This is a genomic window from Cupriavidus oxalaticus (genome assembly GCF_016894385.1).
GTDB lineage: Bacteria > Pseudomonadota > Gammaproteobacteria > Burkholderiales > Burkholderiaceae > Cupriavidus > Cupriavidus oxalaticus.
Window position 1 is genome coordinate 279,940 of the sequence record NZ_CP069812.1, and the last position, 54,693, is coordinate 334,632.

At 67.1% G+C, this 54,693-nt stretch carries 56 protein-coding genes and 1 tRNA gene (2 of these 57 cut by a window edge); 29 read left to right on the forward strand and 28 right to left on the reverse strand.

What is annotated here, in order from left to right; genetic code table 11:
* From JTE92_RS13630 to gpmA, 3 genes are all read right to left on the reverse strand, one after another.
* Window positions 1-309: the 5' end (the start) of a HesA/MoeB/ThiF family protein gene (locus JTE92_RS13630; RefSeq protein WP_063236640.1), read on the reverse strand. The gene continues 456 nt to the left of window position 1, outside the view; the window shows 309 of its 765 coding nt (coding positions 1-309); its start codon is at window positions 307-309; its stop codon lies off the left edge, out of view.
* 240 nt (window positions 310-549) lie between these two features.
* Window positions 550-2,139, reverse strand: a complete 1,590-nt coding sequence (locus tag JTE92_RS13635; protein WP_063236641.1) for a S41 family peptidase — start codon at window positions 2,137-2,139, stop codon at window positions 550-552.
* Between the two features lie 209 nt (window positions 2,140-2,348).
* On the reverse strand, window positions 2,349-3,095 hold the full coding sequence (gene gpmA / locus JTE92_RS13640) for a 2,3-diphosphoglycerate-dependent phosphoglycerate mutase (protein ID WP_063236642.1): 747 nt from the start codon (window positions 3,093-3,095) through the stop codon (window positions 2,349-2,351).
* 187 nt (window positions 3,096-3,282) lie between these two features.
* Here gpmA and JTE92_RS13645 point away from each other — a divergent pair, with 187 nt between their 5' ends.
* The 5 genes from JTE92_RS13645 to JTE92_RS13665 all read left to right on the forward strand — a co-directional run bounded on the left by JTE92_RS13645 (window position 3,283) and on the right by JTE92_RS13665 (window position 6,944).
* Window positions 3,283-3,696 (forward strand): rhodanese-like domain-containing protein, encoded by a 414-nt coding sequence (locus JTE92_RS13645; RefSeq protein WP_063236643.1) that lies wholly within the window; start codon window positions 3,283-3,285, stop codon window positions 3,694-3,696.
* 133 nt (window positions 3,697-3,829) lie between these two features.
* Entirely contained in the window at window positions 3,830-4,087 is a 258-nt protein-coding gene (gene grxC / locus JTE92_RS13650) for a glutaredoxin 3 (RefSeq protein ID WP_063236644.1), read from the forward strand.
* Between the two features lie 180 nt (window positions 4,088-4,267).
* Window positions 4,268-4,786: a protein-export chaperone SecB gene (secB, locus tag JTE92_RS13655; protein ID WP_029046730.1), complete on the forward strand. Its 519-nt coding sequence runs from the start codon at window positions 4,268-4,270 to the stop codon at window positions 4,784-4,786.
* A gap of 115 nt (window positions 4,787-4,901) precedes the next feature.
* Window positions 4,902-5,918 carry an NAD(P)H-dependent glycerol-3-phosphate dehydrogenase gene (locus JTE92_RS13660; RefSeq protein ID WP_063236645.1) on the forward strand — a complete coding sequence of 339 codons (1,017 nt, stop codon included), beginning with the start codon at window positions 4,902-4,904 and terminating at the stop codon, window positions 5,916-5,918.
* Window positions 5,919-5,957: 39 nt separating this feature from the next.
* Window positions 5,958-6,944 (forward strand): Bug family tripartite tricarboxylate transporter substrate binding protein, encoded by a 987-nt coding sequence (locus JTE92_RS13665; protein ID WP_063236646.1) that lies wholly within the window; start codon window positions 5,958-5,960, stop codon window positions 6,942-6,944.
* 14 nt (window positions 6,945-6,958) lie between these two features.
* Here the strand turns inward: JTE92_RS13665 and trmL are convergent, their stop codons facing one another.
* Both trmL and JTE92_RS13675 read right to left on the reverse strand, forming a co-directional pair.
* Window positions 6,959-7,429: a tRNA (uridine(34)/cytosine(34)/5-carboxymethylaminomethyluridine(34)-2'-O)-methyltransferase TrmL gene (trmL, locus tag JTE92_RS13670; protein WP_029046733.1), complete on the reverse strand. Its 471-nt coding sequence runs from the start codon at window positions 7,427-7,429 to the stop codon at window positions 6,959-6,961.
* A 62-nt stretch (window positions 7,430-7,491) separates the two neighbouring features.
* Window positions 7,492-8,343 (reverse strand): ComF family protein, encoded by an 852-nt coding sequence (locus JTE92_RS13675; RefSeq protein ID WP_084254412.1) that lies wholly within the window; start codon window positions 8,341-8,343, stop codon window positions 7,492-7,494.
* Here JTE92_RS13675 and JTE92_RS13680 point away from each other — a divergent pair.
* The 8 genes from JTE92_RS13680 (at window position 8,332) to JTE92_RS13710 (ending at window position 15,116) form a co-directional block, all read left to right on the forward strand.
* Window positions 8,332-9,303 (forward strand): methyltransferase domain-containing protein, encoded by a 972-nt coding sequence (locus JTE92_RS13680; protein ID WP_232353209.1) that lies wholly within the window; start codon window positions 8,332-8,334, stop codon window positions 9,301-9,303. The genes JTE92_RS13675 and JTE92_RS13680 overlap by 12 nt on opposite strands.
* Window positions 9,304-9,564: 261 nt before the next feature.
* Window positions 9,565-10,074 carry a DUF2244 domain-containing protein gene (locus JTE92_RS13685; RefSeq protein WP_063236648.1) on the forward strand — a complete coding sequence of 170 codons (510 nt, stop codon included), beginning with the start codon at window positions 9,565-9,567 and terminating at the stop codon, window positions 10,072-10,074.
* Window positions 10,075-10,132: 58 nt separating this feature from the next.
* Window positions 10,133-11,395, forward strand: coding sequence for a cytochrome c oxidase subunit II (coxB, locus tag JTE92_RS13690; RefSeq protein ID WP_063236649.1), 1,263 nt, complete (start codon window positions 10,133-10,135; stop codon window positions 11,393-11,395).
* Between the two features lie 38 nt (window positions 11,396-11,433).
* Window positions 11,434-13,041 (forward strand): cytochrome c oxidase subunit I, encoded by a 1,608-nt coding sequence (ctaD, locus tag JTE92_RS13695; protein ID WP_063236650.1) that lies wholly within the window; start codon window positions 11,434-11,436, stop codon window positions 13,039-13,041.
* A gap of 63 nt (window positions 13,042-13,104) precedes the next feature.
* The gene (locus tag JTE92_RS30430) at window positions 13,105-13,236 is read left to right on the forward strand and encodes a cytochrome oxidase small assembly protein (RefSeq protein ID WP_209756341.1); all 132 of its coding nucleotides are present in this window, start codon (window positions 13,105-13,107) and stop codon (window positions 13,234-13,236) included.
* Between the two features lie 17 nt (window positions 13,237-13,253).
* The gene (locus JTE92_RS13700) at window positions 13,254-13,880 is read left to right on the forward strand and encodes a cytochrome c oxidase assembly protein (protein ID WP_063236651.1); all 627 of its coding nucleotides are present in this window, start codon (window positions 13,254-13,256) and stop codon (window positions 13,878-13,880) included.
* Between the two features lie 10 nt (window positions 13,881-13,890).
* Complete coding sequence (locus tag JTE92_RS13705) at window positions 13,891-14,115, forward strand: DUF2970 domain-containing protein (RefSeq protein ID WP_063236652.1); 225 nt, start codon at window positions 13,891-13,893, stop codon at window positions 14,113-14,115.
* Between the two features lie 140 nt (window positions 14,116-14,255).
* A complete protein-coding gene (locus tag JTE92_RS13710) occupies window positions 14,256-15,116 on the forward strand; it encodes a cytochrome c oxidase subunit 3 (protein ID WP_063236653.1) in 861 nt (286 codons plus the stop codon).
* Between the two features lie 133 nt (window positions 15,117-15,249).
* Here JTE92_RS13710 and JTE92_RS13715 read toward each other — a convergent pair whose 3' ends face one another.
* A complete protein-coding gene (locus tag JTE92_RS13715; RefSeq protein ID WP_029046742.1) occupies window positions 15,250-15,459 on the reverse strand; it encodes a twin transmembrane helix small protein in 210 nt (69 codons plus the stop codon).
* Window positions 15,460-15,549: 90 nt separating this feature from the next.
* Between JTE92_RS13715 and JTE92_RS13720 the strand changes: the two genes are divergently transcribed.
* From JTE92_RS13720 to JTE92_RS13740, 5 genes are all read left to right on the forward strand, one after another.
* Window positions 15,550-16,359, forward strand: a complete 810-nt coding sequence (locus JTE92_RS13720) for an SURF1 family protein (RefSeq protein WP_232353211.1) — start codon at window positions 15,550-15,552, stop codon at window positions 16,357-16,359.
* Window positions 16,360-16,433: 74 nt separating this feature from the next.
* Window positions 16,434-17,120 carry an SCO family protein gene (locus JTE92_RS13725; RefSeq protein ID WP_063236654.1) on the forward strand — a complete coding sequence of 229 codons (687 nt, stop codon included), beginning with the start codon at window positions 16,434-16,436 and terminating at the stop codon, window positions 17,118-17,120.
* Window positions 17,121-17,130: 10 nt separating this feature from the next.
* A complete protein-coding gene (locus JTE92_RS13730; protein WP_063236655.1) occupies window positions 17,131-18,243 on the forward strand; it encodes a COX15/CtaA family protein in 1,113 nt (370 codons plus the stop codon).
* The gene (gene cyoE, locus JTE92_RS13735; RefSeq protein ID WP_063236656.1) at window positions 18,240-19,184 is read left to right on the forward strand and encodes a heme o synthase; all 945 of its coding nucleotides are present in this window, start codon (window positions 18,240-18,242) and stop codon (window positions 19,182-19,184) included. The genes JTE92_RS13730 and cyoE overlap by 4 nt, the downstream gene beginning before the upstream one ends.
* A gap of 149 nt (window positions 19,185-19,333) precedes the next feature.
* Window positions 19,334-19,948, forward strand: a complete 615-nt coding sequence (locus tag JTE92_RS13740) for an SCO family protein (protein ID WP_063236657.1) — start codon at window positions 19,334-19,336, stop codon at window positions 19,946-19,948.
* A gap of 124 nt (window positions 19,949-20,072) precedes the next feature.
* Here JTE92_RS13740 and rpoH read toward each other — a convergent pair whose 3' ends face one another.
* A complete protein-coding gene (rpoH, locus tag JTE92_RS13745; protein ID WP_063236658.1) occupies window positions 20,073-21,002 on the reverse strand; it encodes an RNA polymerase sigma factor RpoH in 930 nt (309 codons plus the stop codon).
* A 352-nt stretch (window positions 21,003-21,354) separates the two neighbouring features.
* Here rpoH and JTE92_RS13750 point away from each other — a divergent pair, with 352 nt between their 5' ends.
* Window positions 21,355-22,233, forward strand: a complete 879-nt coding sequence (locus JTE92_RS13750; RefSeq protein ID WP_063236659.1) for a pirin family protein — start codon at window positions 21,355-21,357, stop codon at window positions 22,231-22,233.
* Window positions 22,234-22,254: 21 nt separating this feature from the next.
* On the opposite strand, the gene ybiB is transcribed toward JTE92_RS13750, so the two are convergent.
* From ybiB to JTE92_RS13775, 5 genes are all read right to left on the reverse strand, one after another.
* Window positions 22,255-23,247, reverse strand: a complete 993-nt coding sequence (gene ybiB / locus JTE92_RS13755; protein WP_063236660.1) for a DNA-binding protein YbiB — start codon at window positions 23,245-23,247, stop codon at window positions 22,255-22,257.
* Between the two features lie 95 nt (window positions 23,248-23,342).
* Window positions 23,343-24,146: an ABC transporter ATP-binding protein gene (locus JTE92_RS13760; protein ID WP_063236661.1), complete on the reverse strand. Its 804-nt coding sequence runs from the start codon at window positions 24,144-24,146 to the stop codon at window positions 23,343-23,345.
* An 18-nt stretch (window positions 24,147-24,164) separates the two neighbouring features.
* Window positions 24,165-25,106 (reverse strand): nitrate ABC transporter permease, encoded by a 942-nt coding sequence (ntrB, locus tag JTE92_RS13765; protein WP_084254405.1) that lies wholly within the window; start codon window positions 25,104-25,106, stop codon window positions 24,165-24,167.
* A gap of 56 nt (window positions 25,107-25,162) precedes the next feature.
* Complete coding sequence (locus JTE92_RS13770; protein ID WP_063236662.1) at window positions 25,163-26,503, reverse strand: CmpA/NrtA family ABC transporter substrate-binding protein; 1,341 nt, start codon at window positions 26,501-26,503, stop codon at window positions 25,163-25,165.
* Window positions 26,504-26,890: 387 nt separating this feature from the next.
* A complete protein-coding gene (locus JTE92_RS13775; RefSeq protein ID WP_063236750.1) occupies window positions 26,891-27,526 on the reverse strand; it encodes an ANTAR domain-containing response regulator in 636 nt (211 codons plus the stop codon).
* 243 nt (window positions 27,527-27,769) lie between these two features.
* On the opposite strand from JTE92_RS13775, the gene JTE92_RS13780 reads away from it, so the two are divergent.
* Both JTE92_RS13780 and maiA read left to right on the forward strand, forming a co-directional pair.
* Entirely contained in the window at window positions 27,770-28,471 is a 702-nt protein-coding gene (locus tag JTE92_RS13780; protein WP_063236663.1) for a fumarylacetoacetate hydrolase family protein, read from the forward strand.
* A 4-nt stretch (window positions 28,472-28,475) separates the two neighbouring features.
* The gene (gene maiA / locus JTE92_RS13785) at window positions 28,476-29,123 is read left to right on the forward strand and encodes a maleylacetoacetate isomerase (RefSeq protein WP_063236664.1); all 648 of its coding nucleotides are present in this window, start codon (window positions 28,476-28,478) and stop codon (window positions 29,121-29,123) included.
* Between the two features lie 249 nt (window positions 29,124-29,372).
* Here maiA and ftsY read toward each other — a convergent pair whose 3' ends face one another.
* Window positions 29,373-30,506 carry a signal recognition particle-docking protein FtsY gene (gene ftsY, locus JTE92_RS13790; protein ID WP_063236665.1) on the reverse strand — a complete coding sequence of 378 codons (1,134 nt, stop codon included), beginning with the start codon at window positions 30,504-30,506 and terminating at the stop codon, window positions 29,373-29,375.
* A gap of 227 nt (window positions 30,507-30,733) precedes the next feature.
* On the opposite strand from ftsY, the gene JTE92_RS13795 reads away from it, so the two are divergent.
* From JTE92_RS13795 to JTE92_RS13815, 5 genes are all read left to right on the forward strand, one after another.
* On the forward strand, window positions 30,734-32,272 hold the full coding sequence (locus tag JTE92_RS13795) for a M16 family metallopeptidase (RefSeq protein WP_063236666.1): 1,539 nt from the start codon (window positions 30,734-30,736) through the stop codon (window positions 32,270-32,272).
* Between the two features lie 9 nt (window positions 32,273-32,281).
* The gene (locus tag JTE92_RS13800) at window positions 32,282-33,673 is read left to right on the forward strand and encodes a M16 family metallopeptidase (RefSeq protein WP_063236667.1); all 1,392 of its coding nucleotides are present in this window, start codon (window positions 32,282-32,284) and stop codon (window positions 33,671-33,673) included.
* A 100-nt stretch (window positions 33,674-33,773) separates the two neighbouring features.
* Window positions 33,774-34,508, forward strand: coding sequence for a 16S rRNA (guanine(966)-N(2))-methyltransferase RsmD (rsmD, locus tag JTE92_RS13805; protein ID WP_174544826.1), 735 nt, complete (start codon window positions 33,774-33,776; stop codon window positions 34,506-34,508).
* Window positions 34,509-34,747: 239 nt separating this feature from the next.
* On the forward strand, window positions 34,748-35,233 hold the full coding sequence (gene coaD / locus JTE92_RS13810; RefSeq protein ID WP_029046761.1) for a pantetheine-phosphate adenylyltransferase: 486 nt from the start codon (window positions 34,748-34,750) through the stop codon (window positions 35,231-35,233).
* A gap of 67 nt (window positions 35,234-35,300) precedes the next feature.
* Complete coding sequence (locus JTE92_RS13815) at window positions 35,301-35,561, forward strand: YfhL family 4Fe-4S dicluster ferredoxin (protein WP_063236669.1); 261 nt, start codon at window positions 35,301-35,303, stop codon at window positions 35,559-35,561.
* 139 nt (window positions 35,562-35,700) lie between these two features.
* Here JTE92_RS13815 and JTE92_RS13820 read toward each other — a convergent pair whose 3' ends face one another.
* The 8 genes from JTE92_RS13820 to JTE92_RS13855 all read right to left on the reverse strand — a co-directional run bounded on the left by JTE92_RS13820 (window position 35,701) and on the right by JTE92_RS13855 (window position 44,038).
* Window positions 35,701-37,557 (reverse strand): PhoX family protein, encoded by a 1,857-nt coding sequence (locus JTE92_RS13820; RefSeq protein WP_063236670.1) that lies wholly within the window; start codon window positions 37,555-37,557, stop codon window positions 35,701-35,703.
* Window positions 37,558-37,764: 207 nt separating this feature from the next.
* On the reverse strand, window positions 37,765-38,361 hold the full coding sequence (gene pth, locus JTE92_RS13825; RefSeq protein WP_063236671.1) for an aminoacyl-tRNA hydrolase: 597 nt from the start codon (window positions 38,359-38,361) through the stop codon (window positions 37,765-37,767).
* Between the two features lie 163 nt (window positions 38,362-38,524).
* A complete protein-coding gene (locus tag JTE92_RS13830) occupies window positions 38,525-39,139 on the reverse strand; it encodes a 50S ribosomal protein L25/general stress protein Ctc (RefSeq protein WP_063236672.1) in 615 nt (204 codons plus the stop codon).
* Between the two features lie 133 nt (window positions 39,140-39,272).
* Window positions 39,273-40,226 carry a ribose-phosphate pyrophosphokinase gene (locus JTE92_RS13835; RefSeq protein ID WP_063236673.1) on the reverse strand — a complete coding sequence of 318 codons (954 nt, stop codon included), beginning with the start codon at window positions 40,224-40,226 and terminating at the stop codon, window positions 39,273-39,275.
* A gap of 97 nt (window positions 40,227-40,323) precedes the next feature.
* Window positions 40,324-40,400, reverse strand: a tRNA-Gln gene (locus JTE92_RS13840).
* A gap of 59 nt (window positions 40,401-40,459) precedes the next feature.
* Complete coding sequence (gene ispE, locus JTE92_RS13845) at window positions 40,460-41,344, reverse strand: 4-(cytidine 5'-diphospho)-2-C-methyl-D-erythritol kinase (RefSeq protein ID WP_063236674.1); 885 nt, start codon at window positions 41,342-41,344, stop codon at window positions 40,460-40,462.
* Complete coding sequence (locus JTE92_RS13850) at window positions 41,341-41,967, reverse strand: outer membrane lipoprotein LolB (RefSeq protein WP_063236675.1); 627 nt, start codon at window positions 41,965-41,967, stop codon at window positions 41,341-41,343. The genes ispE and JTE92_RS13850 overlap by 4 nt, the downstream gene beginning before the upstream one ends.
* 109 nt (window positions 41,968-42,076) lie before the next feature.
* Window positions 42,077-44,038 (reverse strand): tetratricopeptide repeat protein, encoded by a 1,962-nt coding sequence (locus JTE92_RS13855; protein WP_239477829.1) that lies wholly within the window; start codon window positions 44,036-44,038, stop codon window positions 42,077-42,079.
* A 140-nt stretch (window positions 44,039-44,178) separates the two neighbouring features.
* Between JTE92_RS13855 and mutM the strand changes: the two genes are divergently transcribed.
* The 3 genes from mutM to mutY all read left to right on the forward strand — a co-directional run bounded on the left by mutM (window position 44,179) and on the right by mutY (window position 48,649).
* On the forward strand, window positions 44,179-45,036 hold the full coding sequence (gene mutM, locus JTE92_RS13860; protein ID WP_063236676.1) for a bifunctional DNA-formamidopyrimidine glycosylase/DNA-(apurinic or apyrimidinic site) lyase: 858 nt from the start codon (window positions 44,179-44,181) through the stop codon (window positions 45,034-45,036).
* 280 nt (window positions 45,037-45,316) lie between these two features.
* The gene (locus tag JTE92_RS13865) at window positions 45,317-47,266 is read left to right on the forward strand and encodes a dynamin family protein (RefSeq protein ID WP_063236677.1); all 1,950 of its coding nucleotides are present in this window, start codon (window positions 45,317-45,319) and stop codon (window positions 47,264-47,266) included.
* A gap of 198 nt (window positions 47,267-47,464) precedes the next feature.
* On the forward strand, window positions 47,465-48,649 hold the full coding sequence (gene mutY, locus JTE92_RS13870; protein WP_063236678.1) for an A/G-specific adenine glycosylase: 1,185 nt from the start codon (window positions 47,465-47,467) through the stop codon (window positions 48,647-48,649).
* 19 nt (window positions 48,650-48,668) lie between these two features.
* On the opposite strand, the gene JTE92_RS13875 is transcribed toward mutY, so the two are convergent.
* The 7 genes from JTE92_RS13875 to JTE92_RS13905 form a co-directional block, all read right to left on the reverse strand.
* Window positions 48,669-49,337 (reverse strand): LON peptidase substrate-binding domain-containing protein, encoded by a 669-nt coding sequence (locus tag JTE92_RS13875; protein ID WP_063236679.1) that lies wholly within the window; start codon window positions 49,335-49,337, stop codon window positions 48,669-48,671.
* Between the two features lie 109 nt (window positions 49,338-49,446).
* Window positions 49,447-50,334 carry an RNase adapter RapZ gene (gene rapZ / locus JTE92_RS13880; RefSeq protein ID WP_063236680.1) on the reverse strand — a complete coding sequence of 296 codons (888 nt, stop codon included), beginning with the start codon at window positions 50,332-50,334 and terminating at the stop codon, window positions 49,447-49,449.
* Between the two features lie 125 nt (window positions 50,335-50,459).
* Window positions 50,460-50,786: a PsiF family protein gene (locus tag JTE92_RS13885; protein WP_063236681.1), complete on the reverse strand. Its 327-nt coding sequence runs from the start codon at window positions 50,784-50,786 to the stop codon at window positions 50,460-50,462.
* A 177-nt stretch (window positions 50,787-50,963) separates the two neighbouring features.
* On the reverse strand, window positions 50,964-51,935 hold the full coding sequence (gene hprK / locus JTE92_RS13890) for an HPr(Ser) kinase/phosphatase (protein WP_063236682.1): 972 nt from the start codon (window positions 51,933-51,935) through the stop codon (window positions 50,964-50,966).
* Window positions 51,936-52,014: 79 nt separating this feature from the next.
* A complete protein-coding gene (ptsN, locus tag JTE92_RS13895; protein WP_029046777.1) occupies window positions 52,015-52,470 on the reverse strand; it encodes a PTS IIA-like nitrogen regulatory protein PtsN in 456 nt (151 codons plus the stop codon).
* 361 nt (window positions 52,471-52,831) lie between these two features.
* Entirely contained in the window at window positions 52,832-53,182 is a 351-nt protein-coding gene (hpf, locus tag JTE92_RS13900; protein WP_029046778.1) for a ribosome hibernation-promoting factor, HPF/YfiA family, read from the reverse strand.
* A gap of 48 nt (window positions 53,183-53,230) precedes the next feature.
* Window positions 53,231-54,693, reverse strand: the 3' portion of a protein-coding gene (locus JTE92_RS13905; protein WP_063236683.1) for an RNA polymerase factor sigma-54. Its footprint extends 16 nt past the window's final position; 1,463 of the gene's 1,479 nt are visible here — the last part of the coding sequence; the start codon falls outside the window, past its right edge — the gene reads right to left on this strand; it ends in the stop codon at window positions 53,231-53,233.

Genomic DNA, 54,693 nt, shown 5'->3' on the forward strand with positions numbered 1-54,693 from the left:
CAGCCCCGGGTTGATGCGCAGCATGCCCTCGCGTGCCGACTCGACCTTGGGACGGCCCACGTTGGCGGTGGTGTGGATGATCTGGCGCTGCAGGTTGGTCAGGTCGACCTCGTCGTTGTCGACGATGGTGATGCGGCCCACGCCGGCCGAGGCCAGGAACGGCAGCGCGGCGGCGCCGAGGCCGCCGGCGCCGATCACCAGCGCGTGTCCGGCCAGCAGCTGCCGCTGGCCTTCGATGCCGAGCTCGTCCAGCAGGATGTGCCGGGAGTAGCGCAGCAGTTGTTCGTCGTTGAGGCCGTCGTCGCTCATGGTGAAATCCCGAACAGGGCAGAAGAGGAGCGCGGTGTTGGGTGCTCCCAAGCCGCCCGAGCTAGCCTAAGCAAGGTGTTCTCCCTCTCCCCTCAGCGGGAGAGGGTTGGGGAGAGGGGTGGTCTAGCAAGGAACCACATCAAGCCGAGCCAACGGTTTTAACCCACAGGCGTCAGCCATTGACCCGCCGGCCCTCACCCCCGGCCCCTCTCCCGCGAGCGGGAGAGGGGAGGAACCCCCTCAGGGCGCCTTGCCCGTCGGCGTCCCCAGCGGCTCGCCGATCGGCGCGCTCGCCGGCGGCTGCTTGCCCGGGGCCGGCGCGGCCGGTTTGGCGGCCGGCTTGGCACCACCCTTCGGCTTCGCCGCCTTGCCATTGTCGGCCGGCGGGTTGGTCTCCAGCTTCGACTTGGAGCGCTTGACCGGCTGGCCGTTGAGCTGCGCGATTGCCTGCTGCAGCATGAAGTCGTCGGCCGAGCCGAATTCCACCGGCTTCTTGCGGCGGTCCTTCTCGCGCTCTTCCGGCGTCTTCTTCGCGTTCTCTTCTTCCAGGCGGCGCAGCTCCTCGACGCGGCGCTGCTCGCGTTCGGTCATCTCCGGCTCTTCCGATTCCTGCTTGTTGTGCAGGTGGCGCTCGGTGTCGATCTCGCGCGTGATCAGCGCGTCGTCCGGATCGCCCTCGGGGTTCTGGTCGACCGGGATATCCGGGCGGATGCCCTTGGCCTGGATCGACTTGCCGCTCGGCGTGTAGTAGTACGCGATGGTCAGCTTGATGCCGGTGTCGTTGGTCAGCGGCCGCACGGTCTGCACCGAGCCCTTGCCGAAGGTGGTCTTGCCCATGATCTGGGCGCGGTGGTGGTCCTGCAGCGCGCCCGCGACGATCTCGGACGCCGAGGCCGAGTAGGCGTTGGTCAGCACCACCATCGGGATCTTCTTGTACAGCGCGGGCAGGCTCTTGAGCGGATCGTCTTCCAGCGACGACAGGCGGTAGTTGTTGTACGCCGCCTTGTAGACGCGCTTGGCATCGGGCACCTGGCCGTTGGTCGAGACCACGGTCGCGTCTTCCGGCAGGAACGCCGCGGCCACGCCGACCGCGCCCTGCAGCACGCCGCCGCCGTTGTTGCGCAGGTCCAGCACCAGGCCCTTCATGCTGGGGTTCTTCTGCGCCAGCTCGGCCAGCTTGCGCGACAGGTCGGCGACGGTGCGTTCCTGGAAGCTGGTCAGGCGCACCCAGCCGATATTGTTGTCGAGCATCTTGGCCTTGACCGACTGCACGCGGATCTCGGCGCGCGTGATCGAGACCGGGAAGGTGCGTTCCTCGCTCTTGCGGTAGATGGTCAGCGTGACCTTGGTGCCCGGCTCGCCGCGCATGCGCTTGACCGCCTGCTCCAGCGGCAGGCCGCGCACCGGCTTGTCGTCGATGCGGGTGATCAGGTCGCCCGGCTGGATGCCGGCGCGGAACGCGGGCGTGTCCTCGATCGGGTTAATCACCTTGACCAGGCCTTCTTCCTGCGAGATCTCGATGCCCAGGCCGGCAAAGCGGCCGCGGGTGCCTTCCTGCAGTTCCTTGAAGTCCTTCTCGTCCAGGTAGGACGAGTGCGGGTCGAGGCTGGCGACCATGCCCTTGATGGCCTCGGTCAGCAGCTTCTTGTCATCGACCGGCTCGACGTATTCGCGCTTGATCTGCCCGAAGATATCGGCCATCAGCCGCAGCTGGTCCAGCGGCAAGGGGCCCGATGAGTTCTGTGCGGTCGCCGAGATCTGCAGCGTGGCGAGCACGCCGGCGACGAGGCCGACAGAAACTAGACTGATGTTCTTGAGCGTCTTGCGCATGAGGGCTGCCTGAACGTGTACGGATGGTACGTATGGGGATGATGCCGGCTGCGGGCGCCCGGCGCCGGGAAGACCGGAATAGCGGGATCGCGGGGCGCTTGTGTCCGACAGTATAAGGGCGTGCGGAAAAACGGGCCTGCCACGTCCCGGTTCAGGGTGGGCGGCCGCACACCGGCGCACCGGCGCCGGCGCGGCTGCCCGGGCGGGCGTCAGCGCGCCTTGCCCTGGTTGGCCACGGCCGCCAGCGAGGCGGCGATGGCGTCCTGGTCGCCCAGGTAGTAGTGGCGGATGGGGCGCAGGTCGGCGTCCAGCTCGTACACGAGCGGGGTGCCGTTGGGGATGTTGAGTCCGACGATATCGTCATCCGAAATCTGGTCCAGGTACTTCACCAGCGCGCGGATGCTGTTGCCGTGCGCGGCAATGACCACACGCTTGCCGGATTTGATGTCGGGAGCGATCGATTCGTTCCACAGCGGCATCACGCGGGCGACCGTGTCCTTCAGGCATTCGGTCAGCGGGATCTCGTTGCGCGGCACATTGGCGTAGCGCGGATCGTTGAACGACGCGCGCGGGTCGGTCGCTTCCAGCGCCGGCGGCGGGGTGTCATAGCTGCGGCGCCACACCAGCACCTGCTCGTCGCCGAACTTGGCGGCGGTCTCCGCCTTGTTCAGGCCGGCCAGCGCGCCGTAGTGGCGTTCGTTCAGGCGCCATTCGTTGCGCACCGGGATCCACATCAGGTCCATCTCGTCCTGCACGTGCCACAGGGTGCGGATGGCGCGCTTGAGCACCGAGGTATAGGCGATGTCGAAGTCGAAGCCGGCTTCCTTGAGCAGCTTGCCGGACTGGCGGGCCTGCGCGGCACCGGTATCGGTCAGGTCGACGTCGACCCAGCCGGTGAAGCGGTTTTCAAGGTTCCAGGTCGATTCGCCGTGGCGGATAAGGACAAGCTTGTACATGCTGCTTCCAGAGAGTAGGTAACTTGCGTGCGTCCGCGCCGTCACCTGGTCCGAAGTGCTCCGAAGTGCTCCATGGGCGTCCCATGTCTCGGACAGGCGACAATGGCGGGTGGCCCACTGCATCAGGGCCCGGACGCCAAACCGCGTATTTTATAATGCCGCCGACCCAACCTACCGGAAAGCCAACGTGAATTTCTTTGCCGACTACAACAACCTCGCCCTGATCGCCCTGGCCGTGGTCTCCGGCGGCCTGCTGGCCTGGCCTGCGATCTCGCGCAGCACCGGCGCCAAGTCCGTCAATACGGCCGCCGCCACGCAGCTGATCAACAAGCGTGGCGCGGTCGTGGTCGACATCCGCGAGCCCGCCGAGTATGCCAAGGGCCACCTGCCGCAGGCCAAGAGCGCCCCGCTGGCGGACCTGGCGTCGCGCGCCCCGGGCCTTGCAAAGGACAAGGCGGCCCCCATCATCGTGGTATGCCAGAACGGCCAGCGCGCGGGCAAGGCCCAGGCAGCGCTGAAGGAAGCCGGTTACAGTGAGATCTATGCGCTCGAGGGCGGCATCGCCGCCTGGCAGCAGGCGGGGCTGCCGCTGGTCAAGTAAGCCGCCGATGGCGCGGCTTTTGCATGGATTGCAGAAACCGGCGTCGGCGCTGATCCCGCATTTCCGCCGTATCCGTCACAAGGCGTGCCGCCCGCCGGGCCGTGCGCCGCACTCGTATTGAAGGAGAATCCGCATGGCCCGCGTCGTCATGTACAGCACCATGGTGTGCCCGTATTGCAATATGGCTGAACGCCTGCTCAAGTCCCGCGGGGTCGAGGCGATCGAGAAGATCCTGATCGACCGCGAACCCGGCAAGCGTGAAGAGATGATGTCGCGTACCGGGCGCCGTACCGTGCCGCAGATCTACATCGACGAGACCCATGTGGGCGGCTTCGACGACCTCTCGGCGCTGGACCGCAAGGGTGGCCTGATGCCGCTGCTGGCGGCCTGATCGCGCTGCCGGTCAGAACTCTCTGATTCCAGGCCGTCCGAGCGCCGGCGCGGGTGAAATCGCCACCCGCGTCATGTACCATATGCGCTTTCCACTTTTCCAACCGGGCACCGGCCAGTCCTTGCGCCTCGCAGGCGCTGCCGCCGCCGCGCCCAACGCCCATCCTCCCGGAAGCCTTTCATGAGCGACCAGCAAAACACCCAGCAGGACGATCAACCCTTCTTCAACATCCAGCGCGTCTACCTGAAGGACATGTCGCTGGAGCAGCCCAATTCGCCCGGCATCTTCCTGGAATCGGAAGCCCCGTCGGTGGAAGTGCAGGTCAACGTGGGCGCTTCGCAGCTGCAGGAAGGCATCTTCGAGGTGGTCGTGACCGGCACCGTGACGACCAAGGTGCAGGACAAGGTGGCATTCCTGGTGGAAGCCCACCAGGCCGGCATCTTCGATATCCGCAACGTGCCGGTGGAGCAGTTGGACCCGCTGCTGGGCATCGCCTGCCCGACCATCCTGTACCCGTACCTGCGCGGCAATATCGCCGACGTGATCACCCGCGCCGGCTTCCAGGCCATCCACCTGTCGGAAATCAACTTCCAGGCGCTGTACGAGCAACGCCTGCAGGCGGCCATGCAGGAAGCCCAGGCGGCCGAAGGCGGCAACAGCGGCATCGTGATGCCCGACGGCAGCCAGGCTCGCCACTGAGCGGGCGGCCTGCCGCGCCATGCTACGGAACGGGGCTGCGGCCCCGTTTTGTTTGTGCGCATGGTTGTTTCTGCCGATGATTTTTAGCGCCTGATTTCTCTCCGATCGAGCTGCCATGAAACTGACCTTTCTCGGTGCCGGTGCCTGGGGCACCGCTCTCGCCAGCCATGCCGCGGCCACCAATGACGTGGTGCTGTGGGGGCGCGATGCCGCGCAACTGGCGGCCATTGCCGCGACGCGTGAAAACGCTGCCTACCTGCCTGGGGTAAAGCTGTCCGGGCGGCTGGCGGTGCAAGCCGATTTCGAGCAGGCGGTGGCCCATGCCGCGGACGACCCGGACGGCATCGTGGTGGTCGCCACGCCGGTTTCCGGATTGCGTGAAATGACACGCCGGCTGGCCACGCGCAGCGCGCGCCCGGTATCCATGCTGTGGCTGTGCAAGGGCTTCGAGGCCGGCACGCACCTGCTGCCGCACCAGATGGTGCGCGCCGAACTGGACGCCGTCGGCCGCACCGAAGGCTTCGACTACGGCGTGCTGACCGGTCCCAGCTTCGCGCGCGAAGTCGCGCAGGGCCTGCCGTGCGCGCTGACGGTGGCGGGCAGCGTGCCGTCGCTGGCGGAGCGGGCCCAGCAGGCCTTTCACCATCACGCCATGCGCATCTACGGCAGCGAGGACCTGACCGGCGTCGAGGTCGGCGGCGCGGTCAAGAACGTGCTGGCGATCGCCACCGGGGCCAGCGACGGGCTCGGGCTCGGCCTGAATGCGCGGGCCGCGCTGGTGACGCGCGGGCTGGCCGAGATGACGCGGCTGGGGCTGGCGCTGGGCGGGCGGGTCGAGACCTTCATGGGGCTGGCCGGGGTCGGCGACCTGATCCTGACCGCGACCGGCGACCTGTCGCGCAACCGCAAGGTCGGGCAGCAACTGGCCGCGGGGCAGAGCCTGGAGCAGATCCTGGCCAGCCTGGGCCACGTGGCCGAAGGCGTGCGCTGCGCGCAGGCCGTGGCCGAGCTGGCCGCCGCGCATGGCGTCGAGATGCCGATCGCGCGCGCGGTGTGCGCCGTGCTGTTCGATGGCCTGGGTGCCGCCGATGCGGTCGCGCAATTGCTCCAGCGCGATGCGCGCGATGAATGACGCCGCCCGCGCTCCCATCCTCCTGACGATATCTTTCGCATGCCTACCCGCCGACACGCGCTGATCGCGCTCGCCGCCGCCTGCGCCGCCTGCGCTGCCGGCGCTTCCGCCGGCGCGCTGGCGCAACCGTGGCCCGCACACCCGATCCGGATGGTGGTGCCGTTCCCGCCGGGCTCGTCGCCCGACCTGATCGCCCGCATCGTCACCGAGAAGCTGGCCGCCGCGCTGGGCCAGCCGGTGGTGATCGAGAACCGGCCCGGCGCCGGGGGCAATATCGGCACCGGCATGGTGGCGCGCGCCGCGCCGGATGGCTATACGCTGCTGTTCACGATCAACGGGCCGCTGGTGACGGCGCCGACGCTGTCGCGCAACCTCAATTACGACCCGTTCCGCCAGCTTGCTCCGGTGACGCTGGTGGCCACCTCGCCCAATGTGCTGGTGGTCGACGCGCGGCTGCCGGTGCGTAGCCTGCGCGAGTTTGTCGCACTGGCCAAGTCGAAACCGGGCGCGCTGAACTACGGCTCGCCCGGCAACGGCAGCGCGTCGCACCTGGCGATGGAGCAGCTCAAGGCCATCGCGGGGATCGACCTGCAGCACGTGCCGTATCCCGGCTTCCCGCAGATCACCACCGCGATGGTGGGCGGGCAGGTGCAGGCGGGCTTCATGGTGCCGGCTATTGCGATGCCGCAGGTCAATGCGGGCAAGCTGCGCGTGCTGGCGGTGACGACGACCGGCCGCACCGCGGTGCTGCCGTCGGTGCCGACGGTGGCGGAGTCGGGCTATCCGGGCTTCGAGGCGATCTCCTGGCAGGCCGTGCTGGCGCCCGCCGGTACGCCGCAGCCGGTGATCGATCGTCTGTATCGTGAACTGGTGGCGATCATCGGCAGCGCCGACGTGCGCGACAGGATGCGGGCGCAGTATTTCGTGCCGGCCGGGACGGCGCCGGCGTCGCTGCGGCAGACGATGGTCAGCGAGAAGGCGCGCTGGGACAAGGTCATCCGCGCTGCGGGCGTGCAGCCGGAGTAGCAGGACGGGGCCGCCTAGCTCCCTCCCGCGAACCCGTTCTGCCGCCACGCCTCGAACACCACCACCGCCACCGTATTCGACAGATTGAGACTGCGGTTATCCGGCCGCATCGGCAGCCGGATGCGTTGCGCCGGCGGAAACCACTCGCGCCGCTCCGGCGACAGCCCGCGCGTTTCCGAGCCAAACACAAACCAGTCTCCCGGCCGGAATTCCACCTGGCCGAACGGCGTCGAGCCGCGCGTGGTCAGCGCGAACATGCGCGCGGGATCGGGCTGCTCGCTGGCCATCAGCGCATCCCAGTTCTCATGCACGCGCATGGCCGCATATTCGTGGTAGTCCAGCCCGGCGCGGCGCATGCGTGCGTCGTCGAGCGGGAACCCCAGGGGTTTGACCAGGTGCAGCTGCGCGCCCGTGTTGGCGCACAGGCGGATCACATTGCCGGTATTGGGCGGGATTTCGGGTTCGACCAGGACGACGTTGAACATGATGCGGAGCTTCTTGAGAACGGTGCGCAGCTTAACGCGCGCACCAGGCGCTGTCATCCGCGCTAGGGCGTACGCAGCGCGACGATCACGCTGACACGTGCCGCGCCGTGCGCCTTGAGCGCCAGCGCCGCCTCATGCAGCGTCGCGCCGGAAGTCATCACGTCGTCCACCAGCGCCACATGCAGGCCATCCAGCCGCGCGGGCCGCGTCAGCCGGAACGCATCGCGCAGGTTCACCTGCCGCGCGGCCAGGTCCAGCGCGCGCTGGCTGCCGGTATCGCGCCGGCGCCGCAGCAGCACGGGGTCGGCGCGTAGGCCGAGCCGGCGCGCCAGCGGCCGTGCGATTTCCCAGGCCTGGTTGAAGCCGCGAGAGGCCAGCCGTTGCGGCGCCAGCGGGATGGGGGCGAGCAGGTCGGGCGGCGCCAGCCGCTGCGCCGCCCAGGCCGCCGGCAGCGCCGCAGCGAGGCGGGCCGCCAGCCAGTCGGCCAGCGGCAGCGCGTGGCCGAACTTGAGCGACAGCACCAGCTTGTCCTGCGGGCTGGCATAGTCGCCCAGCGTGCAGGCATGGTCGAACGCCGGCGGCATGGCGGCGCAGGCCGGGCAATCCGCACGGCGGCCCAGCGCCAGCGCGCAAACGGGGCAGCGCCGCATCGGCCGCAGCAGGTCGGCGGCGCAGGGCGCGCACACCACGTCGCGCTGCACGCTGCCGCACAGCGCGCAGGCGCTTGGCAGCAGTGCCGGGACAACGGCTCGCCAGGCGCCGAGGGACCACCTGGCTCCCATCGCGGCAACCATTGCGGCGCGCGCGTATACTTGCCGTCCGGCCGCGGCCCATCGGGTGCGGCGGCCGCGTTCGTCCGGCGCGCGCGCCGGTTCCTGGTCTTTTTGCTGCCCTGCCTGTCCGTGTCCCTGCATGCCGCCGATCTCCCCGATAGCTCCGCTGGTCCCGATGCCTTCCTGCCGCCCGCGCGCCTGACCCGGCTCGCTTTCGACCGGCGCAGCCGCAACTTCGGCCGGCTGGACTTCCTGCTGGGCGAGATCGGCCGCCGCATGCAGGAGCGCATGGAGGTGATCCGGCTGGCGCCCCAGCGAGCGCTGGACATCGGCTGCGGCCACGGCCAGGGGCTGGCGGCGCTGCGCGCCCGCTTCCCGGATGCGCAGATCGCCGGCCTGGATATCTCCGGGGCGATGCTGGCCGAAGCCGGCCAGCGCGACCCGCAGCGCCGCCCGGGCTGGCTCGGCCGCATGCTGGGCAAGCGGCCGCTGTTCGACCTGGTGCAGGGCGATCTTGCCACACTGCCGTTTGCGCCCGCGAGCTTCGACCTGCTGTGGTCCAACCTGGCGCTGCACTGGCACCCCGAGCCGCACCGCGTATTCCCGGAATGGCACCGCGTGACGCGCGACGAGGGGCTGGTGCTGTTCTCGCTGTTCGGCCCCGACACCCTGGGAGAACTGCGCGCGGCCTTCGCCGAAGTCGACGACGCGCCCCATACGTTGCGTTTTGTCGACATGCACGACATTGGCGACATGCTGGTCCACGGCGGCTGGTCCACGCCGGTGATGGACATGGAAACGCTGACCGTGACCTACGAATCGCCCGCCACGCTGCTGCATGAGGTGCAGGCTTTCGGTGGCCTGCGCGGCCCGGCCGGCGCGCTGCCGCAAGGCCTGCGCGGCCGCAGCTGGCACCAGGCGCTGACACAGGCGCTGGAGCGGCGCCGCAACGCCGACGGGGTGATCCCGCTGACCTTCGAGATCGTCTATGGCCACGCGTGGAAGCTGGCGCCGCGTGGCGGCCAGGCGCTGGACGACCAGGGCCGCGCTGTGGTGCCGCTGGAACAGATCGGGCGTGCAAGGCCACGTAGGACAGGTTAAAACAGAGTTAACTTGCGCATGCGGCAGATTGTCGCAAACCGAGTGCTGGCGCGGGGTCCCGGGCATTTCTCCATGCACAGAATCAAGCGGCACGCAAGCGCCCCGGTCAAGGACCGCCCTTGTCCGTGTATGGGAAGCGCCCTATAATGCGCCAGTTTGTCGCAGTGGTCCCCTGGCACAAGAACGTCCTGGTTTTGCACCTGCACTGTGCAGCCCGGACGCCATCGTCCCGGGTGTGCATCCGATGCAGAGTGGTTGGCGATGCAAGACTTGGGTATCGCATTCCAGACGGCAGGTGGTGACTCCGGCGGAAATCACGACGGACCTCCCTCCGCGCCCCACGACTGGCTGATGAAGCGGAATTGCTCGCTGAGTCCACGCCAGGTCGGCTGGTTTTACCTCTCGATCCTCACTGTCTCGCTTGCCATCGCGTTGTTTTTCGCGTGGCAAGGGTCCTGGCTCGTGCTGCCGTTTGCCAGCATCGAGCTGGCCGGGCTGGGGATCGCCCTGCTTGTGTATGCGCGCCATGCGACAGACTATGAGCGCGTCAGCATTACCGACGGCATGCTGGTCGTGGAGACAGCCAGCGGCACGCAGGTGACGCGCCACGAATTCAACCCGCGCTGGGTGCGGGTCGAACTGGGTGAATCGCTCCGCGCGCTGGTGACGCTGCGCTCGGGCGGGCGTGAGGTACAGGTGGGGTGTTACGTGGACCCGTACCGGCGACGCAAGTTCGCGCAGGAGCTCGCAGCGGCCCTGCGCTGCCTCTGAGAGGCGGCAGTGGCGGCGGCGGGGACAGATTTGAATCTGTAAATTGGGTAGATAACAAATGAAAATGTGGAAGAAGGCATCCGCAGCTTGTCTGGCAGGTGCGTCCCTGCTTGCCAGCCACGCGGCGTTCGCGGTCAGCGACATGCCCGGCGGCCCCGCCGTGCGCCAGCTCAACCTGACCGAGCCCGTTACCAAGATCGCCGAACAGATTCACTGGCTGAACTGGATGATGCTGATCATCTGCACGGTGATCTTCGTCGCGGTGTTCGCCGTGATGTTCTATTCCATCTTCACGCACCGCAAGGCGAAGGGCTCCAAGCCCGCCTCCTTCCACGAAAGCATCACGGTCGAGGTGGTCTGGACCATCGTCCCGTTCCTGATCGTGATCGCGATGGCGCTGCCGGCGACCAAGACCGTGGTCGCGATGAAGGACACCACCAACTCCGACATCACCATCAAGGCCACCGGCTACCAGTGGAAGTGGGGCTATGACTACCTGAAGGGCGAAGGCGAGGGCATCTCCTTCGTGTCGACCCTGACCACGCCGCGCGAGCAGATCAACAACGAGCAGCCCAAGGGCAACACCTACCTGATGGAGGTGGACAACGACCTGGTCGTGCCGGTCAACAAGAAGATCCGCATCGTCACCACGGCCAACGACGTGATCCACGCGTGGATGATCCCCGCCTTCGGCGTCAAGCAGGATGCGATCCCCGGCTTCGTGCGCGACACCTGGTTCAAGGCCGAGAAGATCGGCGTGTACCGCGGCCAGTGCGCCGAGCTTTGCGGCAAGGAGCACGCCTTCATGCCGATCGTGGTGCGCGTGGTGTCGGATGCCGACTACACCAAGTGGGTCGACGGCAAGAAGAAAGAGCTGATGGCCAAGGCCGACGATCCCAACAAGACCTGGACGCTGGACGAATCCAAGGTCCGTGGCGAGAAGGTCTATGCCGCCAACTGCGCGGTCTGCCACCAGCCCAACGGCAAGGGCGGCGGCGCGTTCCCGGCGCTGGACGGCTCCAAGATGATCAATGGCCCGAAGGCCGCACAGATGCACATCCTGCTGGAAGGCAAGGGCGGCATGCCGTCGTGGAAGCAGCTGTCGGACACCGAGCTGGCCGCGGTCATGACCTATACGCGCAACGCCTGGAGCAACAAGACGGGTGAAGTGATCCAGCCGGGCGACTTCGTGGGTGCCCGCGCGGGCAAGTTCCCCGAAGGCGGCGGCGCAGGCGGCGAGGCCCCCAAGGCTGACGCCACGCCCGCGGACAAGACCGGCGCCAAGCAGGCCAGCCTCGCGGACAACCGCGTCGCAGGCTGACCCGCTGAAGACAGAACAGGATTAGAGGAGCATTTGCGATGAGTACTGCTACCCCGGACGCACTCGCCCATCCGCATGATCACGCGCATGACGACCACGCGCACGATCACCCGCATGGCTGGCGCCGGTGGCTGTTCGCCACCAACCACAAGGACATCGGCACGCTGTACCTGCTGTTCTCGTTCATCATGCTGCTGTCGGGCGGCGTGCTGGCGCTGCTGATCCGCCTGGAGCTGTTCGAGCCTGGCCTGCAGTTCTTCCGCCCCGAGCTGTTCAACCAGTTCACCACCATGCACGGCCTGGTGATGGTGTTCGGCGCGATCATGCCGGCCTTCGTCGGCTTCGCCAACTGGATGATCCCGCTGCAGATCGGTGCGTCCGACATGGCGTTCGCGCGCATGAACAACTTCAGCTTCTGGCTGATGCCGCCCGCTGCGCTGCTGCTGGCCGCCTCGTTCTTCGCCCCGGGCGGCGCCACCGCCGCCGGCTGGACCCTGTACGCGCCGCTGTCGGTGCAGATGGGCGCGGGCATGGACATGGCCATCTTCGCGATGCACATCATGGGCGCGTCGTCGATCATGGGCTCGATCAACATCATCGTGACCATCCTCAACATGCGCGCCCCCGGGATGACGCTGATGAAGATGCCGATGTTCTGCTGGACCTGGCTGATCACCGCCTACCTGCTGATCGCCGTGATGCCCGTGCTGGCCGGCGCCATCACCATGGTGCTGACCGACCGCCACTTCGGCACGAGCTTCTTCTCGGCCGCCGGCGGCGGCGACCCGGTGATGTACCAGCACATCTTCTGGTTCTTCGGCCACCCCGAGGTGTACATCATGATCCTGCCGGCCTTCGGGATCATCTCGCAGGTGGTGCCGGCGTTTGCCCGCAAGCGCCTGTTCGGCTACAGCTCGATGGTGTACGCCACCGCCTCGATCGCCATCCTGTCGTTCATCGTGTGGGCCCACCACATGTTCACGACCGGCATGCCGGTGACCGGCCAGCTGTTCTTCATGTACGCGACCATGCTGATCGCGGTGCCCACCGCCGTGAAGATCTTCAACTGGATCGCAACGATGTGGCGCGGCTCGATGACCTTCGAGACCCCGATGCTGTTCTCGATCGGCTTCATCTTCGTGTTCACCATCGGCGGCTTCACCGGCCTGATGCCGGCGGTGGCACCGATCGACATCCAGCTGCAGGACACCTACTTCATCGTGGCGCACTTCCACTATGTGCTGGTGGCCGGCTCGCTGTTCGCGCTGTTCGCGGGCTTTTACTACTGGGGTCCGAAGTGGAGCGGGTTCATGTACAACGAAGCCCGCGGCAAGGTCCACTTCTGGGGTTCGCTGATCTTCTTCAACGTGACCTTCTTCCCGATGCACTTCCTGGGCCTGGCCGGCATGCCGCGCCGCTATGCCGACTACCCGACCCAGTTCACCGACTTCAACGCGATCGCCTCGATCGGTGCGCTCGGCTTCGGCCTGATGCAGGTGTATTTCTTCTTCTTCGTGGTGCTGCCGTCGTACCGTGGCGGCGAGAAGGCCGCGGACAAGCCGTGGGAAGGCGCCGAAGGCCTGGAATGGACCGTGCCGTCGCCGGCGCCGTTCCACACCTTTGAAGTGCCTCCGCAGGTCCGCTAAGCGGCCAGCGCAACAAGGCGTGGTGGCGGCAACGTCCGCCGCCACGCCAGCCAGTCACACAATATGCAGGCTCCAGACAAAAACCCATCACACCCGGACCCGAAGGCCGCCAACCGGCGCCTTGGCCTGATCCTGCTGTCGATCGTGGTGGTTTTCTTTTTGGGGTTCTTCGCCAAGATGGTGTTCCTTGGCTGAGGTGGCAGGGTAGCGAGATGAGCGTCGACCAGCAGGGCAGGGAAGCGCAGGAAGCGCGGGAAGCCGACAAGCGCTTCAACCGCGGCATGATGGTGCGATTGATGGTGATCGTTGCCGTGATGTTCGGCTTCGGCTATGCGCTGGTTCCGCTGTACAAGAAGATCTGCGACATCACCGGCATCAACGTGGTGACCACGCGCGAGCTGCATGGCGGCTCGGTGAAGAACACGCAGGTCGACAAGAGCCGCACGGTCACGGTGGAGTTCGACTCCAACGCGCGCGGGCCCTTTGCCTTCCGTCCGGTGAAGAACAGCATGGAAGTGCATCCGGGCGAGATGATGACCATCGTCTACGAGGTGGCCAACGGGCAGTCGCGCGATATCTCCGCGCAGGCCATCCCGAGCTACGCCCCCAAGCAGGCGACCCAGTATTTCAAGAAGCTGGAGTGCTTCTGCTTCAAGCAGCAGACACTCAAGGCGAACGAGGCGCGCGAGATGCCGGTGGTGTTCGTGATCGATCCCGCGCTGCCCAAGGATGTGAAGAGCATTACGCTGTCGTACACCTTCTTCGAGGTGGGCACGCCGGTGGCGCAGGCTCCCGAAGGCCAGTTGTCGGCACCGGCGCCGGCGGGCAAGGGCAGCTGAGGGGAGCGCGATGGACGAACTGAAGGACGCCGTCAAACGGAAGATGTCGTTCGCGCAGACCATGCGCGCGGTGCTTTGGTCGTTCATCGGCCTGCGCAAGGGCGCGGAGCACGAGCGCGACATGACGCGGCTGAACCCGGTGCACGTGGTCATCGCCGGCGTGATCGCCGCGGCGGTCTTTATCGCGGTGCTGATCGTCATCGTGCGGATGGTGGTCAGCCAGGCGGCAGGGTAGCAGGGCAGGAAGGGTAGGCAACAAGGCAGTCGCAGAAAAACAACCGCGCCGGCGCGGCCGTCCAGAGGAGGCGGGCGGCCCCGGGAAACCGGCACGGATAACGAATACCGAATCAAAGACTCTGAGCTGGAGATAAAAGAATGAGTGCGAATCGCGCAAACGCTCCGTACTACTTCGTACCGGGCCCGTCGCGCCACCCGATCACGGCAAGCTTCGGCCTGCTGATGACAGGTGCGGGGGCCGCCGGTTGGGTGAACGGGCAATCCTGGGCGCCGTACCTGTGCGTCTTCGGCCTGCTGTGGTTCCTGTTCGTGCTCAAGAGCTGGTTCGGCGACGCCATCAGCGAGTCCGAAGGCGGGATGTATGGCAAGAACATCGACGTCTCGTTCCGCTGGTCGATGGGCTGGTTCATCTTCTCCGAGGTGATGTTCTTCGCGGCGTTCTTCGGCGCGCTGTTCTATGCCCGCGCCATCGCCATGCCGTGGCTGGGCGACCTGAACAACAAGATCCTGTGGCCCGACTTCGCCGCGGTGTGGCCCAACCTGGGGCCGGCCGGCGTGGTGGAATCGTTCCAGACCATGGGTCCGTGGCCGATCCCGACCATCAATACCGCGCTGCTGCTGATGTCGGGCGTGACGCTGACCTGGGCGCACCATGCGCTGCTGGCCGGCAAGCGCAACCAGCTGATCCAGGGCATGGTGCTGACCATCCTGCTGGGCGCGATCTTCATGTGCCTGCAGGTGTACGAGTACATGCATGCGTACCAGGACCTGAACCTGAAGCTGACTTCGGGCATCTACGGTTCGACCTTCTTCCTGCTGACCGGCTTCCACGGTTTCCACGTGACCATGGGCGCGATCATGCTGGCGGTGGTGCTGGGCCGCGTGCTCAAGGGCCACTTCACGCCGGAGCACCACTTTGCCTTCGAAGGCGCCGCCTGGTACTGGCACTTCGTTGACGTGGTGTGGCTGTTGCTCTACGTCGTGGTGTACTGGCTGTAAGCTGCCGTACCCGCCGGTCGTCCCAGCAGTGGGGCGCCCGGCGCCAACGCAAAAGAGAAACGCCGCAGGAGGCCCGGCAGCCTGCGGCGTTTCTCTTTTGCGCAGGCGTCAAGTCCTGCGGCCATGCGGTCCGTCAGGGTGCCATGCGGATGCCCGTGCTGTGGATCCAGCCCATCCAGCTCGAGAACAGGATGAACAGGAACAGCGCCACCGAAAAACCTACGCGCAGCATCAGCGAGCGCATCATGTTGGGCGTCTTGCCGCGGTCGCGCATCATGAAGAACAGGGCGGAGGCCAGGCTGGCGATGATCAGGATGAAGGCGACGATGATGACGAAGCGCATGGCGGGGCGGGTTGGCAGCGGAGCTTGCCGCAGTCTCGTGGTAGTGGCCGCGATGGATGACGGTGCGGCACATTATCGCACCGGCCCCGCATGCATGCCGCCGGGTATGTCGGCGCAATGAAGGCAGGCCGCATCCTCGGCGTGCTGCCGCTGGCTGCTGCGCTGGTGGTGATCGCCGTGACCGCCGCGCTTGGCAACTGGCAGCTCAACCGCGCGCATGAGAAAGAAGCGCGCGCCGCGCGACTGCAGGCGCTGGCGGCACAGCCGCCGGTGGCGCTAAGCACCGTGCCGCTGTCACACGATGTGACAGACCGACGGGTGCGGGTGACCGGGCGTTTCGACACGGTCCGCACCGTATTGCTGGATAATCGCCCCCACGGCGCAGGTGGCCGCAGCGGCGACAGCCGTGCCGGCTTCCTGGTGGTCACGCCGCTGGTGATCGGTCCGACACAGGACGCTGCCGGCGCCAGGCGGGCGGTGCTGATATTGCGCGGCTGGCTGCCGCGCGATGCACAGGATCGCACCCGGATCGCACCGTTTCCGACGCCCGAAGGCGAAGTGACCATCGAAGGCACGGCACTGGCGGCCGTGCCGCGGGTCTATGGCCTGGGCCAGGCGGCCAGTGCCGAGGCCGGCAGCAAGATCCGCCAGAACCTGGAAATCGCCGACTACGCCGCCGAAACCGGGCTGGCGCTGCAGCCGCTGGTGGTCGCGCAGCGCAGCGATACCGGCGACGGCCTCGCGCGCGACTGGGCTCCGGCGGACGCGGGCGCGGACCGGCACTATGGCTATGCCTTCCAGTGGTTCGGCCTGGCTGCGCTGACGGTGGTATTGGTGGCCGTGCTGGGCTGGCGCGCGCGCCGGCGCGCGGCATCGTCCGTGGCCCGCAACAAGGCATGAACGAATGGCAGGCTCGCCCGGGCAGGTTCCGGGACGGGCCCTGACTGCAGATGAACAAGGACAGACGTACTCCCATGGCACAGCAAGACTCCGCCCCGGCGCCCGCCGGGACCCCGGCGAATCCGGCGAATCCGGCGACCGCGGCCTCGCCCCAGGATCCCCGCATCGACGCGCGCACGCGGCGCGGCCGCCTGCAGATGCTGATGCTGTTGCTGGTGTGCGCCTCGCCGGTGATCGCCTCTTACTTCACCTACTACGTCATCAAGCCCAGGGGCGGCGCCACCAACTACGGCGCGCTGGTCGATCCGCAACGGCCGATGCCGCCGGTGCGCGTCACCGACGAGCAAGGCAACGCCGTGCCGCTGGAGCAGTACCGCGGCAAGTGGCTGCTGGTGACGGCCGACCCGTCCGCCTGCGATGAAGCCTGTGCCAGGAAGCTCTTCACCATCCGCCAGATCCGCGCGGGGCAGGGGCAGGACCGCGAGCGCATCGTGCCGGTGTGGCTGATCACCGATGACGGCAAGGTCGACGAGCGCCTGAGCGCCGCCTACAACGAGCCCTATGCCGGCGTGCGCTTCCTGCGCATCGACGGGCAGGTGGCGCGGCAATGGCTGCCGGCCGAGCCGGGCAAGCGCGCCGAAGACACCCTCTTCCTGGTGGATCCGCTCGGCAACCTGATGATGCGCTTCCCGCAGGATCCGGACCCCAAGAAGCTGAGCGGCGACCTGAAAAAGCTGCTCAAGGTCTCGCGCATCGGTTAAGGGGACGGGCATGCTGCTGCAACTGGCCATCATCGGCGTCCTGATCGCACTGCTGCCGCTCAGCTACGTGCTGGTCAGGGGCGATCGCAACAAGTACCGCAAGCTGGTCTGGATTACGGCTTTCCTGACGCTGGACCTGATCATGTTCGGCAGCTTCACGCGGCTGACCGACTCCGGCCTCGGCTGCCCGGACTGGCCGGGATGCTACGGCCACTCCAACCCGCACGCCGCGATGGAGCCGATCCGCGCGGCCGAGACCGCGCTGCCCAGCGGCCCGGTGACGCTGATGAAGGCGTGGATCGAAATGATCCACCGCTACTTCGCCATGGCGGTGGGCGTGCTGATCATCGCGCTGATGGTGCTGGCCTGGGTCAAGCGCCGCGAGCTGAAGCAGTCGCCGTGGTTCGCCACCGGCGTGCTGGTGCTGGTATGCGTGCAAGGCGCGTTCGGCGCGTTCACCGTGACCATGAAGCTGCAGCCGATCATCGTGGTCACGCACCTGATGCTGGGTATGGGCCTGCTGGCGGCGCTGATCTGGCTGGGCTCGCGCAGCGACCCGCCGCACCCGGTTGCGCCCCAGGCGGCGCGGCTGCACTGGCCGGTGCGCATCGGCCTGCTGCTGCTGGTGATCCAGATTTTCCTGGGAGGCTGGGTCAGCACCAACTACGCGGTGCTCGCCTGCACGGACTTCCCGCTGTGCAACGGCCAGCTGGTGCCCGAGATGGACTTCCGGCACGGCTTCACGCTGTGGCGCCAGCTTGGCATGACGGCCGATGGCGACTACATCCCGCACGCGGCGCTGGTGGCGATCCACTGGGTGCACCGGGGCTTTGCGTTCGTGGTGCTGGGCTACCTGGCGTGGTTCGGCTTGCGTGCGCGCCGGCTCGAGGGGCTGCACCGGCAGGCAGGCTGGCTGCTCGGCATGCTCGTGCTGCAACTGGCAACCGGGATGTCCAATATCGTGTTCGACTGGCCGCTTGTCGCCGCGGTCGCCCACAACGGCGGCGCGGCGGTGCTCCTGCTGCTGCTGGTCCGCCTCCACTACAATATAGGGCTCGCCGGGCTCACAAGCGGGGCCGCCCTCACCACTGCCCCCACACCGAACGCCGCCCGCGCCACATGAAAGACAAGACGCCTTCCGTGGTTACCGCTACACACCCTCATTCACTGGGCAAGCTGAGCCGGATACGACACCTGGCCCGGCAATATGCCGCCCTGACCAAGCCGCGCGTGACGCAGCTGGCAGTCTTCTGCGCCATCATCGGCATGTTCCTGGCCACGCCCGGCATGGTGCCGTGGCGCGTGCTGATCGGTGGTGCCGCCGGCATCTGGCTGCTCGCCGGCGCCGCCTTCGCCATCAATTGCCTGGTCGAGCAGAAGATCGACGCGCTGATGCGCCGCACCGCCTGGCGTCCGTCCGCCACCGGCGAGATCACCACTGCGCAGACGCTGGTGTTCTCCGCGATCCTCGGCGGCGCCGGCATGTGGATGCTGCACGAGTTCGCCAACGACCTGACGATGTGGCTGACCTTCGCCACGTTCCTGGGCTATGCGGTGGTCTACACCATCCTGCTCAAGCCGGCCACGCCGCAGAACATCGTCATCGGGGGGCTGTCCGGCGCGATGCCGCCGGCGCTGGGCTGGGCCGCCGTTGCCGGCGAAGTGCCGGCCGAGGCTTGGTTCCTGGTGCTGATCATCTTCACATGGACGCCGCCGCACTTCTGGGCGCTGGCGCTGTACCGCCGCGCGGACTACGCCAAGTCGGGCCTGCCGATGCTGCCGGTCACCCACGGCGAGCGCTACACGCTGCTGCATATCCTGCTGTACACGCTGATCATGATCGCGGCGACGCTGCTGCCGTTTGTCTATGGCATGAGCGGCTACATCTACCTGGCGGCCGCGCTGGCGCTGGGCGGCGGCTTCCTGGCCTACGCCTGGAAGATGTACCGCAACTACTCGGACGAGCTGGCGCAACGCACCTTCCGCTTCTCGATCCTGTACCTGTCGCTGCTGTTCGCGGCATTGCTGGTCGACCATTACTTCAAGTTCGTGCCGCAGGTCTGACGTGCATCGCCACGCTGCGGGCTGCGGCATCTTGTCGCGGCCGACGCAGCGCGGCGGCGCCATCGGCGATACTGGGTGCTTTCGCCGACGTTTCCATCGTTATTTCACCGCTGTTTCCACCGCTGACCGCCCCACACAAGCTTTCGCGCATGCCCAGACCCGCCTCCGGCCTGTTCTCCGCCTTCCGCCGCTTTTCCCTGCTTGCCGCGCTCGCGCTGGCACTGGCCGCCTGCGGGCAGCAGAAGGCATCGTTCCGCAATGTCGATATCAGCGGTGCCGCGGATTTCGGCAAGGATTTCTCGCTGCCCGACCACACCGGCAAGGTCCGCACCATTGCCGACTTCAAGGGCAAGGCGGTGGTGATGTTCTTCGGCTACACCCATTGTCCGGACGTGTGCCCGACCACCATGGCCGAGCTCAAGGCGGTGATGGAGCAGCTGGGTCCGGATGCCGACCGGGTCCAGGTGCTGTTCGTCACGGTCGACCCGGAGCGCGACACGCAGGCGCTGCTGGCACAGTACGTCCCGGCGTTCGACCCGCGCTTCCTGGGGCTGCGCCCGGCCGATGACGCCGCGCTGCAGAAGCTGGCCAAGGACTTCAAGGTGTTCTACGCCAAGGTGCCGGGCAGTTCGCCCAACAACTACACGGTGGATCACTCGGCGGGCAGCTATGTGTTCGATCCGGAGGGCCGCTTGCGGCTGTTCATCCGCCACGGCCAGGGGCCGGAGCCGATCGCGCACGACCTGAAGCAGCTGCTTTCCTGACGTCCCAGGTGTCCGAGCGGTGCGGCATAACGTCGCACCGCCGTGGTTCAAGACGAAATCAGGACGAAATCAAGGCGAAAAAAAGCCGGTCCAGCTGGACCGGCTTTTTGCATGGGCGCCGGGATCAGGCAAATGCCTGCAGCGCCCCTTTCATCTTCTTCATCGCCGCGGCTTCGATCTGGCGGATGCGCTCCGCCGAGACGCCAAACTCGGCGGCCAGCTCATGCAGCGTGGCGCCGCCCGAGCCGTCGTCGGCCACGTTCAGCCAGCGCGCCTCGATGATGCGGCGGCTGCGCTCGTCCAGCCGGCCCAGCGCTTCTTCCAGGCCCTCGACCTGCATGCGGTCCTGGCGCTTGGCTTCCATTACCCGCGTCGGCTCATTGTGGTTGTCCGCCAGGTAGGCGATGGGGGCGAATTCCTCTTCGCCGTCGTCGACCTGGCCTTCCAGCGCGAGGTCGCCGCCCGACAGGCGGGTTTCCATCTCCATCACTTCTTCCGGCTTCACGTTCAGCTCGCGCGCCACGGCCTCGACCTGCTCCGGCGTGAACGTGTGCGAACCCTGCTTGTGGCTGCGCAGGTTGAAGAACAGCTTGCGCTGGGCCTTGGTGGTGGCCACCTTGACCATGCGCCAGTTCTTCAGCACGTACTCGTGGATCTCGGCCTTGATCCAGTGCATCGCATACGAAACCAGGCGTACGCCCTGCTCGGGATCGAAGCGCTTCACGGCCTTCATCAGGCCGATATTGCCTTCCTGGATCAGGTCGGCGTGCGGCAGGCCATAGCCCAGGTACTGGCGGGCGATCGACACCACCAGGCGCAGGTGGGACATCACCAGCTGGCGGGCGGCATCGACGGAATCGTTATCGCGCAGGTCGCGCGCCAGGCGTTGCTCTTCCTCCGCGGTCAGCAACGGAATTCGGTGGACAGCCTGGATATAGCTGTCGAGATTGCCCACGGTCGCCGGGAAGGTCAGCGCAAAGCTGCTCCCGCTACGGGGCGCCGTCGGCAGACGGGTAGTCGTCAGGGTTTGGTCGGCAGACAAGACTGCGTTCACTCAATCGCTCCTTTCGCATCCGGCGGTTGGATTGCCGGGTCATGCCCCGCGCGTCTCTGTGAGAGCGGCGGCGGCACTGCAACACATCTTAGCACTCCAACCGGGTGAGTGCTAATTGGAGTCCCAATGGTTTTGATAGTTCCCGTCGATTGATCCGTCACATTGCATAGTGACAGAGCTATCAAGCGGCTTCGGGGATACTCACGGCCGGATACACTTTTTATTAGAGCGAGTGTGTGCCCGCCGGTTCTGCACGCCCAGTGGAATGATTCGTTGCGCCAGCGCCTACACTCGACGCAAGCGGCGGCAAGCTGGCATGCTTGCCAGCCTCTCTCACAACCCCGGAGGAGTTATGTCTGCTATCGAACACTTGTTGAAGCCGCATGTGCGCGACCTGGGCGATTTCACCGTCCGCCGCCTGCTGCCGGCCGCTGCGACCCAGACGGTCGGGCCGTTTATCTTCTTCGACCATATGGGGCCGGTGCAGATGCCGCCGGGCGAGGGGGCTGACGTGCGCCCGCATCCGCATATCGGGCTGGCGACCGTCACCTACCTGTTCGAAGGCGAGATCATGCACCGCGACAGCCTGGGCAGCGAGCAGGCGATCCGGCCGGGCGACGTCAACTGGATGACTGCCGGCCATGGCATCGTCCACTCCGAGCGCTCGCCCGATCACGTCCGTGCCGACGGCGCGCGCCTGCACGGCATTCAGACCTGGGTGGCATTGCCGAAGTCGCACGAAACCGACGAACCGTCCTTCTTCCACCATCCCGCGGCAACGCTGCCGCGCGTCGAGCAGCCGGGCGTGCGCATGGTGGTGATCGCCGGCGATGCCTTCGGCAAGACTTCGCCGGTCAAGGTCTTCAGCCGCACCCTGTATGTGGCGATCGAACTGGACGCCGGGGCCAGCGTGCAGATCCCTGCCGAGCATGCGGAGCGTGGCATCTACCCGGTGGACGGCGCGGTGTCGCTGGACGGCGAGCCGCTGCCGGCCGAGCACATGGTGGTGCTGACGCCCGGGCAGCCGGCGCTGCTGATGGCGACGGCGCCTTCGCGCGTGATGCTGCTGGGAGGGGACCCGACCGACGGCCGCCGCTTTATCTACTGGAATTTCGTGGCCAGCAGCAAGGAGGCCATCGAGGCCGCCGCCAAACGCTGGGAGGACGACCAGTTTCCGCGCGTGCCGGGCGACGAGCGCGAGCGCATCCCGCTGCCGGCGCGCAAGCCCTGAACCGCCGGGCTCGGACCGCTCTCAGACCGGGCTGGCCCAGGTGACGCGGGTGCCCAGCTTCAGGCACTCGCGGATGGCTTCGAGCTGCGTGGCGATCGGCGCCGGCACCGGCACGGCGCCATCGAGCACGCGCCGGATCCAGGCTGCCGTCAGGCCGGCATCATTGCCGGGTGGCAGTTCCGGCACGTCAGCCAGCGAGCCGCCGGTGGGATCGACCAGCGTCTGCTGATGCCCTTCATGCAGCCAGTCGATGCGGCTGTTGCGGCGCGCATCGGCGACCACTTCGCCCTCGGTGCCGCGTGCCAGCAGCACGTTGGCCGGCTCGTGGGAGAAATAGTCGGTCAGCGTCTCGCGGTATTCCGGGTGGGTATAGCTGTACAGCCGCAACCCTTCGCCTGGGCTGTGCTCGCCCACCGGCTGCAGCATCTTGGCCACGGTATGCGACGAGTTGCGCAGGCCGATCACGGTGCGCCGCTCCAGCAGCTGCGACAGGCCGGGCGAAAGCACATCGACCGGCAGCACCGCCAGCGGCCCGTCGCCGCCGGTCTCGCGCAGCCGTGCCGAGGCTTCGGCCGTGCTGGCGCACAGCGGAATGCCCAGCGCCTCGAACAGGGTCATGCTGGTGACGCGGTCATTGAAGATGCGCGTCCCGTGCACCAGTACGGGGATGCCTTCGCGCGCCAGCAGCAGCGCCAGCAGCGGCACCAGGTTCGGCTGCTTGCGTGCGCCGTTATAGCTGGGGATCACCACCACCGGGCGCTCGGGCGGCGCGGGCAGCGGCTGGCAGTGTTCATGGGCCGCCTCGAGCATGCCGGCCAGTTCATGCGGGGCCTCGCCCTTGATGCGGTAGGCCATCAGGATCGCGCCCAGCTCGATATCGGACACGCGCCCGGCCAGCATCGCGTCGAACAGGGTCTTGGCATCGTCGCGCGGCAGCGCGCGCGCGCCGTTGACGCCACGGCCGACCTCCTTGATATAGCGGGCGGCGGAAAACGGGTTGGCTGGCGTGGTCATGGCGGCGTGGGGAAGGAGTCTGTTCTGGGTTCATGATAGCGGAGCAGCGCCGTCGCGCCCATCGCCGCCGACGGGCGCGACGGCGTGCAGGATGCTCAGGCGGCTTCCTGGAGCGCGGGATTGCGCTGCTTGCGGTAGAGAAAGTCCAGCACCGCGGTACGGCAGGCGTGGTAGTCCTTGTCGTCGGCCAGCGCCACGCGGTCGCGCGGCCGAGGCAGGTCCACCTTGAGGATCTCGCCGATGGTGGCGGCCGGGCCGTTGGTCATCATCACGATGCGGTCGGCGAGCAGCACGGCCTCGTCGACATCATGCGTGACCATCACCACCGTGCTGCGCGTGCGCGCCACGATCTTGATCAGTTCGTCCTGCAGGTGCGCGCGCGTCAGCGCATCGAGCGCGCCGAAGGGTTCATCCATCAGCAGCACCTTGGGCGCCATCGCCAGCGCGCGGGCAATGCCGACGCGCTGCTTCATGCCGCCGGAGATCTCATGGGGGTACTTGCCCTCGGCGTGCGTCAGGCCCACCAGTGCCAGCGTCTCGTGCGTGCGCGCCTTGAGCCCGGCCTTGCTCTCGCTGGCGGCGAACACGCGCTCCACGCCCAGGTAGACGTTCTCGAAGCAGGTCAGCCAGGGCAGCAGCGAATGGTTCTGGAACACGACGGCGCGCTCCGGTCCCGGCCCGGCGATCTCGCGCCCGGCGCAGATCAGCGCGCCGGTGGTCGGCGTGGCCAGTCCGGCGATCAGGTTCAGCAGCGTTGACTTGCCGCAGCCGGAGTGGCCGATCAGCGCGATGAACTCGCCCGCGGCAATCTGCAGGTTGATGTCGCGCAGGGCGACGAACGGCCCCTTGCGTGTCTTGAAGGTCTGTCCGACGTTCTCGATGCTGACGAACTTGTCCATGGCGTCTCTCCCTCGCTCTTAGTTGGCGCCGTAGCTGAAGCGCCGTGCCAGTGCCAGCAATGCATGCTCGAGCATCAGCCCGATGATGCCGATCACGAAGATCGCGATCACGATGTGCTCGACCTTCAGGTTGTTCCACTCGTCCCACAGCCAGAAGCCGATGCCGGTGCCGCCGGTCAGCATCTCGGCCGCGACGATCACCAGCCACGCGGTGCCGATCGACAGCCGCACGCCGGTCAGCATGTAGGGCAGCACCGCGGGAAACAGCACCCGCGTGAACACCTTCCACTCCGACAGGTCGAGCACGCGGGCCACGTTCAGGTAGTCCTGCGGCACGCGCGTGACGCCTACGGCGGTGTTGATCACCATCGGCCAGATCGAGCAGATGAAGATGGCCCAGATCGCCGCCGGGTTGGCGGCCTTGAACAGCAGCAGCCCGATCGGCAGCCAGGCCAGCGGCGAGACCGGCCGCAGCAGGCTGATCACCGGCGCGGTCATCGCGTTCAGGAACGCAAAGCGCCCGATCACGAAGCCGGCCGGGATGCCGATCACCGCCGCCAGGCCGAAGCCCGCCGCCACGCGCGCCAGCGAGGCCAGCACGTTCCAGCCGATGCCCTGGTCGTTGGGGCCGTTGCGGTAGAACGGGTCGGAGAACAGCGGCACCGCCGCGTTCCACGTTGCGCCGGGCGTCGGAATCGCCGGGATCAGCGTGGCGATTCCGTGCCAGGCCAGCACGAACAGGGCGAACCCCAGTGCCGGCGGCACGGCCTTGAGCACCAGCGCGCCGAGCGCGTCCTGGCGTTGTGCGCGCCGTTCCTGCGCGGCGATTTCCAGCTCGCGCCGCCGGGCGCGTTCCTTGGTATCGATGTCGATGGCGGCGGCATTGGCGGCGACATGGGCGACATGGGCGACATGGGCGGCATTGGCGCCTTCAGGCGCGGTGTGGGCGATGGCATTCACGTCGGGCTCCTTTCTCCAGGGGCGCTGCGGATCAGTGGGGAAGTGGCGGCCTGTGGTCAGGCGTTCTGCGCGCCGGCCTTGATCTTGAAGCCGTCGGCATACGCCTTCGGGTCCCTGGTGGCATCCCAGACCACGCCGTCGATCAGCTTCGCGGTACGGAAGTCGCTCTTGGGCAGCGGCACCTGCGCCGCGGTGGCGGCCTGCCTGAAGATGTCGATGCGGTTGACCTGCCTGGCCACGGCAAGATAGTCCGGGTGGTCCTTGAGCAGGCCCCAGCGCTTGTGCTGGGTCAGGAACCACATGCCATCGGACAGGAACGGGTAGTTGGCGTTGCCGTCCTGGTAGAACTTCATCGCATCGGGGTCGTCCCAGGTCTTGCCCAGGCCGTTGCTGTAGCGCCCGAGCATGCGGTCCAGGATGATGTCCATGTCGGTGTTGACGTAGGACTTGGCGGCGATGGTCTCCGCGGTCTTGCGGCGGTTCGAGGCCGAGGCGTCGATGAATTTCGATGCTTCCAGCACCGCGGCCACCATCGCGCGCGCGGTGTTGGGGTACTTCTGCACGAAGTCCGCGGTGGTGCCGAGCGTCTTCTCCGGATGGTTCTTCCAGATCGACTGCGTGGTCTCGGCGGTAAAGCCGATCTTGTCGGCGATCGCGCGCGCGCCCCAGGGTTCGCCCACGCAGAAGCCGTCCATGTTGCCCACGCGCATGTTGGCCACCATCTGCGGCGGCGGCACGGTGATGGCCTTGGCGTCCTGCATCGGGTTGATGCCGTGGGCGGCAAGCCAGTAGTACAGCCACATCGCGTGCGTGCCGGTGGGGAAGGTCTGCGCGAAGGTGTAGTCGCGCTTTTCCTTGACCATCAGCGCCTTCAGGCTGGCGCCGTCGCGCACGCCTTTTTCGGCCAGCTTCGACGACAGTGTGATGGCCTGGCCGTTGTGGTTCAGGCTCATCAGCACTGCCATGTCTTTCCTGGGGCCGCCGATGCCAAGCTGCACGCCATAGATCAGGCCGTACAGCACGTGCGCGGCGTCGAGCTCGCCGTTGACCAGCTTGTCGCGCACGCCGGCCCACGAGGCTTCCTTGGTCGGCGTGATCCTGATCCCGTATTTCTTGTCGAGGCCGAGCGTGGACGCCATGACCACCGAAGCGCAGTCGGTCAGCGGGATGAAGCCGATGCGCACATCGGTCTTCTCGGGGGCGTCCGAGCCCGCCGCCCACGCCCCGGCGCGTACCAGCGGGTCGACCAGCGTCATCACGCTGGCGCCGGCGATGGTCGCCAGCGCGCGGCGGCGGCCGCTGCTGGCCGGCACCGCGTCGGCAGCGGCCGCCGAGGCGGCTTCGGAGGCGTTCACCGCCGCGTGCAGCGGCTTGGCAATCCTGAGGCGAGAGGGCATTGCGAAACTCCAAGAAAAAAGCGTCCCCGTCCGTGGCCGGCTTCGCCAGAAGACCGGTACGGTGCAGGGACGCCGTTGTCCATGGCGTGACGCAGCCTGCGTTGGCTGTGTCCGCCTAAATTTTGTGATCGGCCGCCGTTGGCCGATGCCTGCATATCGCAAGGCGTGTGCCAGCCTGTGCGGTGCAGCATTTCGGGGCGGCATCGTGCCGGCGGAGTGATGCTTCGGGATGAAATGAGCGGACGCGGTGCGCGCGCCGGCTGCGCTGCCGCATCGCGGGGCAGAGCCGGGGACGGCGGGGCGCGAAGGATTCGCTTTGGGGCGGCGCCAGTATCGTGCATTGCACCAGCCGCGGGCTGTCGCGCCCCGCGGCCGGAAGGCGGGCGCTCAGCCCATCACGTCGATCACGCGCTGGGCGGCATCGACCAGCTTCAGCCCACGCTCCATCGCCATGCTGCGCAGGCGCTTGTAGGCCTCGTCCTCGCTGATGCCGCGCGCCTGCATCAGCAGGCCCTTGGCGCGCTCGACCACCTTGCGCTCGGCCAGCTTGAGGCGGGTGGCGTCGAGCTCGGCGCGCAGCTGCTGGTCCAGCTCGAAGCGGGCGTAGGCGACGTCGAGCACGGTCTTGACGCGCTCGGCGCGCAGGCCGTCGACGATATAGGCGGTGATGCCCGCAGTCAGCGCCGCCTTGATGCGCTGGCTGTCGTCGTTGTCGGTGAACAGCACGATGGGCCGCGGCGCATGCTGGGTCGAGACGCAGACATGCTCGATGGTGTCGCGCGCGGCCGATTCCGACGCGATGATCAGCATGTCGGGCTGGGTGGCGGTGATCACGTCGGGCAAGTGCAGGTCGGCGTCGACGATCTGGATCTCGCTGAAGCCGGCGCTGACCAGGCCGTTGCGGATGGTCTCGACGTTAAGCGGGTTGGCGTCAAGGGGATCGCGCACCAGCAGGATGCGCAGCGTCCGGCCGGCGGGGGGGGCTGGCGTCGATGGCGATGGGGGCGGATGGCGTCGGGTCATGGCTTCATTCTGTTGCAGTGCGCCATGCAAGATTCGCGCCGGGTGCGGGGCGGTCCATGCCGCACTGCCATGGTGCAGCGTGGTCGCGCGCCCGCCTGGGTTCATTGTATGCCGTCGTACGCAGCCCACCGCGTGCGGTGTATCCTGTTGCCCTGCCGCGCCGGGGGCGTCTGCTGGCGACGCCGCAATGCACATCCCCGCATCCCGTGCCGCGGAACCGATCAGAAAAATCTGGAGAGATGCATGACCGAATTCGTGTTCGCCCCGCCGGCCCCTGTTGGCGTGCCGGTGCGTGGCAGCGACGCTAGCTTCCCGGTCCGGCGCGTGTACTGCGTCGGCCGCAACTATGCTGCCCATGCCCGCGAAATGGGCTCGGACCCCGACCGCGAGCCGCCGTTCTTCTTCTGCAAGCCGTCCGACGCGGTCAGCTACGTCGCCGACGGCACCGAAGGCGCGTTCCCGTACCCGCCGGGCACCAGCAACTGCCACTATGAAGTGGAGCTGGTGGTGGCGATCGGCACGGGCGGCCGCGACATCCCGGTGGAAAGCGCCGCGCAGCACGTGTTCGGCTACGCCGTGGGCCTGGACATGACCCGCCGCGACCTGCAGAACGAATCCAAGAAGACCGGCCGCCCCTGGGAAACCGGCAAGGCCTTCGACCGGTCGGCACCGATCGGCCCGATCGTGCCGGTCTCGGCCATCGGCCATCCGGAGAAGGGCGAGGTGACGCTGTCGGTCAATGGCGAGGAAAAGCAGCGCGGCGACCTGTCCGACCTGATCTGGTCGGTGCCGGAGATGGTGTCGTACCTCTCGAAGCTGTTCGAGCTGCAGCCGGGCGACCTGATCTTCAGCGGCACGCCCGAAGGCGTGGGCCCGGTGGTCAAGGGCGATGTCATGCAGTGCCACGTCGGCGGCGTGGGCGATCTCACCATCAAGGTAGTCTGATCCGATGCTCAAGCTCTACAGCTACTTCCGCAGTTCGGCCTCGTTCCGCGTGCGCATCGCGCTGGAACTGAAGGGGCTGCCATACGAATACGTGCCGGTGCACCTGCTCAAGGACGGTGGCCAGCAGCTCAAGCCCGAATTCCGCGCGGTGAACCCGGACGGCCTGGTGCCGGCGCTGGCCGACGACGGCAACGTGCTGCAGCAATCGCTGGCCATCGTCGAGTACCTGGACGAAGTCCATCCCGAGCCGAAGCTGCTGCCCGGCACGGCGCTGGACCGCGCCTATGTGCGCGGGCTGGCGCAGGAAATCGCGTGCGAGATCCATCCGCTGAACAACCTGCGCGTGCTGAAATACCTGAAGCACAAGGTGGGCGTGACCGACGAGGTCAAGGACGCGTGGTACCGCCACTGGATCGAGCTGGGCTTCGAGTCGCTGCAGGCCAACCTGGCGCGCGGCGGCAAGGCGGGACGCTTCTGCCTTGGCGATACGCCGACGCTGGCCGATATCTGCCTGGTGCCGCAGGTGTTCAATGCGCAGCGCTTCAATGTCGACGTGAGCCGCTATCCGGCGATCGCGAAGATCTATGAGGCGTGCATGGAGATGGAAGCGTTCCGGAAGGCGGAGCCGAAGTCGCAGCCGGACGCGGAGTGAGCGTGTTGCTTTGATGTGCTGAGGGTTTGCTCCCCTCTCCCGCTTGCGGGAGAGGGGCCGGGGGTGAGGGCTGGAGTGTCAACGGCTGACGCCTGTGGGTTCAAACCGCTGGCCTCGCTTCACGTGGTTCCTTGCTACCCCTCACCCCAACCCTCTCCCCATGAGGGAAGAGGGAGAACACCTTGCTAAGGCTAGCTCGGGCGGCTTGGGAGCACCCAAAACCGTTGGCTTCGGCGTTGTTCTGGATGCTTATCCCAGCAGCGCTTCCGCGAATTCCTCGGCCTTGAATGGCTGCAGGTCCTCGACCTTCTCGCCTACGCCGATGAAGTACACCGGCACCGGGCGCTGGCGCGCGATCGCCGCCAGGATGCCGCCCTTGGCAGTCCCATCCAGCTTGGTCACGATCAGGCCGGTCAGCCCCAGCGCATCATCGAAGGCTCGCGTCTGCTGCAGCGCGTTCTGGCCGGTATTGGCGTCGATCACCAGCAGCACCTCATGCGGCGCGGTCGGCATGGCCTTGCTGATGACGCGCTTGACCTTCTTCAGCTCCTCCATCAGGTGCAGCTGCGTCGGCAGGCGGCCGGCGGTATCGGCCATCACGATGTCGATGCCGCGCGCCTTGGCCGCATTCACCGCGTCGAAGATCACCGCGGCGGGGTCGCCGCTTTCCTGCGCCACCACGGTGACGTTGTTGCGCTCGCCCCAGATCGTCAGCTGTTCGCGCGCGGCGGCGCGGAAGGTGTCGCCGGCGGCCAGCAGCACCTTCTGGTCGTAGCGCTGGAAGTGCTTGCACAGCTTGCCGATGCTGGTGGTCTTGCCGGCGCCGTTGACGCCCGCGATCATCATCACCAGCGGCTGCTCGCGGCCCAGCGCCATGGTTTTTTCCAGCGGACGCAGCAGGTCGGTCAGCAGCGCCTTGAGCGCGGCCTTGACGCCTTCGGCCGATTCGATGCGCTCGGACCTGACCCGCTTGCGCAGCTCGGCGAGCAGGTATTCGGTGGCTTCCACGCCCGCGTCGGCCATCAGCAGCGCGGTCTCCAGCTCCTCGAACAGCGCCTCGTCGACCTTGACGCCGACGAACAGCGTGCCGATGTTGCGGCTGGTCTTGGACAGGCCAGTGCGCAGTCGGTGCATCCAGCCCTGACGCGCTTCGGCGCTGATGGCGGGCGCAGGGACCAGTTCAAGCGTTTCGATGGCAGCGGCTGGTTCGGGTGCGGCCACCGGGGCCGGCGCCGGGGGCGGCACCTGTGCGGGGACCGGTGTCGGCGTCGGGACCGGAACCGGAGCGGGGGCCGGGGCTGGCGTGGGGGTGGGCGCGGGCGCCGGGGCTGGCGTCTCGACGGACGCGGGCTCGGCCTTGCGCTTCTTCCAGAAACTAAACATTGGGGAATGGAGTCAATACCGGGGCCGCCACCCTGGTGGCACATTGCCGGCAGGCGACCGGTTAATAATCAAGGGCTTACGCTGACATCGCGAAGGTCGGGGAGAACCCGTTGTGGTCCCGGCCGGCGATTGCGTATAGTTCGCTACATCAGTTCGCTACATGGCTGATCCGCGCGCGCATGCCGCCCGCGCGGATCGATCGGCAAAATTCTAGCAGACGGGGTCGCATGAACCATTGCGCTGTCCTGACCGCGGCGGGCGCCAAAGGTGCCCAAGCACGCATCCAACGGCATTCCCAGCCTACCTCCTCAGCACTTCCAGCCGGCGCCGCGCGCCTGGCGCGGCGTATCGTGCCGGCGCTGCTGCTCGGCCTGCTGCCGTGGTCGTTGCCGGCCGGCGCGCAAGGCGTGGTCGGATCGCCGATGCCTTCCGCGCAGACCGCGCCCGCCGGCGCCACCGCGCATGGCACCACCGAATACCGGCTCTCCAACGGCCTGCGGCTGATCGTCAAGGAAGACCACCGGGCGCCCACGGTGGCGCACCAGATCTGGTACCGCGTCGGCGGCATCGACGAGGTCAGCGGCACCACGGGCGTGGCCCACATGCTCGAGCACATGATGTTCAAGGGCACGCCCAAGGTCGGCGTGGGCGAGTTCTCCAGGCAGGTGGCGGCGCTGGGCGGGCGCGAGAACGCCCTGACCAACCGCGACTTCACCATGTACTACCAGCAGATCGGCAAGCAGTACCTGCCGAAGATGATGGAGCTGGAGGCCGACCGCATGGCCAACCTCATCATCAAGAAGGACGAATTCGACCGCGAGATGAAGGTGGTGATGGAAGAGCGCCGCCTGCGCACCGACGACTCCTCGCGCGGCACCGTCTATGAGCAACTGCTCGCCACCGTCTATACCGCCGCGGCGTACCGCCATCCGGTGATCGGCTGGATGGACGACCTGGTCAATATGCGGGTCGAGGACGTCAAGGACTGGTACCGCCAGTGGTACGTGCCGAACAACGCGCTGGTGATCGTCACCGGCGACGTCAAGGCCGAGGAAGTGCGCGCGCTCGCCGAGCGCTACTACGGCAAGCTCAAGCCGCGCACGCTGCCGCTGCGCAAGGACCAGGAAGAGCCGGAGCAGAAGGGCATCAAGCGTATCTGGGTCAAGGCGCCGGCCGAGAACCAGTACATGGTGATGGCCTACAAGGTGCCGCGGCTGCGCGATGTCGAGAAGGACGTCGACCCCTACGCGCTGGAAGTCCTGGCGGCCGTGCTCAACGGCTACGACAACGCCCGCCTGACGCGCGAACTGGTGCGCGAACAGCGCCTGGCCGACGACGTCAACGTCGGCTACGACAGCATCAACCGCGGCGAGTCGCTGTTCGTCCTCGACGGCACGCCGGCGACCGGCCACAGCACCGAGGAGATCGAGCGCGCGCTGCGCGCCGAGATCCAGCGCATCGCCAGGGAAGGGGTCTCGCCGGAAGAACTCAAGCGGGTCAAGGCGCAGGTGGTGGCGGGGCAGATCTACAAGCGCGATTCGGTGTTCGGGCAAGGCATGGAGATCGGCGTATCCGAGATTTCTGATCTCTCGTGGCGCCAGATCGACCGTATGCTCGACAAGATCAAGGCCGTCACGCCGGCGCAGGTGCAGGCCGTCGCCGCCAAGTATTTCAACGACGACAACCTGACCGTGGCCACGCTGGTGCCGCAGCCGATCGACCCGAACAAGCCCAAGACCCAGGCCCCGTCGGGCCTGCGCCACTGAGGAATGACGATGTCCCAGTCCGCCACTTCATTCAACGCGCGGCCCCGCACGCTGCGCATGCTGGCCGGCGCGGCGCTCGGCGCCGCCATGCTGCTGGCCGCGCAGCTGGCCCAGGCCGCGATCCCGATCGAGCACTGGACCGCATCCACCGGCGCGCGCGTGTACTTTGTCCACAGCCCGTCGATCCCTATGCTCGACGTCAATATCGACTTCGATGCCGGCAGCCGCTATGACCCGCCGGGCAAGGCCGGGCTGGCGACGCTGGCGGCGGCGCTGCTGGACAAGGGCGCGGGCGCGCAGGACGGCCAGCCGGCACGCGACGAGGCGCAGATCGCCGACGCCTTTGCCGATACCGGAGCGGTTTTCGGCGGCGCGGCGGGCGGTGACCGCGGTGGCATCGGGCTGCGCACGTTGACCGCGCAGCCCGAGCTGGACCAGTCGGTGGCGCTGGCCGCGCAGCTGATCAAGGCGCCGACCTACCCGGACGCCGTGGTCGGGCGCGAGAAACAGCGCCTGATCACCGCCATCCGCGAGGCCGACACCAAGCCGGGGGTGATCGCCGACAAGGCGCTGGCCAGGGCCATGTACCCGGACCATCCCTACGGCATCGCGGCCACGCCGGAGAGCGTGCAATCGATCACGCGCGATGACATCGCCAAATTCTGGCGCGACAACTACGGCGCGCAGCGCGCGGTGGTGACGCTGATCGGCGCGATCGACCGCAAGCAGGCCGAAGCCCTTGCCGAGCGGCTCACGCGCGGGCTGCCGCAGGGCAGTGCCGCCCCGGCGCTGCCCCAGGTGAAGCTCAACATCCCGGCCAGCGAGCAGCGCGTGCCGCATCCGGCGCAGCAATCGAGCGTGGCCATCGGCCAGCCGTCGATCGCGCGCGGCGATCCTGACTACTTCGCGCTGCTGGTGGGCAACTACGTGCTCGGCGGTGGCGGCTTCAGCTCGCGCCTGACCGACGAGGTGCGCGAGAAGCGCGGCCTGACCTACGGTGTCGACAGCTACTTCGCTCCGTCGAAGCAGCCCGGGCCGTTCGGCATCAGCCTGCAGACCAAGAAGGCGCAGACCGACGAAGCGCTGGCGCTGGTGCGCCAGGTGCTGGCGCGCTTTGTCGCCGAAGGGCCGACCGAGAAGGAGCTGCGCGCGGCCAAGGACAACCTGGTCAACGGCTTCCCGCTGCGCATCGACAACAACCGCAAGCTGCTGACCAATGTCGCCAATATCGGCTGGTACGGGCTGCCGCTGGACTACCTGGACACCTGGACCGCGCAGGTCGGCAAGGTCACGCGCGAGCAGGTCAGGGCGGCTTTCCAGCGCCATGTGCGCCCGGACGGCATGGCCACGGTGATTGTCGGCGGCCCGGTCGGCAGCGCGCCGACGGCATCGCGGCAGTGATGCAGGCGCCGCACCGCGCCGGGCGGCGCAGGGAAGGGCTTATGCGCGCCGCCTCACGCGCGGCTGCGGCGAACCGGTCCGCAGGCTCTACAATCACGGGATGAATTCGCGTTCCCGATTGCCTTCGCCCGCTCCCGGCGGGCGTACTCCTTCCTCCGCGCCGGCCGCCGCTGCAGCCGGCGCACGTTCTCCCGCAGCGCCTCCGCGCCCGGTGCCGCGCCAGGCGCCGTCCCAGGTCCGCATCATCGGCGGGCGCTGGAAGCGCACGCTGCTGCCCGTGCCCGACGCCCAGGGTTTGCGCCCCACGCCCGACCGCGTGCGCGAGACCCTGTTCAACTGGCTTGGGCAGGACCTGTCGCGGCTCGCCTGCCTGGACCTGTTCGCCGGCTCCGGCGCGCTCGGCTTCGAAGCCGCGTCGCGCGGCGCGGCCGCGGTCACGCTGGTGGAGTCCAATGCCCGCGTGGCCAAGCAACTGCGCGACAACCAGTACCGGCTCAATGCCAGCCAGGTGCGCGTCGTGCAGGGCGATGCCTTTACGGTCGCCGCGCAATTTCCCGATGGCAGCTTCGACGTGGTGTTCCTGGACCCGCCCTTTGCCGAGGACTGGATCGGCCCGTCGCTGGAGCACGCCGCGCGGCTGCTGCGGCCCGGTGGCGCAGTCTATGTCGAAACCGACCATGCGCTGACCGGCGTGGACGCCCCGGTTCCGGCATCGCTCGAGATCGTGCGCCATGCGCGCGCCGGCGCGGTGCATTTCCATTTGCTGCAGCACCGCCAGCACCGCCAGCACCGCCAGCACCGCCCGCACCGACAGCACGATAGCGGCGCTGATTGACGGCCTGCGCCGGGATCGCCCGCGGCCCCTGTTTCGCCATGCGCTAAGGGCGCCTTTCCGATTGCGAAACGGATTCGTGGGTGCAGTGCCGCAAAACGGTGCGCCGCACGCCTTCCAAGCGGCGCATTTAGGGTTACACTACGCCGCTGTCACAACGCTCGCGACGCAGCACCCACGCCGGTCCGGCCGGCGAACGAGGCGGCCACAACGGCCGGCAGCGGGCAGATCAAGGAGGAAGTATGGTCATCGCGGTCTATCCCGGCACCTTCGATCCAATGACCCGGGGACACGAGGATCTGGTCCGCCGTGCGTCGAACATCTTCGACGAACTGGTGGTCGGCGTGGCGCACAGTCCCAACAAGCGCCCGTTCTTTTCGCTCGACGAGCGCATCGGCATTGCCCGCGAAGTGCTCGGGCACTATCCCAACGTGCGCGTGGAAGGTTTTGCCGGGCTGCTCAAGGACTTCGTGCGCAAGAACAATGCGCGCGTGATCGTGCGCGGCCTGCGCGCGGTGTCCGACTTCGAGTATGAATTCCAGATGGCGGGCATGAACCGCTACCTGCTGCCGGACGTGGAAACCATGTTCCTGACCCCGTCGGACCAGTACCAGTTCATCTCCGGCACCTTCGTGCGCGAGATCGCGGTGCTGGGCGGCGATGTCAGCAAGTTCGTGTTCCCGTCGGTGGAGCGCTGGCTGCAAGAGAAAATCGCCAAACCGGAATAAAATACGGCTTCAGACACGTCAGACCGCGGCCAGTCGGGCGCGGGCGTGTCCGCAGGAAGGAAACACCATGGCGCTGATGATCACCGACGACTGCATCAACTGCGACGTTTGTGAACCCGAGTGCCCGAACGAAGCCATTTCGATGGGGCCCGAGATCTATGAAATCGACCCCAACAAGTGCACCGAGTGCGTCGGGCACTTCGACGAGCCGCAATGCCAGCAGGTCTGCCCGGTCGCCTGCATCCCCAAGGATCCGAACCGGGTGGAGTCGCAAGAGGTGCTGATGCAGCGCTACCGGCTGCTGACGGCGGCCAGGCACCCTGCCTGATAGGCTGAGCCTCGGCCTGCACCGCTTCGCACGTCGCACCGCACTCAGAGGTAAAAAAAGCCCCCGTCACCGCAAGGTGGCGGGGGCTTAACTTTTCCCCAGTTGCTACGGTACTACGGCACTACACGGTACTACGCGGTCACGCACCCACCGGCTTGCCGTCCGTGCGGCGCACGACGATGGTCGACGAGCGCGGCGGCTTGGCGGCGTCCGGCCACTGGCCGGTCGGGTGCTGGATGTTGATGAAGCAGGTGGTCAGGTCCGGCGTGTAGGCGATGCCGGTGATCTCGCAACCGGTCGGCCCGGCCAGAAAGCGCTTCGACTGCCCGGTCGGCGAGATGTAGTACATGCTGTTGTTGCCGAAGGTGTTGGTGTACGTCGAGCTGGTGCTGGAGTCGGTCTGCACCCACAGGCGGCCCTTCGGGTCCACGCGCAGTCCGTCCGGGCTCGAGAACGTATCGCCGTTGATGTTGCCCTTCAGGTTGTCCGTGGCCAGCGACGGGTCGCCGGCCTGCAGCAGGATGCTCCAGGTGAAGGTGGTGGCCAGCGGCGAATCGCCGGCTTCCTTCCACTGGATGATGTGGCCATGCAGATTCTGCACGCGCGGGTTGGCGGCATCGGTCTGCTGGCGGCCGCTGTTGTTGGTCAGCGTGCAGTAGACGGTCTTGTCCAGGCCGACCGTGATCCATTCCGGGCGGTCCATCAGCGTGCCGCCGGCCACGCGCGCGGCCGCCTTGGTGTTGACCAGTACGTCGGCCTGCGTGGCGAAGTCGACCGGGGTCGGTGCCGGCGAGGTGGCAGACTGGGTCCAGTTGCCCGGATCCGAGGCGCCAACGGTCAGGCCGTTCTTGCCTTGCGTCAGCTCGACCCACTGGCCGCTGCCATCGGCGTTGAACTTGGCCACATACAGCGTGCCGCTGTCCAGCAGGTTGGCGTTGGCCGCGCGGTTGTCCGGATCGAACGCAGTGGCCGGGATGAACTTGTAGATGCAGCCCGGCGTGCCGTCGTCGCCCATGTAGAAGGCCACGTTGTTGCCGGCATCGGTCAGGAAGGCGACGTTTTCATGGTCGAAGCGGCCCATCGCGGTGCGCTTGACCGGCGCGCCGAGCGTGCCGTACGGATCGATTTCGACCACCCAGCCGTAGCCCTCCTCGTCCTGGGTCGGGTCGAGGTAGTTGTCCGTGCTTTCTTCGCAGGTCAGGTAGGTGCCCCACGGCGTATGGCCGCTCGAGCAGTTGTTGAGCATGCCGACCACGGTCGAGCCTACTGCCGAAGCGGCTGGGCCGTCCACGCGGTACAGCGTGTTGCCGGTGTAGCGCTTGTTGTAGATCGAGTCGCGCTTGACCTGCCACTTGCCGCTGGCGGCCAGCTCGACCTCGATCACCGAGATGCCGACTGCCGACAGCGCGATGCGCTTCTGCTCCGGCGTGGCGCTGCCCGCGGTGTAGGTGCCGCCGGCGAACAGGATGTTGTAGTCCGGCAGTTCGTGGTTGATGGCGAGCAGCCCGCCCTTCTGCGGATCGACGCCCGACAGCGCGAAGAAGTGCATGCCGTCATGGTTGCCGCCGGCCTGGCGCTCGGTTTCGGCCGAGGACTGGAAGGCGCCGGCATAGCCGGTGGCGCCGGCCTCGACCGGATCGCCAGCGGAGAACAGCACGTCGACGCTGTAGCCGTTCGGCACGACCACCGTGTCGGCGGTCGACTTGGCGATCGGCTCGAAGGTGACCTCATAGCTCGGCGTGACGCCGCCAGGTGCCGGGCCAGGGGCGGGCGCCGGGGTGGGCGCCGGCGCGGGCGCGGGATCGTCGCCGCCGCCGCAGGCGGCCAGCAGGCCGCTGCCGAAGGCGGAGAACAGCGACAGGCCCACGCCGCCGCGCAGCACCCGGCGGCGGGCCGGGTTGGCAGCAACAATGTCTTCCAGCCGCTGGCCGGGCACGTCAACATCAGGCTTGGCGGCACGGCCGGCGGCGCGCGCTTCGTCGGTCAGGTACGACATGGGCTTTCCTCTCTTTGTGGGTTTGTCATGCGCGCCGGCTACGATGTGATCCGGCGCGGTGGAAACCCCGCAATGTAGGGACTGCCCGTGGAAGTTTGATGACAGCTTGTCTGCCACATCAGAGTTGCAGCGTGCCAACGACAAACGGGCCGCGTGTGCGGCCCGTGTCACATGGATGTCGCAGGATTGTGCCTGCGCCTTCCGGCGTCAGCGCGTGGTGTGCAGCTGTGCCATCGCGCGTTCGGCATCGCCGCGCGCCAGCAGGCCCAGCGGATCGATGCTGCGGTCGATGGCCGCGTCGATCGCTTCCTGCTCCTCCTTGCGCGGCGGCTTGAGCACGAAGTTGACCACGTCTTCGCGGCCCGCCCCGGTTCCGCCGGGCGCATTGCGCGGATGGCCAACGCCGATGCGCAGGCGCCAGTAGTCCTGCGTGCTCAGGTGGGCCGAGATGTCCTTGAGGCCGTTGTGGCCGCCCGCGCCGCCGCCGCGCTTGAGCTTGACGGTGCCGGACGGCAGGTCCATCTCGTCATGGGCGACGACGATCTCGTCGGGCAGGATCTTGTAGAAGCGTGCCAGCGAGACCACGGCCAGCCCCGAGCGGTTCATGAAGGTCGAGGGCTTGAGCAGCCAGATGTCCTGGTCCCACAGCCGCGCGCGCGCGGCCAGCCCGTGGAAGCGGCCTTCCACGCGCGGGGTGGCGCCGCCCATGCGGGCAAGCTGGTCCACCAGCCAGAAGCCGGCGTTGTGACGGGTGGCCTCGTATTCCGCACCGGGATTGCCGAGGCCGACGATGAGCTTGATCATGCGATTGACTGAGTCGTTGGCGCGCAGGGCTGCGCCTCAGGCGCCAAGGATACCGAAAATCCAGCCAGGTGCCGGTTCGGCAGGGTCGAAAAAAAAACCGCCGCGAAGGGCGGCGGTTTTCTCAGTGGCGCGGCCCGGAAGCCGCGCCCGCTGCAGTTGCAGCTCAGGCAGCCGGCGTTTCGCCTTCGCCTTCGGCGCTTTCGGCGGCCGAAGCGGCGCCGGCCGGCAGCGAGATGCTGGCGATGGCGGGGTTGTCGTCACCGTGGGTGATGACGGTCACGCCCTTCGGCAGCTTCAGGTCGGCGAGGTGCAGGGTCTGGCCCAGTTCCATCGCGCCGACGTCCACTTCGATGAACTCGGGCAGGTCGGCCGGCAGGCACGACACTTCCAGGTCGTTGACGATGTGGTTGACCAGGCCGTGGCCCAGCTTCACGCCAGGAGCGGTTTCCTGGTTCATGAAGTGCAGGGGCACCTTGACGTGGATCTTGTCGGTGGCCGACACGCGCTGGAAATCGACGTGCAGCACCAGCGGCTTGAACGGGTGCATCTGGAATGCGCGCAGCAGGGCCTTTTCCGACTTGCCAGCGACTTCCAGGTCCAGGATCGACGAGTGGAACGCTTCCTTCTTCAGGGCGTGCCACAGCGCGTTGTGATCCAGTTCGATCATCTTCGGCTCGGCGGCGCCGCCGTAGATGATGCCGGGGGTCTTGCCCGAATTGCGCAGGCGGCGGCTCGCACCCGTACCCTGTACGCTACGCTCGAAAGCGACAACTTTCATGATGACTCCAGAAGTAAAGAAGGCCGTCCGCGACCAGACAGCCTCGTTGCGGCGCAAACAAGAGAATCCGCGCCGATCAAGTCACGTTGGCCGCCGCAAAACGGCGGCCAACGCAGTAAAGCCTTAAATTCTATCAGGAACCCGCAAACAGCGACATGATCGAGTCGCCCTTGACGATGCGGGTGAAGGTTTCGGCCAACAGCGGAGCGGTCGAGAGCTGGCGGATCTTGCCGCACTTGGCCGCTTCTTCCGACAGCGGGATGGTGTCGCACACCACCACTTCGTCCAGCGACGAGTCGGCGATGCGGGCGGCGGCGCCGCCGGACAGCACCGGGTGCGTACAGTACGCAAACACCTTCAGCGCGCCACGCTCCTTCAGCACCTGGGCGGCCTTGCACAGCGTGCCGCCGGTGTCGATCATGTCATCCATGATGACGCAGTTGCGGCCTTCGACTTCACCGATGATGTTCATCACCTCGGCCACGTTGGCCTTGGGACGACGCTTGTCGATGATCGCCAGGTCGCAGTTCAGTTCCTTGGCCAGCGCGCGCGCACGAACCACGCCGCCGACGTCCGGCGAGACCACCAGCAGGTCGCCGTAGTTCTTCTCGCGCAGGTCGCCCAGCAGGACCGGCGATGCGTAGATGTTGTCGACGGGAATATCGAAGAAGCCCTGGATCTGGTCGGCGTGCAGGTCCATCGTCAGCACGCGCTCGACGCCGGCGACTTCCAGCATGTTGGCCACGACCTTGGCCGAGATTGCCACGCGCGCCGAACGCGGGCGGCGGTCCTGGCGGGCATAGCCGAAGTAGGGCATGGCGGCGGTGATGCTGCGTGCCGAGGCGCGCTTGAGCGCGTCGACCATCACCATCAGCTCCATCAGGTTGTCGTTGGTCGGCGCGCAGGTGGACTGCAGCACGATGACGTGCTTGCCGCGAACGTTTTCCTGGATCTCAACCTGGACTTCACCGTCGGAGAAACGGCCAACCTGGGCCTTGCCTAGCGGAATGCCGAGGTGCTGTACGACAGCCTCCGCGAGTTTGGGGTTGGCGTTGCCGGTAAATACCATCAAGCCGTCGCTGCGCATTCGGGGCACCTGTCTTGCTGCTGGGGGAGCTTGGTGTCACCGGCGAAGCCGGTGACCTGGAAGATATCGTGTTCCGTTAGGACACTATAGGAAGTAATGGCAGGGGAAGAAGGATTCGAACCTTCGAATGCCGGAATCAAAATCCGGTGCCTTGACCAACTTGGCGACTCCCCTACACAACCGGGCCGTTCTTCGTGGTACCAACCTGCCGTACCGCGCCGAACGATAACTTGCTATGCGAACGCTGCGAGCGGGTGATGTGCCAGACTCCTCACACACCTGCCATCCCATTCGGGAGGCAACCTTTCCAAGACCTGCTGCGCTGTCTTTGCGTCAGGAAAACGCGCAAACACGCAGGCTCCGGAACCGGTCATCCTGGCATGCTGATTGTATTGCTTCAGCCATTCCAGGGCTCGGGCGACTTCGCCGAACTTCGCTGTTGCTATCGGTTCCAGGTCGTTGCGACCGAAATCGAATTTGTTTGTGCGAGCAGCGAAGACCGCAATTATGGAGACGGGCGTATCCCTTGTCAAGCGCGGGTCCGAAAAAATTTCAGACGTCGGCACATGTTGTTTCGGATGGATGACCACAAACCAGCTTTCCGGCAACTCCACCGGAGTCAGTTGCTCGCCCACGCCCTCGGCGAACGCGTTCCGGCCGAGCACGAACACCGGCACGTCCGCACCCAGCGCCAGGCCGATGCGCATCAGTTCTTCGCGCGCCAGGCCCAGGCCCCAGAGGTGGTTCAGTGCCAGCAGCGTGGTCGCGGCATCCGAGGAGCCGCCGCCGATGCCGCCGCCCATCGGCAGCACCTTGTCGATCTCGATATCGGCGCCGAATGAGGTGCCCGTAGCCGCTTGCAACGCGCGCGCGGCGCGCACGACGAGGTCGCTGTCGGCGGGCACGCCGGGCACGTCGGTGACACGCGCCACCACGCCATCGTCGCGCCGGCGGAAATGCAGCGTGTCGCACCAGTCGACCAGCTGGAACACGGTCTGCAGCGTGTGGTAGCCGTCGGCGCGGCGCCCGGTCACGTGCAGGAACAGGTTGAGCTTGGCGGGCGCGGGGCAGTCGCGCAGTTCGGGCGGCGGCAGTGCCGGGGTCCGGTCAGGGGTCATGGCGTCCGGGGGTCGATGACGAGCCGTACCGACAGCGGATTGCTGCCGGAGTCGCGCGCGAGGTCGATGCGGCGCGGCAACGCTGCGGTGGTGGTGGCGGTGGTGGCGGTGGTTGGGGGCTGCGTGTCCTGCCACGCGACGTAGCGCACGGTCCAGCCGTTCTGCGCCAGGGTCGACAGGCGCCCCTGCTCGTCGCGCGTGGTGCTCGCGGGGGAGCCCTGCGCGGCGCGGCCGTGCAGCCAGTCGCGCATGCCGGCCACCGGCAGGGCGAAGCCGAGCGCTTCTTCCATCAGCGTGTCGACCTCGGGCGCGTTGCGCGGCGGCTGGTTGGGCAGGTCCAGCGTGGCGCCGGACGGCGTGGCAGTGACCACCGCCAGCGTCTGGCCCAGCGGCGAGACCAGGTCGAGCCTTACGTTGCGGCCTTGCTCTTCCCAGCGGAAGCTGCCGGTCACGCCTTCGTCGCGGCCGTAGCGCTGGTAGTTGGCCGAGAAGCGGCCGGTGTATTGCCGGCTTGCGCTGGATTCGCCGGCATCGAAGTCGCGCGACGGTGCCACGGTGGCGCACGCCTGCAGCAGCAATGGGGCGCCCAGGCAAAGCAGTGCCAGGCGTCTGGTTCGATTCATGGGCATGGTCGTGGAGCGGCGGTGCGCGGCCGCCGGACTGACGGAAATCCCGTGCCGCGCCTGGCAACGCAAGCGCGCGGCAAGCGAGGGCACGGGATCAAGAGGTTGGTTACTTGGCCAGCTGCACGTCGAACTTGTACCTGCGCAGCGTATCGACCAGGGTTTCGTTCTCGGGATCGATGCGCATCGCCTCGGTCCAGGTCTTGCGCGCCTCCTCGTGCTCGCCGAGCTGCCACAGCACCTCGCCCAGGTGCGCGCCGATCTCGGCTTCGGGCGCCTTGGCGTAGGCGTTGCGCAGCAGGTCCGCAGCGGGGCGCAGCTCGCCCATGCGGAATTTGACCCAGGCCAGGCTGTCCATGATGTAGGGGTCGTCCGGGCCCAGCTCGGTGGCGCGTTCGAGCAGCATGCGCGCTTCCGGCAGCCGCTCGTTGCGATCGGCGAGCGAGTAGCCGAGCGCGTTGTAGCCCTGCTTCTGCTGCGGCTGCAGCGCGATCACGCGGCGCAGGCCTTTTTCCATGCTGTCGTAGCGCTTCTGGCGCTCGTCGAGCATGGCCAGCTCGTAGATCCAGTCGGCGTTTTCGGGCTCGGCGGCGATGCGGTCGTCGAGCAGCTTGCGCGCGCGGTCGTAGGCCCTGGTCTCCATCAGCGTGGCCACCTCGGCCTGGCGGATCGCCATGACGCGCTGCGCGCGCTGGCCCGGGTCGGGGATTTCCTCGGCATCGGCAAGCATCTCGCCGAACAGGGCCTGCGCATCGTCCAGCTTGCCCAGGCGTGCCAGCAGCTGCGCGCGCTTGGCGGTGGCCGCGGGCGCCAGGCGGATGTCCTCGATGCGGTCAAGCCACTGGATCGCGCCGGCATAGTCCTTACGTTCCTCGGCGATCTGCGCCAGGTACTGGTAGGCGATGTCGGGATTTGCCGTGGGTTGCTTCTCGACCAGCTGCAGGTACTCCTGCAGGTATTGCTCGGCTTCGCTGTAGTTCTTCGCCTGCAGGCTGGTCAGCCCCAGCGCCAGCGGCACGCGCGGATCGGTGGGCGCCACCTTGCGCAAGGTCTCGAACTCCTGCCGGGCCGCCTGCATGTCATTGCGCAGCAGGTACAGGCGTGCCAGCGTGATATGGCCGTTGACCGATTCGGGCGACTTGTCGAGGAAACGCTTGAGGATGGCGACGGCTTCGTCGGGCTCCTTTTCGGCGCGCAGCTCGGCGGCCATCAGCGCGGCAGGCTCATAGCCCGGGCGCAGCTTCAGCGCCTGGTCGAGCGCGGCCACCGCGCCCGGCTCGTCGCCGGCGACTTCGCGCGCGCGCGCCAGCGCCAGGTGGGTTTCCGCCAGCTTGGTATCGTTGCGCGTCAGTTCCTGCAGCAGCGTGGCTGCGCCGGCCGGATCGCTGGTGCGCGACAGTTGCTGCTGCATCTGCAGGATGGCGTCGCCGCGGTGGCTGGCGGGTACAGCGGCCAGCTGCTGCTGCAGCAGCGGGCGGGCATCGTCCCAGCGCCCGTTCAGCACCAGCAGCGTCGACAGGACCTGCGCAGCGGCGGGCGAATTGGGCGAGATTTCACGCCACAGCCGCGCCGCGTCCAGCGCCTGCTGCGGGATGCGCGCGTTGAAGGCGATCTCGGTGGCGCGCTGCGCGAAGCGCGGGTCGCGGGTCTGCCGCGCCAGTTCGAGGTAGGTGCGGTAGGCTGGCCCGACCAGGCCGCGCTGCATGGAAATCTCGGCCGCCAGCACCATATAGACGATGTCGTCGGTCAGCTCCAGCGACGGCAGCTGGCTGCGTGCCGACTTGCCGGTGCTGCCGGCGGGGCGCGCGTCGTCGGAGGCGGCGACCTGCATCGGCGCAAGCTGCGGCAGCGGCACGTCGCCGCCCGGAGGTGCCGCACACGCGGCGCTGGCCAGGGCGAGCAGTGCCGCGGCGCCCAGCGCACGTGCGTGGCGGCGGGTCTGGGCAAAGGCTCCCACGGCGCCCGTTGTGCGCGAAGATGCGCACTCGCGCCCGGGGATGCCGCACTTGGAGGCTTGCAATGTGGCGTCCGGCATCAGGTCCGGCGTCAGGTCCAACTTCAGGTCCGACATGTATCGAGTGCTCCGGCGCGCGCTGGCGAAGGAATGGATAAAGGCATTGTAGCCTGCCGCTACAATGCGCTGCTTGGCGCGCTGGCCCATGGCCAGCAAGGCCGGCAGGAGTTTGGAGCGGTAACCAACGGAGAGGTTCGATGCCTGAATTGCCCGAGGTCGAAGTGACCCGGCGCGGCTTGCTGCCGCATGTGGTGGGGCGGCGTATTGAAGCGGTGACGGTGCGCCACCGCGGGCTGCGCTGGCCGGTCGAGCCGGGCCTTGAAGCTTGCCTGGCGCGGCGCGTGGTGCGCCGGATCGAACGCCGCGGCAAGTACCTGCTGCTCGAATGTGTCAGCGACGATGCCGCCGCACCGGCCGGCTGGCTGCTGGTGCATCTCGGCATGACCGGCACGCTGAGGGTGTTGCCGCACGCGCCGCCGCCTGGTGCCCACGACCACCTGGACATTGTGCTGGCCGCTGGTGCCGAGGGCCCGGTGGTGCTGCGCTTGCGCGATCCGCGCCGTTTTGGCGCGGTACTGTGGACCACGCTGCCCGAGCACGAACTGCCATCCCACCCGCTGCTGCGCACGCTCGGCATCGAGCCCTTCGATGCTGCCTTCGACGGCGCCTGGCTGCACCGCCACACGCGCGGGCGCAGTGCCGCCATCAAGACCGTCTTGCTGGCCGGCGGCATCGTGGTCGGGGTCGGCAATATCTACGCGTCGGAAAGCCTGTTCCGCGCCGGCATCCGGCCGACCACGCCGGCCGGCCGCCTCAGCCGCGCGCGTTGCGACCGGCTGGCGCAGGCGGTGCGCGAGACACTGGCGCAGGCGATCGAGCGCGGCGGCAGCACACTGCGCGATTTCGTCGGCAGCGACGGCGCCAGCGGCTACTTCCAGCTCGATTGTTTTGTCTACGACCGGGCCGGCCAGCCATGCCGCATCTGCGCCACGCCCGTGCGCCAGATCGTGCAGGGCCAGCGCTCCACCTTCTACTGCCCGAACTGCCAGCACTGACCGGCGGCCGCCATTGCGATGCGCCGTGTGCCGCACAATGCGCGCCGGCTGCAGTTGTCGATGGCTCGGCGCAACACTCTGCGCGCACACCCTTCGCAAGGGACGCGAATTCCACAAAACCGCCGTGGAAACCTGTATCGTGTGCGCAGTTATAAAAAGTTACAAAAATGGAACAGATTGGCTCGCCCGAGGACTGCGGCGGGCCGGCAATGCGGGAACACGGGCACGCCTCCGCCGGCGGCGGCCCCGAGGCAAAAAACCGAGTCAGCCGAACAGCTCCATGACAACGCTCGCCCACCAATTCGAACAATACGGCGCCTGGAGAACGGGGGTCCTCCAGTCCCTGGCAGAATTCCAGTCGTGGCTGCAGCAGCACGACCTGTACGACGCGCAGGCCGACGACCGCGTGCAGCGCATCCAGAGCGTGCTGCGCAGCGACCGGCTCAAGGTCGCCTTCATTGCGGAGTTCTCGCGCGGCAAGAGCGAACTGATCAATGCGATCTTCTTTGCCGACTACGGGCGCCGTATCCTGCCGTCGTCGGCGGGCCGCACCACCATGTGCCCGACCGAGCTGCGCTACGACGAGGCGGAGCCCCCCTGCATCCGGCTGCTGCCGATCGAAACCAGGCTTCAGGACGCCTCGACTGCGGATTTCCTCGAGGCCGGCCCGTCGGCGCACTGGCATACGGTGCCGCTGGACCCGTCCTCGCCCGAGGGCATGCTCGAGGCCTTCCAGCACGTGGTCCAGACCGTGCGCGTGCCGCCGCAGCAAGCCGAGGCGCTGGGCCTCTACCACGAGAGCGACCCCGATGCCGCCTACGCGGTCGATGCCGAGGGCATGGTCGAGATCTCGCGCTGGCGTCATGCGGTGATCAATTTCCCGCATCCGCTGCTGCGCCAGGGGCTGGTGATCCTCGACACGCCGGGGCTGAACGCGATCGGCACCGAGCCCGAACTGACGCTGCGCCTGATCCCCGACGCACACGTCGTGGTGTTCGTGCTGGCCGCCGATGCCGGCGTGACCAGAAGCGACCTGGAACTGTGGCGCACTCACGTGGACGCCGGCCACCGGCGCGGCTGCCTGGCCGTGCTCAACAAGATCGACGGGCTGTGGGACCCGCTGCGCCAGCCGTCCGAGATCGCCGGCGAGATCGCGCGGCAGGTCTCGGGTACGGCGCAGGTGCTGGGCATCGAGCAGGCGCGTGTCTATCCGGTGTCGGCGCAGAAGGGCCTGGTGGCCAAGGTCAAGCACGACGACGCGCTGCTGGCGCGCAGCGGCCTGCCCGAGTTCGAGCATGTGCTGTCCGACCAGCTGATCCCGCGGCGGCGCGACATCGTCTCCGACCAGGTCCACCGCCAGGCGCAGGACATGGCGCGGGCCGCGCAGCAGCTGCTGCAGAGCCGCCGCCGCGATATCGTCGAGCAACTGTTCGAGCTGCGCGGGCTGCGCGGCAAGAACCACGCGATGGTCAAGCACATGCTGATGCGCGTGCAGGGCGAGAAGGAAGAGTTCGAGCAGAGCATCAGCAAGTTCCAGGCGCTGCGGCTGGTGTTCGGCCGCCACAGCGCCGACATCATCAAGAGCCTGCAGCTGCGCGACGTGCGCCTGACCATGCGTACCGCGCGCGAGCAGATGAAGGAACGCTTCTTCTCGCGCGGCCTGCGCGAGGACATGGATGCGCTGTTCGCCCAGCTCGCCGCGCTGGTGACCGATGCCGACAACAAGATCGGCCAGCTGCACCAGCTGATCGAAAGCATGTACCGGCGCTTCAACGCCGAGCATGGCTTCACGCTGCCCGCGCCGATGCAGTTCACCGCCGGGCGCTACGTGGCCGAGCTGCAGGAAACCTTGCGGCTGGTGCATGCGCACTTCGGCACGGTCAGCATGCTGACGCGCTCGCGGCCGCAGCTGGTGCAGAGCGCCTTCAGCACCATGGCCAGCCGCGTGCTGGAGAACTTCCGCGATCTGAACCGCGATATCGAGGTGTGGCTCAAGTCGGTGATGACGCCGCTGGAGGCGCAGGTGCGCGAGCACCAGAAGCAGCTGCGCCGGCGCGTCGATTCGATCGAGCGCATCCACGAAGCGACCGATACGCTGGAAAGCCGTATTGCACAGCTCGAGGAAGTGCTGAACGGGCTGGATGAGCGCAGCGGGAAGATCGAGGGGTTTGCGCAGCGGTTGCTGCGGCCGGCGGCCGGGGCGGAGCAGGCGAGCCTGGCGGTGGCGTGACGGGAAGCGGCTGACGGTAAGTGTTTTTCCGGGCCGGTATATCATGTAGCGCCGCGCATAGCGGCGTTTTTTTTTCTGACAACGTTCGCACGCTGCTGGTTTGCTCCCCTCTCCCGCGCGCGCGGGAGAGGGGAGCACCACAAGCGGTGCTGAGACGTCCGCAGCCAACACCAGCCCCCACACCACAAGCCGTACCTCATGCCCCGCAAGTCCGCCCCCCGAGCCACCGCAGCCATCCCCGACGACATCCACGTGCCCCCCGATTTCGGCGCACGGGTCGTCAACTGGCAACGCGTCCACGGCCGGCACGACCTGCCGTGGCAGAACACGCGCGACGCCTACCGCATCTGGCTGTCGGAAATCATGCTGCAGCAGACCCAGGTCAGCGCGGTGATCGAGTATTTCCAGCGCTTTGTCGCCACCTTGCCGACGGTGCAGGCATTGGCTGCCGCGCCTGCCGACCAGGTGATGGCGCTGTGGGCCGGCCTCGGCTACTACTCGCGCGCACGCAACCTGCACCGCTGCGCCATGCAGGTGGTCAGCGAGCACGGCGGCGTTTTCCCGACCGATCCCGCGGTACTGGCAACGCTGCCCGGCATCGGCCGCTCGACCGCAGCGGCAATCGCCGCCTTCAGCGCCGGCGTGCGCTCGCCGATTCTCGACGGCAACGTCAAGCGCGTGTTTGCGCGCTGCTTCGGCATCCATGGCCATCCTGGCGAGCGCGCGGTGGAAACGCGCATGTGGCAGCTGGCCGGGATCGCGCTGCCCGCAGCGGGCCCGCGCCAGGCCGAAGACATGGTCGCCTATACGCAAGGGCTGATGGACCTGGGCGCGACGGTCTGCTCGCGCGGCAAGCCCGCGTGCCTGGCCGATGCCGGCGCGTGCCCGCTGTCCGCCGACTGCGTGGCGCGCCGCGACGGGTTGACCGGCGTGCTGCCCACGCCAAAGCCGCGCGCCGCGATCCCCGAGCGCAGCACGGTGATGCTGATGGTGCGGCGCGAGCGTGAAGTGTTGTTGCGGCTGCGTCCCGGCAGCGGCATCTGGGGCGGGCTGTGGAGCCTGCCCGAGATGCCTGTCGACACCGTGCCCTTCGATGCGGAAGCCGCCGAAGCCGCCGCGCTCGACTACGCCCGCGCCTATGGCGCACCCGTGCGCGCCGCGATGGCGGGCGAACTGACCCATGTCTTCACGCACTTCCGCCTGTTGATCCGCGCGATCCGCGTCGATGTGGGCGCAGGTGACCTGATGGTGCAGGATAGTGCCGCTGAAGCCGCCACGGAAGCGGCGCAGCGCTGGCTTTCGCTCGACGATCTCGATGCGCTGGGCACGCCCGCGCCGGTGCGCAGGCTGCTGGAGGACCAGGCCCGCGGCGGCCTGTTCTGAAAGGCGGCCGCGGCGCCGCTCAGACGATGTGGTTCTGCCGCATATAACGGTGCACGATCTCGATGCGCATGCCCGCATCGGGCAGCGCCATCAGCATCTGCTTGGCTTTCAGCGGCGCCGGCAGCAGTTCGCACAGCCGGTTGGCGACCCAGCTGGGATCGTCCCACAGGTAAGGCTCGTCGAACGGCATCCGGTCGGGCTGCTCTGCATGCAGCCGCGTGACGATCCGGCGCAGGGCGTCCAGGCATTCGCCAAGCAGTTCGAGCTTGCAGTCGATGATATCGGCGGGCAGTACTTGGGCACGCGCCACCAGCAGGCCATCGTCGCGGGTCTCGTGGCTGATGATCTGGAAACGCTCGCGCCCGCGGGCGCGGATCAGCAGCACGCCGAGCTGCTCCATGTTGCAGTCGACGATTTCGGCGAGGCAGCCGACCGTTTCCGGCACGGTGGCCTTGCCGGGCCGCGCCACTTCTTCGCCGCTCTCGATCAGGCAGGCGCCGAACGGCGTGCTGTCGCGCAGGCAGTTGCGCACCATGTCGACATAGCGCGCCTCGAACACGCGCAGCGGCAGCCGGCCGCCGGGAAAGAGCACGGTGTGCAGCGGGAACAGCGGGAGGTTGTCTAGCGTCTGCGGCCCGGGGTCGGACCCGGCGGACGAGGTGGGGCGGTAAAGGTCGGTGGAAGACATGCGGTGCCAGCGTGCATAAGTGGATGCAGGGGGATGCCAGAATGCAGCAACGGCGCGCCGCCGGACCGTACGCCGCGCCGCCGATGCCCGCAGGCATGCACGCTTGGCGTCAGCCCGCCGGCGCGAGCTCTCGGTGTCTCACCAGCACATTACCATGCGCGCGGAAATAGTTGGCGAGCCTTTCCGCAATATAGACCGAGCGATGCTGGCCGCCGGTACAGCCGATGGCGACGGTCAGGTAGCTGCGGTTGTCGGCGATGAAACTCGGCAGCCACTTTTCCACATAGGCGCGGATGTCCTCGGCCATCGCCAGCACCATCGGCTGCGCCTGCAGGAAATCGATCACCGGCGTGTCGCGCCCGGTCAGCGGGCGCAGCGCCAGGTCGTAATAGGGATTGGGCAGCGAGCGCACGTCGAACACCATGTCGGCGTCGCTGGGCACACCGTGCTTGAAGCCGAAGGACTCGAACAGCAGCGTCAGGCGCTCGCTGTCGTTGCGGATCAGCTCCTTGATCCAGCTGCGCAGCGTATTGGTGCGCACATTGCTGGTGTCGATGCGGTGCGCGGCCTCGGCCAGCGGGCTCAGCAGCTCGCGCTCCATTTCGATCGCTTCCATCAGCGCGGTGTCGTTGAAGGCCGGCTCGCCGCCGGGGCTTACCACGCCACCATCGGTGCGGATCGACAGCGGATGGCGCCGGCGCGTCTCGGAGTAGCGCTGCACCAGCGCGTCCGTGCTGGCCGTCAGGAACAGCACCTCGACCTGGTGCTCGCCGGCGAGCGTGCGCACGGTATCGGGCAACTGGTCGAGCGACTCGCGGCTGCGGATGTCGGTGGCAATGCCCAGGTGCGTATAGCCCTGGCTGGAGAGGTAGCGGGCCAGGTCCGGGATGAACTGCGCCGGCAGGTTGTCCACGCAGTAGTACCCCGCATCTTCGAGGACGTTCAGTGCGACGGACTTGCCGGAACCGGAAATGCCGGTGATGAGGATGATGCGCATAGCAACTGAAGCATAGCATCACGTGATGGTCGCGTCATGACAGCGGGATGACTGCGGCCCCGGAAACAACGATGGCGAACCTCGCGGTTCGCCATGCCGTGGTTGGCTCGGGGGAAAGACGTGCCTCAGGCCGACTTCGACAGGCACTCCTTCATGTACGCCTTGTATTCGTCGCCCTTCTTGCCCTTGCCTTCCTTGCTGCAAGCGGCCATCTTTTCCTGCTGGGTCCTGGGCGTCGCGTCCGGCTTGGCCGACAGGCATTGCTTCATGAACGCCTTGCGCTCGTCCCCCTTCTTGTCGCCGGCCTGCGTATTGCAGGTCTTCATCTTTTCCTGCTGCGCGGTGGGAGCTTTGTCCTTGGCGGGCGCTGCCGGCGCCGACGCCGACTGGGCGAAGGCCACGGATGCCAGCAGCGGGGTGACCAGCGCGCACATCGCGATCAGTTTCTTCATGCTTGCTCTCCTTGGTGTGGAAAACATCACGGCCGCACGGTGTCAGGGCTGGCGGCGGCCTTGTCATGGGCTCGATGCCCATTACAGCACAAAACGGCAGACTGGACGCTGGCGTTGACGGCGGGGGAAGCCGCCGTTGTAAGCAATTGAAAACGCGTGCGCGGGCAACCAGCCCGCTCAGAGCAGGCGGCCCTGGCCGCGCGAGACCGCATCGGCCTGCATCGCGGCGCGCTGGCGGTCCATGAAGTCACGCAGCGTGTCGATGCCGCGCAGGCGCAGGATGGTATTGCGCACCGCGGCCTCGACCAGCACGGCGAGGTTGCGGCCGGCCGCCACCTGGATCTTGACCATGTGGATCGGCAGGCCCAGCACGTCGAGGTATTGCGAATCGAGCGGCAGGCGCTCGAACTCGCCGTCGTTGCGGCGCACCAGCTGCACCACCAGCTTGATCTTCATTTTCCGGCGCACCGCGGTCTCGCCGAAGATGGTCTTGATGTCGAGCAGGCCCAGGCCGCGCACTTCGAGCAGGTTCTGCAGCAGCGGCGGGCAGCGGCCCTCGATAAAGTCCGGCCCCAGGCGCACGAAGTCAACCGCGTCGTCAGCCACCAGGCCGTGGCCGCGCGAGATCAGTTCGAGGCCCAGTTCGCTCTTGCCCAGGCCCGATTCGCCCATGATCAGCACACCCATGCCGAGGATGTCGAGGAATACCCCGTGCATGGTCACGCGCGGCGCGGAAATGCGCGACAGATACAGGCGCAGGTGGTCGATCACCGCGGCCGACGACACCGGCGTGGTGAACAGCGGCGTGGAAGAGCGCGTGCAGCGCAGCTCCAGGTCCGGCGGCGGCTCCATGCCGTCGGCCACCACCAGGAAAGGCGGCTCCAGCAGGATCAGCTCGCCCATCTGGCGCTTGCGGATATCGTCGTCCAGCCGCTGATAGTAGGTGATCTCGGGCTTGCCGAGTACCTGGATGCGGTTGGGGTGGATCAGGTTCAGGTGGCCCACCAGGTCCGCGGCGGAGGTGGCTTCGCGGGCGAATTCGACGTCGAAGGCGCGGTCCGCACCTTCCAGGCCGGCCACCCACGAGAGTTTGAGGTCGGCTGCGTTGTCGTCGAAGATGGACTGGGAGGTGACGCCGGTGAGTTCCATGCGGGTATGACGTGTGGGGCGGTGTGCCAGGCGCTGCGCCTGTCCGGTCTGTGCCGGCCCGTTCAGGACGATCGGTGAATCAGGGATGCCATTCGGTCAGCAGCTGGTGCACGGCTTCGGAAGTGGGCAAGGTCGCCAGCCCTTCGCGCATGTCGCGGTCCGACAGCAGCTGCGCGATCTCGGACAGGATTTCCAGGTGCTGCTGCGTGGCCTGTTCCGGCACCAGCAGGAAAATCAGCAGCGACACGGGCTTGCCATCGGGCGATTCGAACGGGATCGGCTCGGCCAGGCGCATGAAGGCGGCCAGCGGCTGCTTCAGGCCCTTGATGCGGCCATGCGGGATCGCCACGCCGGCGCCGAGTCCGGTGGAGCCCAGCGACTCGCGCGCGAACAGGTTGTCGGTCACGGTGGCGCGCGCCACGCCATGGTTGTTCTCGAAGAGGAGCCCGGCCTGCTCGAACACACGCTTCTTGCTGGTGACGCTGACGTCGAGGGTGATGTTGCCGGGTGGCAGCAATTTGGCCAAACGATTCATGGGCGATGCGCAGGATTTCAGTTAGCGGGCGGATCCGCCGTTCCGCGGGGCAGTGTGTGGCTCGGAGGCTGCCGGTCGCCGGCAATGCCGAGGCGTCCGGCCATTATAGAGCAGCGGCCTCCCTGTGATTGTGCAGCGCAGCGCCGCCCCGGTTGGCGTCCGCACCTTAACCGGGCGCGGGCGGGATGCGGCTCTGCATGTATGGCGCAGCATACACCCTGCCGCGGCCGTTGCGAACACTCCGTCTCAAACGGGTGACGAGCCTTTGCTCGGGCGCCACAGGCGCAAAAAAGCCGCGCTATGCGCGGCTTGCCTTGTTCAGTCTTGATTCAGCGGCCCTCTGCGGGGCCACCGGGCACGCTCATTGCTGCATCTGCGCTGCGGCCATCTGGTACTTGACCGCTTCGCGGTCGTGGCCTTGCACGCGGTCCTTGTAGCGCAGTACCTGACGGTCCAGCTTGTCGACTAGTGCGTCGATCGCCGCATACAGGTCTTCATGATGCGCTTCAACGAAGATGTCCTTGCCCCTGAGATGTAGATTGATTTCCGCATATTGCCGCCTGTCCTTTTCCTTGTGATTGTCGACAGAGAGCAGCACGCTAACGCCAATGACCTGATCGAAATGCCTGACGATTCGCTCCAGCTTCGTTTCCACGTACTCACGCAACGGCGGCGTGATGTCAAGGTGGTGTCCACTGATCTTGAAGTTCATAGCGCTTCTCCTTCTGAAAGAGCCTCACCAGGCAGGCGGTGGGCTCGGCTACAAAGACTTGCGGAGATTCACTGCGGGGATCTTCAGGGCTTCGCGATATTTGGCAACGGTGCGACGTGCGACAACGAAGCCTTGCTCACCCAGCAGTTCGGCGATGCGACTGTCGGAAAGGGGATTCCTCGGGTCTTCGGCTCCTATCAGTTGCTTGATCAAGGCGCGGATGGCCGTTGATGAAGCCGCGCCACCGGTTTCGGTGGACACGTGGCTGCCGAAGAAGTACTTCAGTTCGAAAGTACCCATCGGCGTTGCCATGTATTTATTGGTCGTCACCCGGGAGATGGTTGACTCGTGTAATCCCAGTGTATCGGCAATCTCCCGCAAAACCAAGGGGCGCATGGCGATTTCGCCGTGCGTGAAAAAGTTCTTTTGACGCTCGACAATGGCCTGTGAGACACGCAGGATCGTGTCGAACCTTTGCTGGATATTCTTGATCAGCCAGCGTGCTTCCTGCAGTTTCTGCTGCAGGCCCGCGGTACCCGACTCGCCTTTCGCGCCGCGCAGGATCTGCGCGTACATGTCGTTGATGCGCAGCCTCGGCATCACATCCGGATTGAGCTGCGCGATCCAGCCGCTGCCGCTCTTGCGCACGAACACATCGGGCACCACAAAGTCGGCTTCGGGGCGGCTGTAGGCGTGGCCCGGATAGGGCGCCAGCGAGCGGATCAGTTCGTGAGCGGCCTTGAGTGCAGGCTCGTCTACCTGCAGGGCTTTTTTCAGGCGCGTGTAGTCGCGCACCGCCAGCAGCTCGAGGTGGTTGTGCACGATGTTCAGCGCCAGTTCGCGCTGCGGGTGCTGCAGCCGGCGCAATTGCAGGCCCAGGCACTCGGCCGCGTTGCGCGCGCCCACGCCCGGCGGGTCGAAGCTTTGCAGCAGCGTTAGCATCGCCTGCAATTCCTCGATCTCGAACTCGAGTTCTTCCGGCAGTTCGGCGCAGATCTCTTCGAGCGTTGCACCGAGGTAGCCGTCGTCGTCGAGCGATTCGATCAGGAAGATGGCCAGGCCCTTGTCGCGCACCGAGATCTTCAGCGGCGTGAGCTGTTCCATCAGGTATTCGCGCAGCGTGGGCTCGGCTTCGCGCAGCTGCATCGGCGTCTTCTCGTCTTCGTCGCCTTGCGGGCGGCGCGCGAAGTCGTCCAGGCTCCAGTCGCCGCCATAGTCTTCGCCGCCATTGCTGTCGCCGTAGCTGTCGTCGTCGGCCGCGCCATCGCTGCGTGCCTCGCCGTTGCCTTGCGGTTCGGCGGGTGCCGGCGCCGGCGCGCTCTGCACGTTGACCGAACCATCGGCGGCCACGCGCAGCGGGCTTTCGATCCAGTCGTTCTCGCGTTCGAGCAGGGGGTTTTCCGTGAGCGCCTGTTCGACTTCCTGCTGCAATTCCAGCGTTGAAAGCTGCAACAGCCTGATCGACTGCTGCAGTTGCGGTGTCAGTGCCAGGTGCTGGGAGAGGCGGAGCT

Excerpts from the sequence above, each read along its gene's own strand:
- JTE92_RS13725 (WP_063236654.1), top strand. The coding sequence starts at position 16,434 with ATGGCACAGCAAGACTCCGCCCCGGCGCCCGCCGGGACCCCGGCGAAT.
- JTE92_RS13715 (WP_029046742.1), bottom strand. The coding sequence starts at position 15,459 with ATGCGCTTCGTCATCATCGTCGCCTTCATCCTGATCATCGCCAGCCTG.
- JTE92_RS13820 (WP_063236670.1), bottom strand. The coding sequence starts at position 37,557 with ATGTCGTACCTGACCGACGAAGCGCGCGCCGCCGGCCGTGCCGCCAAG.
- JTE92_RS13660 (WP_063236645.1), top strand. The coding sequence starts at position 4,902 with ATGAAACTGACCTTTCTCGGTGCCGGTGCCTGGGGCACCGCTCTCGCC.
- trmL (WP_029046733.1), bottom strand. The coding sequence starts at position 7,429 with ATGTTCAACGTCGTCCTGGTCGAACCCGAAATCCCGCCCAATACCGGC.
- mutM (WP_063236676.1), top strand. The coding sequence starts at position 44,179 with ATGCCTGAATTGCCCGAGGTCGAAGTGACCCGGCGCGGCTTGCTGCCG.
- JTE92_RS13875 (WP_063236679.1), bottom strand. The coding sequence starts at position 49,337 with ATGTCTTCCACCGACCTTTACCGCCCCACCTCGTCCGCCGGGTCCGAC.
- JTE92_RS13815 (WP_063236669.1), top strand. The coding sequence starts at position 35,301 with ATGGCGCTGATGATCACCGACGACTGCATCAACTGCGACGTTTGTGAA.
- JTE92_RS13730 (WP_063236655.1), top strand. The coding sequence starts at position 17,131 with ATGCTGCTGCAACTGGCCATCATCGGCGTCCTGATCGCACTGCTGCCG.
- ftsY (WP_063236665.1), bottom strand. The coding sequence starts at position 30,506 with ATGTTTAGTTTCTGGAAGAAGCGCAAGGCCGAGCCCGCGTCCGTCGAG.
- JTE92_RS13685 (WP_063236648.1), top strand. The coding sequence starts at position 9,565 with ATGCAAGACTTGGGTATCGCATTCCAGACGGCAGGTGGTGACTCCGGC.
- gpmA (WP_063236642.1), bottom strand. The coding sequence starts at position 3,095 with ATGTACAAGCTTGTCCTTATCCGCCACGGCGAATCGACCTGGAACCTT.
- hprK (WP_063236682.1), bottom strand. The coding sequence starts at position 51,935 with ATGGAACTCACCGGCGTCACCTCCCAGTCCATCTTCGACGACAACGCA.
- maiA (WP_063236664.1), top strand. The coding sequence starts at position 28,476 with ATGCTCAAGCTCTACAGCTACTTCCGCAGTTCGGCCTCGTTCCGCGTG.
- JTE92_RS13675 (WP_084254412.1), bottom strand. The coding sequence starts at position 8,343 with ATGCAGGGACACGGACAGGCAGGGCAGCAAAAAGACCAGGAACCGGCG.
- JTE92_RS13795 (WP_063236666.1), top strand. The coding sequence starts at position 30,734 with ATGAACCATTGCGCTGTCCTGACCGCGGCGGGCGCCAAAGGTGCCCAA.
- coxB (WP_063236649.1), top strand. The coding sequence starts at position 10,133 with ATGAAAATGTGGAAGAAGGCATCCGCAGCTTGTCTGGCAGGTGCGTCC.
- JTE92_RS13760 (WP_063236661.1), bottom strand. The coding sequence starts at position 24,146 with ATGGACAAGTTCGTCAGCATCGAGAACGTCGGACAGACCTTCAAGACA.
- JTE92_RS13720 (WP_232353211.1), top strand. The coding sequence starts at position 15,550 with ATGCATGCCGCCGGGTATGTCGGCGCAATGAAGGCAGGCCGCATCCTC.
- JTE92_RS13855 (WP_239477829.1), bottom strand. The coding sequence starts at position 44,038 with ATGTCGGACCTGAAGTTGGACCTGACGCCGGACCTGATGCCGGACGCC.
- ptsN (WP_029046777.1), bottom strand. The coding sequence starts at position 52,470 with ATGAATCGTTTGGCCAAATTGCTGCCACCCGGCAACATCACCCTCGAC.
- rsmD (WP_174544826.1), top strand. The coding sequence starts at position 33,774 with ATGAATTCGCGTTCCCGATTGCCTTCGCCCGCTCCCGGCGGGCGTACT.
- JTE92_RS13800 (WP_063236667.1), top strand. The coding sequence starts at position 32,282 with ATGTCCCAGTCCGCCACTTCATTCAACGCGCGGCCCCGCACGCTGCGC.
- JTE92_RS30430 (WP_209756341.1), top strand. The coding sequence starts at position 13,105 with ATGCAGGCTCCAGACAAAAACCCATCACACCCGGACCCGAAGGCCGCC.
- JTE92_RS13770 (WP_063236662.1), bottom strand. The coding sequence starts at position 26,503 with ATGCCCTCTCGCCTCAGGATTGCCAAGCCGCTGCACGCGGCGGTGAAC.
- ybiB (WP_063236660.1), bottom strand. The coding sequence starts at position 23,247 with ATGACCACGCCAGCCAACCCGTTTTCCGCCGCCCGCTATATCAAGGAG.
- hpf (WP_029046778.1), bottom strand. The coding sequence starts at position 53,182 with ATGAACTTCAAGATCAGTGGACACCACCTTGACATCACGCCGCCGTTG.
- cyoE (WP_063236656.1), top strand. The coding sequence starts at position 18,240 with ATGAAAGACAAGACGCCTTCCGTGGTTACCGCTACACACCCTCATTCA.
- pth (WP_063236671.1), bottom strand. The coding sequence starts at position 38,361 with ATGATCAAGCTCATCGTCGGCCTCGGCAATCCCGGTGCGGAATACGAG.
- JTE92_RS13865 (WP_063236677.1), top strand. The coding sequence starts at position 45,317 with ATGACAACGCTCGCCCACCAATTCGAACAATACGGCGCCTGGAGAACG.
- JTE92_RS13710 (WP_063236653.1), top strand. The coding sequence starts at position 14,256 with ATGAGTGCGAATCGCGCAAACGCTCCGTACTACTTCGTACCGGGCCCG.
- rapZ (WP_063236680.1), bottom strand. The coding sequence starts at position 50,334 with ATGCGCATCATCCTCATCACCGGCATTTCCGGTTCCGGCAAGTCCGTC.
- JTE92_RS13700 (WP_063236651.1), top strand. The coding sequence starts at position 13,254 with ATGAGCGTCGACCAGCAGGGCAGGGAAGCGCAGGAAGCGCGGGAAGCC.
- JTE92_RS13885 (WP_063236681.1), bottom strand. The coding sequence starts at position 50,786 with ATGAAGAAACTGATCGCGATGTGCGCGCTGGTCACCCCGCTGCTGGCA.
- JTE92_RS13850 (WP_063236675.1), bottom strand. The coding sequence starts at position 41,967 with ATGAATCGAACCAGACGCCTGGCACTGCTTTGCCTGGGCGCCCCATTG.
- coaD (WP_029046761.1), top strand. The coding sequence starts at position 34,748 with ATGGTCATCGCGGTCTATCCCGGCACCTTCGATCCAATGACCCGGGGA.
- JTE92_RS13835 (WP_063236673.1), bottom strand. The coding sequence starts at position 40,226 with ATGCGCAGCGACGGCTTGATGGTATTTACCGGCAACGCCAACCCCAAA.
- secB (WP_029046730.1), top strand. The coding sequence starts at position 4,268 with ATGAGCGACCAGCAAAACACCCAGCAGGACGATCAACCCTTCTTCAAC.
- ispE (WP_063236674.1), bottom strand. The coding sequence starts at position 41,344 with ATGACCCCTGACCGGACCCCGGCACTGCCGCCGCCCGAACTGCGCGAC.
- mutY (WP_063236678.1), top strand. The coding sequence starts at position 47,465 with ATGCCCCGCAAGTCCGCCCCCCGAGCCACCGCAGCCATCCCCGACGAC.
- JTE92_RS13665 (WP_063236646.1), top strand. The coding sequence starts at position 5,958 with ATGCCTACCCGCCGACACGCGCTGATCGCGCTCGCCGCCGCCTGCGCC.
- JTE92_RS13705 (WP_063236652.1), top strand. The coding sequence starts at position 13,891 with ATGGACGAACTGAAGGACGCCGTCAAACGGAAGATGTCGTTCGCGCAG.
- JTE92_RS13750 (WP_063236659.1), top strand. The coding sequence starts at position 21,355 with ATGTCTGCTATCGAACACTTGTTGAAGCCGCATGTGCGCGACCTGGGC.
- JTE92_RS13830 (WP_063236672.1), bottom strand. The coding sequence starts at position 39,139 with ATGAAAGTTGTCGCTTTCGAGCGTAGCGTACAGGGTACGGGTGCGAGC.
- JTE92_RS13635 (WP_063236641.1), bottom strand. The coding sequence starts at position 2,139 with ATGCGCAAGACGCTCAAGAACATCAGTCTAGTTTCTGTCGGCCTCGTC.
- JTE92_RS13780 (WP_063236663.1), top strand. The coding sequence starts at position 27,770 with ATGACCGAATTCGTGTTCGCCCCGCCGGCCCCTGTTGGCGTGCCGGTG.
- JTE92_RS13740 (WP_063236657.1), top strand. The coding sequence starts at position 19,334 with ATGCCCAGACCCGCCTCCGGCCTGTTCTCCGCCTTCCGCCGCTTTTCC.
- ctaD (WP_063236650.1), top strand. The coding sequence starts at position 11,434 with ATGAGTACTGCTACCCCGGACGCACTCGCCCATCCGCATGATCACGCG.
- grxC (WP_063236644.1), top strand. The coding sequence starts at position 3,830 with ATGGCCCGCGTCGTCATGTACAGCACCATGGTGTGCCCGTATTGCAAT.
- JTE92_RS13775 (WP_063236750.1), bottom strand. The coding sequence starts at position 27,526 with ATGACCCGACGCCATCCGCCCCCATCGCCATCGACGCCAGCCCCCCCC.